Raw genomic sequence first — 54,091 nt, 5'->3', positions numbered from 1 at the left:
GCACGAAAGATCATGAACAGGGCTCTCATCGTCTCGTCCACCCTGCTCGTCTTCAAGGCCCGGCTTCGCATCGCGGCCGGCCCCCACAGGGCTCGCCTTCAAGATGGGATGGCCTGCGGCGCGCGGCAATGCGATAAGGCGCTCTTCGACCCTCCCTCGGTTCCATCTCGCGAAGATTTCCGCCCATGTCCCGTTTCGACCTCCTGACGATCGGCAATGCCATTGTCGACATCATCTCGCGCACCGACGACGCCTTTCTGCGCGAGGCGGAGATCGAAAAGGGCGCGATGACCCTGGTGGATTCCAGCCGCGCCCTCGCCATCTACGACCGTATGGGGCCGGCCATCGAAATGTCGGGCGGCAGCGCGGCCAACACGGCCGCCGGCCTCGTGTCGCTTGGCGGGCGCGGCGCCTATTTCGGCAAGGTCTCGAACGACCAGCTCGGCGCGATCTTCGCCCATGACATCCAGTCCCTCGGCGTCCACTACCAGACCGCTCCGCTCGCCGGCGATCCGCCGACCGCGCGCTGCATGATCCTCGTGACGCCCGATGGCGAGCGCTCCATGAACACCTATCTCGGCGCCTGCGTCGAACTCGGCCCCGAGGACATCGAGGAAGCCGTCGTCGCCGACAGTCTCGTCACCTATTTCGAAGGCTATCTCTGGGACCCGCCGCGCGCCAAGGATGCCATCCTCCAGGCCGCGAAGATCGCCCATGCCAACGGGCGCGAGATGGCCATGACCCTGTCGGACTCCTTCTGCGTCCATCGCTACCGCGCCGAGTTCCTCGACCTCATGCGCTCCGGCGCGGTCGACATCGTCTTCGCCAACGAGGCCGAGGCGCTCGCCCTCTACGAGACCGAAATCCTCGAAGAAGCGCTCCATCGCATCGGCCAGGATACCAAGCGTCTCGCCATCGTCACACGCGGGCCGGACGGCTGCGTCGTGGTCGAGAACGGTGAGGCCACGGCCTATCCCGCCACCGCCGTCGATACGCTGGTCGACACCACCGGCGCGGGCGATCTCTTCGCCAGCGGCTTCCTGCGCGGCTACACCGCCGGCCTCTCGCACGAGACCAGCGCGGCGCTGGGCGCGCTCGCCGCCGGCCACATCATCAGCCAGATCGGCCCTCGCCCGCAGGTGCCGCTGATCGACCTGCCCGGCGCGCGGGCGCTGTTGGGGGCTTGAGGGGAGAGGCAGGGGACGCTGTCCCCTGCACCCCTGCCAAGGGACAGTCGTCCCTTGGAACCCTCTTCCTTTTGAGATCGTGTCCCTGATCCAGGAGGGCCGGCGGCCCTCCTGGATCAGGGAAGGTTGTCAAAGGAAAGCGGGGGCTCCGGGGCGTCAGGCCTCGGGCGGGGCACGGGGCGGCAGCCCCGCCACCCCCTCACGCCGCCTGCAAGCGCTCCGGCAGGCTGCGATAGGACAGGGCTTCGGCCAGATGCGGGCGGCCGATGGTCTCGGCTCCCGCAAGGTCGGCGATGGTGCGGGCGACCTTGAGAACGCGGTGATAGGCGCGGGCCGAGAGGCGCATGCGCTCGGCGGCCTCGCGCAGGAGCTTGAGGCCGCTGGCATCGGGCGCGGCAGCCTGTTCCAGCCGGTCGGCCGGGCAACGGGCGTTCGTGGTGCCGGCGGGCAGGCCGAGGGCTTCGTAGCGCAGGCTCTGGAGCGCGCGGGCGGCCTCGACGCGGGCGCGCACGGTGGCGGAATCTTCGGACGCGCCGGTCTGGATCAGGTCGAGCGCGGTGACGGCGGGCACATCGACGCGCAGGTCGATCCGGTCGAGCAATGGGCCGGAGAGGCGGGCCTGATAGTCGGTGACGCAGCGCGGCCCGCGCGCGCATTGATGCCCCGGCTCGCCGGCCATGCCGCAGCGGCATGGGTTCATGGCGGCGACGAGCTGAAAGGCGGCGGGGTAGGTGACGCGGTGATTGGCGCGCGCGATGACGCTTTCGCCGGTTTCGATGGGCTGGCGCAGCGAATCGAGCACGGCCGGGGAGAACTCGGGGAGTTCGTCCAGAAACAGGACGCCGTGATGGGCCATGGACACTTCGCCCGGCCGCGCGCGATGGCCCCCGCCGACCATCGCGGCCATGGAGGCGGAATGGTGCGGCGCGCGAAACGGGCGGCGGGCGGACAGACGGCCGTCCGACAGTTCGCCCGCGACGGAGGCGATCATCGAGACGTCGAGAAGCTCGCGGGGGCCGAGCGGCGGCAGAAGCGAGGGCAGGCGCTGCGCCAACATCGACTTGCCCGATCCCGGGGGCCCAACGAAAAGTAGATTGTGATTTCCCGCCGCCGCGATCTCCAGCGCGCGTTTCGGGACCGTCTGGCCCTTGATGTCGCTGATGTCGGGCAGCGGATGGGCGGCGGGGTCTTCCAGCGTCGGCTCGGGGCGCGACAGGCGCTGCGTGCCGCGAAAATGATTGGCGATCTGGATGAGCGAGCGAGGCGCGAGAATCTCCATTTCCGGGTCGGCCCAGGCCGCTTCCGCGCCGCCGGCTTCGGGGCAGATCAGGCCTTGGCCCAGCGCATTGGCGGCCATGGCGGCCGGCAGAACGCCGCTCACCGGCGTCACCAGCCCGTCGAGCGAAAGCTCGCCCAAGACGATGAAGCGCTGCAAAACATCGGCCGGAATGGCCCCGAGCGCGGCCATGAGGCCGAGCGCAATGGGGAGATCGTAGTGCGAGCCCTCCTTCGGCAGGTCGGCGGGTGCGAGATTGACGGTGACGCGCTTGGGCGGCATCGACAGGCCGGAGGCATGAAGCGCGGCCTGGACCCGCTCGCGGCTTTCGGTGACGGCCTTGTCGGCCAAGCCGACGATGCTCATGCCGACCTTGCCGGGCGCGACGAGAACCTGGACATCGACCGGCACGGCCTCGACGCCCTGAAAGGCCACGGTCCTCACACGCGATACCATGCCCGCCCCGCCTCTCGAATCGCGTTTTCGCTCTGAGCGCGAGGGTAGTTCGCAAGGGGCGTGTGGGCAAGGATGGACAACGCGCTCCCCTCTTTCTCACGCCCGCAAAACCCGTATTCTTTCGCCGTCTAACGAGCGCGCGAGGGCATGGCATGGATGCGCATACGCTGGGATTGTTCGCCTTGGCCTTTCTCGTCTTCGCCGCGAGCCCTGGGCCGGACAATGTGACGATCGTCGCCCGGACGCTGCATCAGGGCGCACTCTCCGGCCTCGCCTATGGCGCGGGCACGGTGAGCGGCATTCTCGTTTTCCTGTTTCTGGCGGCGATGGGCCTGTCGGTGCTGGCGGGCGAAATGGCGGGCGCGATGACCGTGCTGCGCTATGCCGGCGCGGCTTGGCTCGTCTGGATGGGCATTCGGCTCTGGCGCTCGCCAGCCGTCGTTCCCGATGCTTCGGTTCTCGCACCCCGTCGCGGTGTTCTGCGGGATTATCTCACCGGCCTGACGCTCAATCTCGGCAACCCGAAAATGCCGCTCTTCTATATCGCGCTCCTGCCCAACGTGGTCGGTCCGAACCTGACAGGGGCCGAGGCGGGGCAGCTCGCGCTGGTCATTCTCCTGGTGGAGGTTCTGGTGATCGGCGGCCATGTCCTGCTGGCCAGCCGGGCGCGGCGCCTCCTTCGTTCGCCACGCGTGGTGCGCCGCGTCAACCGAACGGCCGGTGGGCTCATGGTCGGCGCGGGTCTCGCCACGGTCGCCGTCCGCTGAACGAAAGAACGGCGCCTCGCGGCGCCGCTCTCTCGTTGTCATCAATAATCTTCGTCCCAACCGCGGCGCTCTTCCCAGTGGCGCGGCGGTGGCGGAGGCGGCGGGCCGTCCTCGAAGCGCTCGCGGTCGCGCCGGCCTTCGAAGCGGTCGCGGTCCCGCTCGAACCGGTCGCGCCGGTCCCAGCCCGGAGGCGGCGGGGGAGGGGGCGGCGGAGGCGCGTCGTAATAGCCGCCATAGCGGCGGGGCGGCGGCGGAGGCGGGCCACGATCGAAGATGCGCGGGCCATAGATGCCGTCCCAGCGGCGCCGGTCGCGGTAGAAGTCGCGGTCGCGGTAATGGTCGTCCCAATAGCGGCCGAAGGAATAGGTGACGACGGGCGCGCCGATATAGGGCACGACGCGCGGGCCGGTGTAGCGCTGCCCACCCCGAACGTAAGCCAGATAGCGCGAGGAGATCCAGCCGCGCTGGCCGTAGAAGTCCACATCGCACCAGGCGCGGTTGGCCAGGCACCCGTAGACGCGCACATCCTCGCCGCCGCGCACGACATTGACGGGCGGATAGGCCGTTGAGGGGCCGGCGCGCAAATTGACATTGGCCGTGGCGATGGCCGTGGCGGCGCTGGCCAGCCCCGGCAGAAGCGCCGCGCCGGCCAGAACCAGGGAGAAGAGACGAGCTTTCGTCATGAAACCATCCGGAAAGGAGGCGCTGTTCGATGAGGCATTTCACCATCCACAAGCCGAACCGCGTCCGAACGGCGCGTTCAGCCTCTGTTCAGGCTCGGCCCCAATGCGGGGAGGGCGCGGGCGGTTGCATGGCCCGCGCGCCGGCTTTCAGCGCTTGGCCTCGACCGCATCCCAGAAGAGCGCCGCGATGTCGGCCCCGCCGAAGCGCTTCACCTCGCGGATGCCGGTCGGCGAGGTGACGTTGATCTCGGTGAGATAATCGCCGATCACGTCGATGCCCACGAAGACCTGACCGCGCTCCTTCAGCTTGGGGCCGATGCGTTCGCAGATTTCGCGCTCGCGCGGCGTGAGTTCGGTCGGCTCGGCCCGCCCGCCGACATGCATGTTGGAGCGCGCGTCCGTCTCGGAGGGCACGCGGTTGATCGCGCCCACCGGCTCGCCGTCGATCAGGATGACGCGCTTGTCGCCCTTGCGCACATCCTTGAGATAGCGCTGCGCGATGAAGGGCTCGCGGAAGAGAAGCGCGAAGGTCTCGAGGAAGGAGGAAAGGTTGCGGTCGTCCTTGGTCAGATGGAAGACGCCCGCGCCGCCATTGCCGTAAAGCGGCTTGAGGACGATCTCGCCGAACTCGGCGCGGAAGGCCGCGATCTCGGTCGGGTCCTTGGTGATGATCGTCTCCGGCATCAGGTCGGCGAATTCGGTGACGAAGATCTTCTCGGGCATGTTGCGCACCCAAGCGGGGTCGTTGACCACCAGGGTCTTGGGATGGATGCGCTCCAGAATATGCGTCGAGGTGATGTAGTTCATGTCGAAGGGCGGGTCCTGGCGCAGGAGCACCACGTCCATGGTCGACAGATCGACCTTGTGGGGCTCGCCCAGCGTGAAATGCTTGCCCTGTTCCTCCACGAGGTTCAGCGTCTCGACCCGCGCCGTCGCGACGCCGTCGCGCAAGGAGAGGCGGTCCGGCGTGTAGTGGAAGAGCTGGTGCCCGCGCCGCTCGGCCTCGAGGCAGAGGGCGAAGGTGGAATCGCCCTTGATGGTGATGCCCGACACATGGTCCATCTGGACCGCGACCTTGAGCGACATGCGGTGTATTCCCCGAACGGTTCCGTCCTTGCCGAGGTAGAGGGGAACGGCGGTTCTGTCCACGGGGCTGGTGATCGGGTCGCACCGGCGCAACAGGGCCGGTGGAATGTCGGTGGTCTCACGCACTGGTGATGGCGCAGGTCTACCTCACCCGTTGCGATGGAGGTGGAACGCGTGAGACGCGAGCCCTTCCCTCGATTGCAAAGTCCTTTTCATGTTTGCCAGATGTCTTGCCGCGCTGATGCTCGTCGCGCTTCTCTCCGGTTGCGCCAAGCCCGTGGTGGAAACCACCGGCCCCCTCGCGATCCGGGATGTGTCCGTCAGCGCCGCCGATACGATCCGCGCGGAAACCGATATCCTGTCGCTGGTGCGCCAGACCGTGCCGGCGCAGATTCTTGGCGTGTCGGACGGCAAGGCGACCAAGGTCGAGGTCCGGCTGGTCCTTCTGGCCTACAAGAACCCGGTCATGTCGCTTCTCGTAGGCGATTCCAACAAGCTGGGCGCGAACGTCATTCTGCGCGATATGGCCGATCAGGAGCTCGCCCGTTTCGACGTGATCGCTATCGACCAATATATGCTGAACGGCGTCGCGGGCGCGGTCATTTCGGTGGCGCAGGACAAGGCGCGCGTGGACCGGGCGCTGGCGCGGGGCCTCGCCGAGACGATCGAGCAGCGTATCTACGGCCGCAAGACCAAGCCCGCGATGGTGCCGGACCTTGCTGCGCCCATGCCCAAGGGGCCGCCGCAGGAGAGTACGCATTCTCCGGCCGCACATCCCGCGCAGAAGCCTGCAAGCGTCGGCGCGGGCGTCTGACGGCGTCTCGGGGCGTGCGGGCTCGTTCAGTTCCGCCCGCGCCAGGCGTCCTCGACATGTACCGGCCAGCGGCGGGGCAGGACGGCGACGATGTCGAAGCGGATGGAGAGATGCGCCGCGCGCTTCTGGCGCGAGAGCCAGAGGTCGGCGGCGCGCTCGATGCGCGTCTGTGCGGCTGGCGTCACCGCGTCCATGGCCGCCTGGAGCGTCGGGCGCGCCTTCACCTCCACGATGGCGACCAGCGCGCCGCGCTTCGCAATCAGGTCGATCTCGCCCGATGGCGTGCGATAGCGGGTGGCGAGGATGCGGTAGCCCTTGAGGCGCAAGGCCCAGGCCGCCAACCATTCCGCCCGGTGCCCCTTACGGAAGAAGGCGCGCTTGCGGTCAATTCCCGTCTCGCCGCCCGCGCGTTTCACGCGCCGCCTTTCAGGTCCAGCGCGCGCTGGTATAGCTCGCGGCGGGGCAGGCCGGTGAGCTTCACCGCCTCCTGCGCGGCCTTCGCCGGCTTCATCTCGGCGAGCAGCCCACGCAGGATCGTGTCCACATCGCCGCTCGCCGCCGCTTCTTCTTCGGCCGGCGGGCCGACGCAGACGACGATCTCGCCGCGCACCCGCTCCATCGCCGCGAAGCGCTCGGCCAGCTCCGGCAGCGTGCCGCGATAGATCGTCTCATAGGCCTTGGTCAACTCGCGGCAGACGGCGGCGGGGCGGGGGCCCAGACCTTCCGCCATGGCGGCCAGACTTTCCGCGATGCGGTGCGGCGCTTCGAAGAAGATCAGGGTGCCGGGCACGCGCGTCAGCGTTTCGAGCTTGGCCAGCCGCGCGCCGTCCTTCACCGGCAGGAAGCCGGCAAAGAAAAAGGCGTCGGACGGCAGGCCCGAGGCGCAAAGTGCCGCCAGCGGCGCGGAGGCGCCCGGAATGGGTACGACAGGCAGACCGCGCGCGATGGCCTCTTCGCCCAAACGGAAGCCGGGGTCCGAGACAAGCGGCGTGCCGGCGTCGGACACCAGCGCGACGGAGCGGCCAGCCTCCAGCTCGTCCAGAAGCGCGGGGCCGGATTCGGCGGCATTGTGCTCGTGATAGGCGAAGAGCCGCCGGCGGATGCCGTAGCGCGCCAGAAGCTTCTGCGTGACGCGCGTGTCCTCGCAGGCCAGCACATCCGAGCCGGCGATGATGTCGAGCGCGCGCAAGGTCACGTCGGAGAGGTTTCCGATCGGCGTCGCCACGAGATAAAGGGCCGGCTCGAGCTTGGGCGCGCGCAGGGTGGCCCCGCGCACGAGATAGGTCGCGCCGGAATCCTGAAACGGGACCTCATCGCCTTCGGATGTCTCGTCTTCGGTCGTATCGTCGAACGGGTTCATGCAACACCTCGCGGCGCGAGAAGGATGACGCAGGCGCCCGCACAGCACAGGAGCGCGCCGAGAAGGTCGAAGCGGTCGGGCCGCACGCCTTCGGCAGCCCAGAGCCAGCCGAGCGAGGCAAGAATATAGACACCGCCATAGGCCGCATAGGCGCGGCCGGCAAAGGCCGCGTCCACCCGCGTCAGGAGAAGGGCGAAAAGGACGAGGCAGGCGAGGCCCGGCGCGAGCCAAAGGGCCGAGCGGCCCGAGCGCAGCACGGCCCAGAAGGCGAAGCAGCCGGCGATCTCGGCCAGCGCCGCGCCGGCATAGACGAGCAGCGCCGGGGCGGCTCCGGTCAGCGGATCATCCTCCGAAGGCCAGCGACACCAGGCGGCACCGCGCCGCACGTCTTGACGGCAAGCGGCGCTCTCACGCGAGATCGGCCACCACGGCGTCGAGCACGAGCATGCCGGTGGGCGTCGCGCGCAGCCGGTCGGGGCCGAGGCGCTCGATCATGCCATGGCCGGTCAGCTCGGCTTCGACGGCTGGGTCGATGTCGCGCCCGGCGAGCTTGCGCCAGCGCTTGAGGTCGATCCCTTCCACGAGGCGCAGGCCCATGAGCATCAGCTCGTCGGCCTGCTGATAGGTTTCAAGCGCTTCGTCCTCGACCTCCCCCGAATCCCAGTCCTCGACCATCTTGAGCCAGGTCTCGGGATGTTTCTCGTTGGACACGGCATGGCGCGCGCCGTCCTCGCCCGGCAGGCGGGCATGGGCGCCGGGGCCGATGCCGGCATAGAGGCCGTAGCGCCAATAGGTGAGATTGTGGCGCGACTCCGCGCCGGGGGCAGCATGGTTGGAAATCTCGTAGGCCGGTAGGCCGTGGAAGAGCGTGAGCTGCTGTGTCGCCTCATAAAGCTCGGCCGACAATTCGCCGTCCGGCACCACGAGCTTGCCCGCCTTGTGAAGGGCGTGGAAGATCGTGCCTTCCTCGATGGTCAGCTGATAGAGGGAGAGGTGGTCGGCCGCCAGCGAAATGGCCTCCGACAGTTCGCGCTCCCATTCCGACACGCTCTGGCCCGGCCGGGCATAGATCAGGTCGAAGGACAGGCGCGGAAAGATCTCGCGCGCCAGACGGATCGCGCCCATGGCCTGATCGACGTCATGCATCCGCCCGAGGCGCTTCAGGTCCGCATCGTTCAGCGCCTGCACGCCGAGCGACACGCGGTTGACGCCCGCCGCGCGGTAGCCCCGGAAGCGGTCCGCCTCGACCGAAGTCGGGTTGGCCTCCAGCGTGATCTCCGCCCCGTCCGCCACGGTCCATTGCGCGGCCACGGCCTCCAGAATGGCCGAGACGGTCGCAGGCTCCATCAGCGAGGGTGTGCCGCCGCCCAGGAAAATCGAGGTGACGGTTTCGCCTTGGGTGCGCCGGCCCTGGGACGCGATCTCGCGGCGGAAGGCCTCCACGAAGCGCGCCTGATCCACCGGCTGGTGGCGCACATGGCTGTTGAAGTCGCAATAGGGGCACTTGGACGCGCAGAAAGGCCAATGGATATAGACGCCGAAGCCCGGCTCGCCGGCGGGCGGCGTATAGGGCCGGATCTGCGACAGGGGGCGGGGCATCATCATGTTCATGCGACGCCCAGCGCCTCCCGCGCGAACAGCTGGAAGGCGCGGGCGCGGTGCGACAGGGCGTGGGCCTGCCCCGGCACCCAGCCATGCTTTTCCTGCGAGGGCATCTCGCCGAATGTGCGCGTCTCGCCCTCCGGCAGGAAGCAGGGATCGTAGCCGAAGCCGAGCGCGCCGCGCGGCGGCCAGACGATCGTGCCTTCGACCTCGCCGCGATAGAACTTCGTCTCGCCCTCGGGCGAGGCGAGGCAGAGAACCGCGACGAAGCGGCCGGTGCGCTGCGCGGGCACGTTGGCGCCTGCGGCCTGGAGCTTCTCTTCGATCTGGCGCATGGCCATGGTGAAGTCCTTGTCGGGACCGGCCCAACGCGCCGAATAGATGCCGGGATCGCCGCCCAGCGCATCCACCACCAGACCCGAATCGTCGCTGAGCGCCAGAAGGCCGGTGGCGCGCGCCGCCGCCAGCGCCTTGATCGCCGCGTTCTCCTCGAAGGTCGAGCCGGTTTCCTCGGGCTCGGGCAGCGCCTTGTCGGCGGCCGAGACCACGGTGAAGGCGAGCGGGGCCAGAAGCTCGCGGAACTCGGCGATCTTGCCGCCATTGTGGCTGGCGATCAGGAGAGGACCACCGGCGGGATCGAGGGGGAAGGCGTTCGGCATCGCTGTCGGGTCCATTCGGGGAAGGCGGACGCGCCGGAGCGCGCCGCCAGTCCCAAGGTTTATGCGCCCCGAGGCTGACCCGAGGCTTCAGGCATTGTTAAGAACTGAGGCCAAAACCTCGTGGGGTCGGCTGGTCGGATTTTTCCGTCGCTCTCTTCGTCGCGAATGCTCGCCGATGCTGACCTAGCATCGACTGCGCTTCGCTCCTCGCGATCGAACGAAAATCTCTCGACCATCCTCCGCCCAGAGGTTTCGTCCTCAGTTCTAAGCTTCGAGGCAGGACTTCTGGTGCGCCACCAGCTCACCGATGCCCTTTTCGGCGAGCTTCATCAGCGCTTCGAGTTCATCGCGCGAGAAGGGCTCGCCCTCGGCCGTGCCCTGGATCTCGACGATGCCGCCGCGCCCGGTGAGCACGAAATTGGCGTCGGTGCCGGCGGCCGAATCTTCGGGGTAGTCGAGGTCCAGAACCGGCGTGCCCTTGTAGATGCCGCAGGAAATGGCGGCGACATGGTCCTTCAGAACCTTGTCGCGCTTGACCATGCCGCGCGTTTCCATCCAGGCGAGGCAGTCCGACAGGGCCACGAAGGCGCCGGTGATCGAGGCCGTGCGCGTGCCGCCATCGGCCTGAATCACGTCGCAATCTACCGTGATCATGCGCTCGCCCAGCGCTTCAAGGTCCACCACGGCGCGCAGCGACCGCGCGACGAGGCGCTGGATTTCCTGCGTGCGCCCGCTCTGCTTGCCGCTGGCGGCTTCGCGCTTCATGCGCTCGCCCGTGGCGCGCGGCAGCATGCCGTATTCGGCCGTGACCCAGCCCTTGCCGGAATTCTTCAACCAGCCGGGCACGCGCTCCTCGAGGCTCGCGGTGCACAGAACATGGGTGTCGCCGAACTTGACGAGGCACGAGCCCTCGGCGTGGCGCGACACGCCCCGCTCCAGCGAGACAGGGCGCAGTTCGTCGTTCTGGCGTTTGGAAGGCCGCATCAAGACAAGTCCATATTAACGATTTCGAACCCGCCTCTTAAAGAGTGTGGCGACACTTGAACAGGGTGCTTGGCGGCCCACTCTCTCCGCCTTGGCTGAAACCCTCGCGATCCCTATAAGACAGGCCATGAAGCGCGTCCTGCCTCCCTTCCACGATCTCACACCCAGCCAGACCCCGCTCGCGGGCGGGCTGGACGAGCGCTCGCGCGAGATTTTCCGGCTGATCGTCGATTCCTATCTGGAAACGGGCGAGCCCGTGGGCTCGCGCAATCTCTCGCGCCTCCTGTCGAGCGCGCTCTCGCCCGCCTCCATCCGCAATGTCATGTCCGACCTCGAAGCGCTGGGGCTGATCTATGCTCCGCATGTCTCGGCCGGGCGCCTGCCGACGGAAGTTGGCCTGCGCTTTTTCGTGGACGCGTTTCTGGAAGTCGGCGACGTGCCCGAGCGCGAGCGCGCCGAGATCGAGAAGAAGGTGCGCGACCATGGCGAGCGCCGCCCGGTGGACGCGCTCCTGACGGAAGCCTCGCAGCTTCTCTCCGGCCTGTCGCGCGGGGCGGGCATCGTGGTCGCCGCCAAGGCCGACCCGCGCCTCAAGCATATCGAGTTCGTGCGGCTCGACGCGGCGCGTGCGCTGGTGGTGCTGGTCGGCGAGAACGGCGAGGTGGAAAACCGCATTCTCGACCTGCCGCCCGGCATCACCGCCGCGCAGCTCGTGGAAGCGGCGAATTTCCTGAACGCCCATGTGGTTGGGCGCACGCTTGCCGAAGCGCGCCGGCGCATCGAGGCGCTGAAGGAGGAAACGTCCCGCCAGCTCGGCGAGCTGTCTCGCCAGCTGGTGGACGCGGGGCTCGCGGTCTGGGCCGGCGAGGGCGCGGGCCAGCCTTCGCGCCTCATCGTGCGCGGGCGGGCCAATCTTCTGGACAGCCTGTCGGCGGCCGACGATCTCGATCGGCTGCGCCATCTCTTCGACGATCTGGAATCCAAGACCTCGATCATGGAGCTGATCGATCTGGCGGAAGCGGGCAACGGCGTGCGCATCTTCATTGGCTCGGAAAACAAGCTGTTTTCGCTGTCCGGCTCCTCGCTCGTGATCGCGCCCTATTCGGACTCCGATCAGCGCGTGATCGGCGCGGTCGGCGTGATCGGCCCCACGCGCCTCAATTATCGGCGCATCGTGCCCATGGTGGACTATACGGCGCGGCTCGTGTCGCGCCTTCTGGCGGGCGGAGCGCCGGTGCGCCGGCCTTGATTTCCGGCCCGCCTCATTCGATATGCCGCAGCGACGACCCTTTACGGGAGAGCAGTCCGGCGGCCGCCTCATGGCGCCGGATTGTTTGTCCCCTCGATAGGAACAGGAGTGCCCGATGACAGGCGAGAGCGAGAAGCACGTGAACGACCACGAGAGCGAAAGCGGCGCGCATTCCGCCGGCGGCGGCGCCTATTTCAAGGGCTCGGGCGTCGCGGGCGCGGCTCCCGGCGCGGCGGGCGCGCAGGCCGAGACCGCCGAGGAGCCGACAGGCTCCTGGGGCGGCGAAGAGGCTGCGGCGGCCGACCGGGCGCGTATCGCCGAACTCGAAGCCGAGAATGCCGACGTCAAGGATCGGCTGATCCGTCTGGCCGCCGACATGGAAAACCTGCGCCGTCGCACCGAGCGCGAGGTCAAGGACGCGCGCCAGTTCGCCGTCGCCAATTTCGCGCGTGATATTCTGGCCGTGTCGGACAATCTCGCTCGCGCGCTTCAGGCGATTCCCGAAGGCGCGCGCGACACGGACCCCGGCCTCCAGACGCTGGCCGAGGGCGTCGAGATGACCGCCCGGTCCATGCAGTCCACGATGGAGCGTCACGGCGTGAAGAAGCTGGAGCCCGAGGGCCAGCGCTTCGACCCGAATTTCCATCAGGCCATGTTCGAAGTACCGAACGCCGAACTGCCGAACAATACGGTGGTTCAGGTCGTGCAGGACGGCTATGCGATCGGCGAGCGCGTCCTGCGCCCGGCCATGGTCGGCGTGTCCAAGGGCGGGCCGAAAGTGGCTGTGGGCGCGGATGCCAACGCCGCGCCGGCCAAGCCCGGCGTGCCGGATGATTCGACGAAGGACGCCTGAGCGTCCTCGCGGTTTGATCGTGAGCCCCGCATCTCTTCGCAGATGCGGGGCTTTTTTCGTGGCACGTCAGCCGCCGGCCAGAAGCTTGAGCGCGATCGCGCCCATGGTCAGCCCGATCAGAGCTTCCAGCGTGCGCCAGGCGGCGGGCTTCTCGAAGACCGGGCGCAGCCAGCGCGCGCCAAATCCCAGCGCGAAGAAGAAGCCGAACGAGGCCGTGACCGCGCCCGCGCCGAACGAGGATTCCGCGCCGGGAAAGCGCGTCGAGAGGCTGCCGATCAGCACCACCGTGTCGAGATAGACATGCGGATTGGCCCAGGTGAGGAGAAGGCAGGTCGCGAGCGCCTCGCGCCGGCTCCCCGCGCCGACTTCCGCCAGACGCAGCGCGTCGCTCGCCCGGAAGGCGCGCATCAGGCTCTTGGCGCCATACCAGATCAGGAAGCCCGCCCCGAGGATGCGCAGGATCGGGTCCAACGCCGGCAAGAGCGCGGCGACCCGCGCGAAGCTCGAAACCCCCAGCGCAATCAGGATCGCATCCGACAGGGCGCAGGCGAGGCACACTGCCAGGACATGCGCGCCGAGAATGCCCTGGCGCAGGACGAAGGCGTTCTGCGCGCCGATCGCCAGGATCAGCGTCAGCCCCGTGGTGAGGCCGGTGGCATAGGCGTCTGCGCTCATCATCTCAAAGCCCCGTGTTCGATTACGGGAGCGACGTAGCATGGATGGATGGGTTAGCTGTGTTAAACCATCTTAGGCTGATGAAGCGGAGCTAAACCTCGAATGCTCGACTATCCCGCCCTTCGCGCGCTCGCCGCCGTGGTCCGCACCGGGAGCTTCGAGCGCGCGGCGGGCGATCTTCACGTGACGCCCTCTGCCGTGTCGCAGCGCGTGCGCCAACTGGAGGAGCGGGTCGGCGCGGTTCTGGTGGAGCGCGGCCAGCCCTGCCGCGCCACCGAAACCGGCGCGCGCCTATGCCGGCACATGGAGCAGATCGGCCTGTTGGAGGCCGATCTCTTTCGCCATCTGCCGAACGGGGCGGGCGAGGAGGCGGGTGCGCCGCGCGTCACGCTGCCCGTCGCCACCAGCGCGGACAGTCTCGGCACCTGGTTCCTGAAGGCCGCCGCGCGCTTCTCGAACGAAACCGGGCATCTTCTCGACATGGCGGTGGACGATCAGGACCACACGGCCGAATGGCTGCGGCGGGGCCGAGTTCTGGCCGCCGTCACCGCGCTGGCGCGGCCCGTGCAGGGCTGCCGGTCGCTGCCGCTCGGCGCGCTGCGCTATCTCGCGACCGCCAGCCCCGAGTTCGCCGCGCGCCATTTCACCGAGGGCGTCACGCCGCGCGCGCTGGCCTCTGCCCCCGCGCTGACCTTCAACCAGAAGGACCGGCTCCAGGCCGACTGGCTGAAGCGCGCCTTCGGCCGTGACATCGCGCACCCCACCCACTGGCTGCCCTCGACGCAGGGTTTCGTGGAGGCGGCGCTGCTCGGCATGGGCTGGGGCCTGAACCCGGTGCAACTTGTGGAGGGGCATCTGAAGGCCGGCCGCCTCGTGGAACTGCTGCCCGGCGCGACGCTGGATGTGCCGCTCCATTGGCAGGTCAGCCGGCTCGGGGCCGAGCCGCTCCAGCCGCTTACCCGCGCGGTGCTTGAGGTCGCGCGGAGCGAGCTCGTGCCTTCCGAATGAAGGAGTTCACAGACCCCAGACCGGCCCGCCTTCCGACAGGCGGATGGGCTGAGGCTCGCCCGCGACGGTGACAGTGGGCGCGCCCGGTGTGTTCCAGCGAAAGAGATTGAGATGCCAGCCGCCGGGGATTTGGCGCGAGCGGTCGATCAGCCCGTCGGCGCCGGCCTCGCGCGCCCGGTCGGCCGTATGCCAGGATGGCGGCTCGCCGCCCGCCGCCAGAACGGAGCGCCAGGAGAGGTTGGAGGCCTCGCGGTCGATCCCGGCGAGGCGGCAGGCTTCCTCGTCGTGCTGGTCCAGCACATGGGCACCGCTGACCTGAAGCGGGATGACGACGCGCACGTGACCGTCCTCCCTCATATAGCCGGAAACGGCGCTGATCGCCCATTCGAGCCTCGGGCTCATGTAGAGAATGCTCTCGCCCGGCCGATGATAACGCCCGGCGCTGCGGGGGCCGGGCGGGGCCAGAACCTCGCCCGCACGCTCCGCCGCGACGGAGCGATAGAACAGGCCGGAGACGATGCGCAGCGGCACGGCGGAGGGGCGGGGATCGGTCATGTCTCGGTCCCCGGCTCTCCGTCAGAACCGGGGGCGGGGCTCGCCGGCGGCGCGGCAGGCGCTCGCCACCGTATTGGCCATCAGCATGGCGATCGTCATCGGCCCGACGCCGCCGGGCACGGGCGTGATGGCCGAGGCGATGGCGGCGGCCTCGTCATAGGCGACATCGCCCACGAGCCGCGTCTTGCCCTCGCCCTTGTCGGGCGCGGGCACGCGGTTGATGCCGACATCGATCACCACCGCACCCGGCTTCACGCAGTCGCCCTTGAGCAGGCCCGGACGCCCGATCGCGGCCACCAGAATGTCCGCCTCGCGGCAAAGCGCCGGCAGATCCTTCGTGCGCGAATGGGCGACCGTGACCGTGGCATTGGCCAGAAGCAGAAGCTGCGCCATGGGCTTGCCGACGAGATTGGAGCGCCCGACCACCACGGCGCGCTTGCCCGAGAGATCGTCGCCCAGAACCTGCCGCAGGAGCACCATGCAGCCCGCCGGGGTGCAGGGCACGAAAGCGTCATCGGCGAGGCCGCTGGCGAGCCGCCCGGCATTCACCAGCGTCAGCCCGTCCACGTCCTTGTCCGGGTCGATGCGCCCGACCACGACATCCGCGTCCAGCCCCTTGGGCAGGGGCAGCTGCTGGAGAATGCCATGGATGGCCGGGTCGGCATTCAGCTCGTCGATCAGCGCGAGCAACGCCTCCTGCGAGGTGTCGGCCGGCAGGCGATGGGTGACGGAATGAAAGCCGCAGGCCTCCGCCGTGCGCCCCTTGTTGGCGACATAGACCTGGCTCGCCGGATCTTCGCCCACCAGCACGACGGCGAGGCCCGGTTTGACGCCGGTTTTCTTGTGCAGCGCCGCGCCCGCTGCCGTCACGTCCCGAAGAACCGATTCCGCGTTCGCCTTTCCGTCGATCCGTACAGCCTGCATCGGGCCGGTCCTTTCGCTATGGGGGCCGTCGCCTCGGCCTTGTGCGCCGCGTTATAGCTCTGTTCCGCGCGGGCGAAAGGAAAAAGCGCGAACAAGTCGCCCGCTTTTTGTCGGGGAATGCGCAACGATCTTTCCATGACGCGCTGCGGGACTATTCTCCCCTCTCGCCAAGCGGGGTTCGAAGGAGGGCGCGATGCGTCTCGAAGGGCAGGTTGCGGTGATCACCGGGGCGGGGTCGGGCATCGGGCGCGAGATCGCGCGGCGCTTCGCGCGCGAAGGCGCGCGCGTCGCCATCGCCGATCTGAAGGGCGAGGCGGCGGAGGACGCGGCCGGCGAGATCGAGGCGGTGGGCGGCTCGGCCCTCGCGCTGACGATGGACGTGACCGACGAAGCGGGTGTCCAGGCCGGCATCGAGCGCGTCGTCCAGCATTGGGGCCGGCTCGACACGGCCATCGCCAATGCCGGCATCCAGATCGTTCACCCGATCGAGGATTTCCCCTACGAGGAGTTCAAGCGCGTGGTGGACATCCATCTCGGCGGCTCCTTCCTCGTCACCAAGGCGAGCATCCCGCATATGTACCGGCAGAAGTCCGGCTCCATGATTTATATGGGCTCGGTCCATTCGCACGAGCCTTCGCCGCTCAAAAGCGCCTATGTCGCCGCCAAGCACGGCATTCTCGGCCTGTCGCGCGTCATGGCGCGCGAGGGCGGGCCGCATGGCGTGCGCGCCAACACGATCTGCCCCGGCTTCGTGAAGACGCCGCTGGTGGAAAAGCAGATCCCCGAACAAGCCCGCTCGCTCGGCATTCCCGAGGAGGAGGTGGTGAGCCGAATCATGCTCGGCCGCACGGTGGATGGCGAGTTCACCACGGTCGAGGACGTGGCCGAGGTCGCCATTTTCCTTGCCGGCTTCGGCTCGCGAGCGCTCACCGGCCAGTCCATCACCGTCAGCCACGGCTGGTACATGGCCTGACGGCCGCGTTCCTCGAAACAGGGCAAACCCATGGAAATCATCACCGTCCAGCCGATCGTGGCGCTGATCGCCGGCATCCTCATCCTCGTGATGCCGCGCCTTCTGAACTACATCGTCGCCTTCTACCTCATCATCATCGGGCTTACCGGCCTGATGGGCACCGGGGGGCTGTAGGAGAGCTTCCCCTACGGCGAGCGATGCGGCTCGAGACTCCGGAGCCATGCCAGGTTTGCGGGGGAACAAGCGCTCGGTGACGCGGTTCGGATCGAAAGGTGAAACGGAGACGGCGAGGATCATGGCAGGCAGCACGGCGCACAAGCGGATCGTCATTCTGGGCGGCGGGTCGGGCGGTCTCGAACTCGCCTCGCAGCTTGCCGGCAAGGGCGAACTGGAGGTGGTTCTGGTGGACCGGGAACTCGCTCACCTCTGGAAGCCGCGCCTGCATGAATTCGCTGCCGGCACCGTCTCTTCCTCGCTAGCCGAAATGTCCTTCTACATGCTCGGGCATCTTCGGGGCTTCCGCTTCGAGCAGGGCGAGGTGAGCGCGCTGGATCACGAGCGCCGCGAGATCGTGCTGGCCGCCATTCCCGGAAAGGAAGGGACGACCGCCGCGCGCGAACGGCGCATTCCCTACGATGTCTGCGTGGTGGCGCTCGGCGGCGTCGTGCCCGATTTCGGTACGACAGGCGTCAAGGAGTTCGCAGTGCGGCTCGACACCAAGGCCGATGCCGACCATTTCCGCGATCGGTTCATCGCCGCGATGATCGAGGCGCGCGAGACGGGCGAGCCGGCGGAGGTGGTGATCGTCGGCTCCGGCGCGACGGGCACGGAACTTGCCGCCCATCTGCGCCGCTCCGAGCGCGGCTTCTTCGACCAGAGCACGGCCGAGCGGCGGCGCAAGCTTCTGGGCATCACCATCCTGGAAGCCGCGCCTGAGATCATGCCGGGGGCCGAGCCCGAACTGCGCCAGCAATTGGCCGAGCGGCTGCGCCGGCTCGACATCAAGACCGTAACCGACGTCAATGTCTCGCGCATCGAGGTGGATGCGGTGTCGTCGAAGTCGGGCGAGCGCTGGCCCTGTGACCTTGCCGTCTGGGCGGCCGGTCTCGTCGGCAATCCGATCCTGAAGCGCCTCGGCCGCTTCGAGATCGACAATCGCGGGCGCATCGTGGTGGACCAGACGCTGCGCTCGAGCCAGGACGAGCATGTCTATGCCATGGGCGATGCAGCCAGTCTGACGCCGCCCGGCGCCGACAAACCGCTGCCGCCGACCGCGCAGGCCGCGAGCCAACAGGCCAATTATCTCGTCGAGGTGCTGCCGCTGATCACGCGCGGCGAGCCGGTGGAACCCTTCCGCTATGCCGACAAGGGTCGGATCGTCTCGCTCGGCCGCGCCGGGACGGTCGGCATTATCGGCTTCGGGAAGAAGGACGATTTCCTCATCCACGGCCATTTCGCGACGGCCGCCTACAACGCGCTCCAGCGCCAGCACCAATGGCGCGTTCTCGGCCGCCTGCGCGGCACGGTCTCGATCGCCGCCGACATGATCTCGCCGACCAAGGGCCCTGCGCTGAAGCTGCACGGCGATTGAACGCCCGCCGAACGGGCGGTCAGCTGGGCAGCTTCGGAAGCAAAGACCGGCATCGGGGCCGATCCTCCGCCGCAGGGTTATGTCGCCTCCCTAGAACTCGATGCCGCGCTGGGCCTTGATGCCGGAGCGGAACGGGTGCTTGATCATCTCCATCTCGGTCACGAGATCGGCGAAGTCGATCAGCTCCTCCTTGGCGTTGCGCCCGGTGATGACGACATGCTTCATCTCGGGCTTGTGCTCGCGCAGGAAGTCCACGACCTCTTCCACGGCCAGATAGTCGTAGCGCAACACGATGTTCAGCTCGTCGAGGATTACCATGTCGTGCTCCTCGTCCGAGATCATCGCCTTGGCGCGCTCCCAGGCCTGACGCGCGGCGGCGATGTCGCGCTGGCGGTCCTGCGTTTCCCAGGTGAAGCCGTCGCCCATGGCGGTGATCGTCACTTCGCCGGGAAAGCGCTCCAGCGCGGCGCGCTCGCCGGTTTCCCACTTGCCTTTCACGAACTGGACGATGCCGACCTTCATGCCGTTGCCGAGCGCGCGGAAGACGAGGCCGAAGGCGGCTGTTGATTTGCCCTTGCCCTTGCCGGTGTGGACGATGACGAGGCCCTTTTCCTGCGTCTTGGTCGCCAGAATCTTGTCGCGCGCGGCCTTCTTCTTGCGCATCTTCTCGGCGTGGCGCGCGTCGAGTTCCTCTTCGCTCATGGCGGCCACGAGGGGCGACTTCTCGCTCATGGATGAACAGTCTCCGTTTCTAGGGCCAAAGGTTCGAGGGCAAGTCTCGCCGAGTTGGAGCGCGGATGCCAGAGGCCGCGCCGGATGGCTTCGGCGAGGCGCGCGCGCATCTCGCTAAAGCCCGCCGGGTTGTTGTCCCGCATGAAGGCCGAAACGCGCTCATCTGCCACGAAGGCGGCGTGGACGAGATCGAAATGCCGGTCGGCGACCGCATGGGTCGTGGCGGCGAAGGCGAAGAGATAATCCACCGTCGCCACGATCTCGAAGGCGCCCTTGTAGCCATGGCGCATGACGCCGGCGATCCATTTGGGGTTCACCACGCGGGCGCGCACGACGCGGGCGATCTCCTCGTCCAGCGTGCGGATTACCGGGCGCTCGGGGCGCGAATGGTCGTTGTGATAGGCGACCGGCGCGTGGCCCGATAGGGTTTCCACCGCCGCGCTCATGCCGCCCTCGAACTGATAGTAATCGTCGGAGTCGAGCAGGTCATGCTCGCGATTGTCCTGGTTCTGGACGACGGCCTCGACGCCGCCGAGCCTTCGCTCGAAGCTTTCCCGCGCCGGCGACCCTTCGCCCTCCGCCCCATAGGCGTAGCCGCCCCAATGGAGATAGGAGGTGGCGAGATCGGCGCGCGTCTGCCAGCCGCCCTCATCGATCAGCGCCTGAAGCCCCGCGCCGTATGCGCCGGGCTTGGAGCCGAAGACGCGGTGCCCGGCCTCGCGCTTGGCCTCGTCGGGGGCAAGGCCCCGCGCGCGGGCTTCCGCTTCCTCACGGCGCATCCGCGCGGCGATGGGGTTCTCGCCCGGCTCCTCGTCCAGCGCGCCCACCGTCCGCGCGGCGCGGTCGAGAAGCGCGATCTGCTCGGGGAAGGCGTCGCGGAAGAAGCCGGACACGCGCAGGGTCACGTCCACGCGCGGGCGGCCGAGGACGGCCAGCGGCACGATCTCGAACCCGGTGACGCGGCCGGAGGCGCGATCCCAGGTCGGTTTCGCGCCCATCAAGGCGAGGGCTTGCGCGATATCGTCGCCGCCCGTGCGCATATTGGCCGTGCCCCAGGCGGTGAGGCCGACCGAACTCAGCCACTCGCCCTGGTCCTGGAAATGGCGCTCCACCAGCCGCTCGGCCGAAAGCCGCCCGAGCCGCCAGGCCGCTTCCGTCGGCACGGCGCGCGTATCGACCGAGAAGAAATTGCGCCCCGTCGGCAGCGTGTCCGGCCGCCCGCGCGTCGGCGCGCCGGAAGGGCCGGGCGGCACGAAACAGCCCTCCAGGCCGCGCAGGAGCCCGGCCATCTCCGCCGCGCCGCAGGCCGACACAGCGGGTTTCAGCCGCGCCTCCACCTCGGCCAGCACGGGCAGCGTCCGCGCCCATTCGGAAGAGGGCTCTGCCTCGCCGGAGACGAGACGGGCGGCCAGAAGCTCGATCCGCTCCACCGTGTCGCCGACGGTGCGCCAAGGGTCGGTGGACAGGCTGTGGAGAAGCTGGGGGCGAGGGCCGGTCCAGCCTGTGGACAAGTCGCAGTCCAGCGGGTCGAAGCCGAGCGCGAGATCGCCCGCCAGCGCCCGGTGCAGCGAGGCGTCGGCTGGCTCCTGCCCACGCGGCAGGCGGGCGAGGGCGGTGACGAGATCGGTCAGGAGCCGGCCTTCGGGCGCGAGGCCGAAGACATGCAACCCGTCGCGGATCTGCATTTCCTTGAGATCGCAGAGCCAGGCGTCGAGCTTCTGCAACGCCTCGTCACTCGCCTCGCCGGGGCGAAGGCCCGCATCCGCCCCGAGCCCGCTGGCCTCCAGCAGCGCCAGAATGTCCTTGCGCAGAAGCGCGGCGCGGCGCGGATCGCCGCTCGACGCCTCGTAATATTCGTCCACCAGCCGCTCCAGATCGCGCGCGGGTCCGTGGCTTTCGGCGCGCGTCAGCGGCGGGGTGAGATGGTCCACGATCACGGCCGAGGAGCGGCGCTTGGCCTGCGTGCCCTCGCCGGGGTCGTTGACGATGAACGGATAGAGATGCGGCAGCGGGCCGAAGACGGCTTCCGGCCAACACTCCTGCGACAATGCCAGCGCCTTGCCCGGCAGCCATTCGAGATTGCCGTGCTTGCCCATGTGGATCACGGCATGGGCGCCGAAGCTCTCGCGCAGAAAGGCGTAGAAGGCGAGATAGCCATGCGGCGGCACGAGATCGGGCGCGTGATAGGTTTCCTTCGGGTCGATCTGATAGCCGCGCGCCGGCTGCACGCCGACCATGACATCGCCTAAGCGGGCGAGCGGCAGGCAGAAGCCATGGGCCGGATCGAAAAAGGGATCGTCTTCCGGCGCGCCCCAGCGCTCGGTCATCGCGTCTTGCAAGGACGCCGGCAGGCGCGCGAGGGCGGCGCGGTAGCGGGCAAGGCTCAGCGTCTCGCGAATGAGCCGGCCCGCGCGCTCGCCCGAATTGGTCGGCCCCTTTTGCAGATGCTCCACCAGCGCGTTACCGTCAGGCGGAATGTCGCTCAGAGGATAGCCGGCGTCCCTCATGGCTTCGAGCACGCGCATCGTCCCGGCGGGCGTGTCGAGCCCGACGCCATTGCCGATGCGTCCGTCGCGGTTGGGATAATTGGCGAGCACGATGGCGACGCGCCGCTCCGGGGGGGCGGCCGTGCGCAGCGTGGCCCAGCGGCGCGCGAGTTCTGCGACGAAGCAGAGGCGATCCGGCTCGGGCCGATGCGACACGAGGTCGATTTCCGTCAGCGCGTCCCATTCGGCCGCGCTCTTGAAGGCGACGGCGCGCGAGAGAACGCGCCCGTCCACTTCCGGCAGGGCGACGCTCATGGCGAGATCGCGCGCGGACAGCCCCTGTGTCGATTGCGCCCAGGCCTCGCGCCCGCTGCTGGCGAGCACGGCCTGAAGCACCACGGCCCCGCTCTCGTCCAGCACCGTGCCCTTGTGCGCACCCCCAGGCGTCGAGACGGCAAAGCCCGTGAGATTGATGACCACGGCGGGCGGCTGGCGCGCGAAGACGGCGCGCAGCGTCTCAATGCTGACGGGGTCCTTCAGGCTCGACACGAAGAGGGGCAGGGGCGAGAGCCCTTCGGCTTCCAAAGCATCGCACAGCGCCTCCACGGCCTCGGTCTGCCCGCTCTGCACCAGCGCCCGATAGAAGACGACCGGCACGAGCGGGCGCGTGTCGCCCTCGAGGGGCGCGCGCCCGCGCTCCAGCAGCCCCGCCTTCAGGATCGGCCGCGCCTCCGTCCGCACAGGCTCGCCACGGATGAGCGCGCGGCAGCCTTCCAGAAACGCGTCCGTATTGGCCGCCCCGCCTTCACAGAGAAGGCGCCAAAGCGCCTCGCGGTCCTCGGGGTCTAGCGTCGAAAAACGGTCGAGGCCGGGATCGGGCTTGTCGTCGCCGGGCAGGATGGCAAAGCGGAAACCATATCGCTGCGCGCCCGATATCAGCGCCTCGCAGCCATGCGGCCAATAGCGCTCGCCGCCGAGCAGGCGCACGACGACGAGCTTGGCAGCCCCGCCCATGCGAGTGAGCCAGGTATCGACCGACATCGGATGCGACAGGCGCAGGAGATTGGCGAGGCGCAACTCACCCGCGTCGAAGCCACGCCGCCGCGCCGCGCCGGCGAGCGCCGCCAGTTCCGTGTCGGCGGCGGACAGGAACAGGATGTCGCCGGGGCTTTGCCCGAGGTCCACCGCCTCCGCCCCGTCCGCGATCGTCCCGCGCTGGGCGGCCAGAAGATGCAAGGCTTCTTACTCCGCCGCCGCCTGCACATGACCGGCCGCCAGACGCGCGACGGATTCGCGGATCGCGGCCTCGCTCTCCTCGATCGCATCGTGCAGGCCGATCACGACGAGCCGGGTCGCCCGCGCCTCACCGGCGGCGAAGGGGCGATCGTAATAGCCGTCGATCCGCTGCCCGACGGCTTGGATCAGCAGCCGCGCGCCCTTGCCCTCGACGGCCGCAAAGCCCTTGACGCGCAGGATGTCGTGTTCCGCGATGACGGCCTTCAGCCCGGCCATGAAGGCGTCGGGCGAGGCGAGCGGGCCGGTTTCGACCACGAAGCTCTCGAAATCGTCGTGGTCGTGCTCATGCCCGGCCTCGTGCTCCATCTCGTGATGCGAGCGGCGTTCGTGGATATGATCTTCCGTGCCGGAGGCGAGGCCGAGCAGCACGTCGGCCGGCAGCTTGCCCTGTTCGGCCGTGACGATCGCGAGCTTGCGGGATGCCGCCTTCTGAATCTCTGATTTCACGCCCTCCAGCGCCTCGGCTTCCACGAGATCGGCCTTGGAGAGAACCAGAAGATCGGCGGCGCGGATCTGATCCTCGAACAGCTCTTCCAGCGGATTGTCATGGTCGAGGCTCTCGTCCGCCTCGCGCTGGGCCTGAACCTTGTCCTCGTCGTCGGCGAAGCGGCCGGCGGCCACCGCCGCCGCATCGATCACGGTGACGACGCCGTCCACGGTCACGCGCGCCTTGACCTCGGGCCAGTTGAAAGCAGCGACGAGGGGCTGCGGCAGGGCGAGGCCGGAGGTCTCGATCACGATATGATCGAGCCGGTCGGCGCGCTCCAGAAGCTTCTCCATCGTGGGAATGAAGTCGTCGGCCACCGTGCAGCAGATGCAGCCATTGGTGAGTTCCACCACGTCTTCCTCGCGGCAGGTCTCGACGCCGCAGCCCCGCAGGATGTCGCCATCAACGCCGAGATCGCCGAACTCGTTGATGACGAGGGCGATGCGCCGGCCATCGGCATTCTGGAGGAGATTGCGGATCAGCGTGGTCTTTCCGGCGCCGAGAAAGCCGGTGATGACGGTGGCGGGAATCTTGCGCATGGGGTCAGCCTTTGAGCTGGAGAGGGAGGCCGGCGGCGACGAAGGTGACCTTCGAAGCCAGCGCGGCGATCTGTTGATGAAGCCGGCCCGCCTCGTCGCGGAAACGGCGGGCGAGGGCATTTTCGGGGACGATGGAGAGGCCCACCTCGTTGGACACGAGCGCGACGAAGCCGGGCTGCGGCTGGCGCAGCACGTCGCAGAGCCGACGCGCCTCGGCCTCGATATCGGCCTCCGCCATCATGAGATTGGTGAGCCAGAGCGTCAGGCAGTCCACCAGAAGCGCACGGCCTTCGCCGGCCTCGCGGGCAATTGCCTCCGCGAGATCGAGCGGCGCATCCACCGTGACCCAAGGGCTGGGGCGGCGCGCCTGATGCTCGGCGATGCGCGCTTCCATCTCGGCGTCGAAGGCTTGGCCCGTCGCGATGTAGACGGGGGCGAAGCCGGTCGCCAGCACGAGCCCTTCGGCCAGCCGGCTCTTGCCCGAGCGCGCGCCGCCGAGGATGAAATGAACGGTCATACCGTAAGGGTGCTCCTACGCGCGAACCGATCGAAGGCGAAACCTGCGGCAAGGCCGATCAGCACGAAAAACAGCGCCGAGACGCTGAGCGAGGCGACGGCGAACTCGGCCGCCAGCGTGGGCGGAATGGGGCTGGCGAGATCGGCCGGGTGCGGCGCGGGCACGAGATGGGGCGCGACGAGGAGCGCGAGCCCGCCGAGCCGCGCGGCGGGCGAGCGGCGCAGCACCAGAAGCGCCAGCCCGGCGGCAGACGTCGCGACCGTGCCGAGCCACCAGAACTGGCGCGCGGCCAAATCCGCCGCCGGCATGGCGGGAAGTTCGGGCGGCAGGCCTAGCGCGGGGGCGAGCGTCAGGACGCCGAAGCCCGCCAAGCCCCAGAGTGCGCCGTTGCGCAGGGTGATCGGCCGGTTCAGTGCGAGGCTGGCGGCCGCGAGGACCAGTGCGAAGCCGCAGCCGAGCACGAGATTGGCCAGAAGCGAGCCGCCGGTGCGGCTGGCGACGAGCGTCGTCGCCTCGTGCTCGCCGCCGGGCTGGGCATGGTCGCCAGCCGAATGGGCGAACGCGGGCGAGACGAGGCCGAGCGCGCTCGCGTGGGCCGCATGGGCGGGCGCTCCCCCCTCTTCGTAGACCTCGGCCGCGACGATGAGGGGCACGAGCTTGATCTGCTGCACGGGCGTGATCGACGCGCCGGCAACGAGGCCGGCGAACAGCGCGGCCGCGAGTGTGCGGGTCAACATGGGCAATATCCTGCCTTCGGAGCGCCTTTCCGGCGCTTCCGTCAAAGAAACGAGACGAATCGCATCAAGGCCGGACGCGTGGATCGGCCGGCACGGGAGGGCGAAGCGTCAGTGGCAGGGCAAGCCCATGGCATGGCGCGCGTCATGCGCGGTGTCGTGCAGGGCGTCGGCGCTGGCAAAGCCCGCGCCCCAGACAAGAAAGGCGCCGAGCGCGAGAGCGAACGCGGCAATGGCGAAGCGCGCCTGTGCGGGCGCCGCAATGGGATGAACGGCCGAAAGGGCGGTTCGAGTCATGGCATCAACCTCCGTGACGGCGGCCGAAATGGCCGCCTTCGCAAGGGATGGCAGGTCTCCTGGCTCGCGGGTCATCGGTTGTCTCCTGCCTTCCCGGATCGAAATCCAGTGGCGTTTCCGGCGGATCATCGCCGGTGGAGGAACCTCTCCGCTCTACAGTCGCGGGGTCGGCTGCGATCCGGGCCCTTGGTTTAAGTCGGCCCTTCGCATTCCCTCTTAGCCCGTGCGCGCAGGGTGCGGCGCGGGACCATCCATCACCCAGATTAAACGGCTGCCGTCCCAAGTCAAACGATTCAAGGAAGGCGGTTCGTCAGGCCGATGCCGAGCGGGTGCGGGGTGGGGAGAAGTCCATCTCCATGCGTGTGCCACCCTCGCTCACATAGCGGATCGTCCCGCCGAGCTGCTGGGCGAGGCTCTGGAGAATGCGCTGCCCGAGCGAGCGCGAGGTGGCCGGATCGACGGGCCCCTGAAAGCCGACGCCGTTGTCGGCCACGCTCAGGCGGTAGAACCCGTTGCCGAGGGCCGAGAGACCGACGCGGATCGTGCCACCGTTGCGCCCTTGGAAGGCGTGTTTCAAGGCGTTGGTGATCGCCTCCACCAGGATGAGCGAGAGCGTGGTGAGATGCTGGAGCTCGAAGCTGCGCCCCTCCATTTCCGGCCCCATCTCGATCTCGACCCGAATGTTTTCGACGCCCGAGGTTTCCAGAATGTCGGCGCTGAGATCGGCGAGATAGGTGCGGATCGGCTGTTTCAGCGTTTCGGGATCGTAGAGGCGGCGGTGGATCCGGGAGACCGTGTCGAGCCGGGCGCGTGCGTCGTCGAAGGCGGCCGCCGCGCTGGCGGGGTCCTGGATCACCTTGCGCTTCTGCAGGCCGAGCAGGCTGGAGACGAACTGCATGTTGTTGGCGACGCGGTGCTGCAGCTCCTGGAACATGGCGCGCTGCTGCTCGTAGAGCCGCCCGACCGTTGCTCGTTCATCCTGCAGCCTGTCCATGGCCCGGTGAACCGCGTCGATCAGCGCGATATCGACGCCCACGACGAAGACGTAGAACAGAAGGGCGATCGCGGTTCCCGGATGCACCTCGAACGAGTTGAAGGGCGGAATGAACCAGTACCATGCGGACAGGCCCGACAGGACGGCGCAGGTGACGCCCGGCCAGAACCCGCCGAAAAAGGCCGTGAGGATCACAGCCGGAAAGAAGGTGAGGTAGGGAAAGCCCACCGGTAGAATATGGTTGGTGGCGAAGCGAAGCGAGAGGGCAGCCGCAAAGGTCAATAGCGCCAGACCCCACGACAGGGCCGGCGTCGCGCGCACACGCGCCGACACCTCGAACAGGTTCATTCCCAAGCCGCCTTCCACCCTGCCTGACCAACCGCGACGTCATCCCCGCCCGTCACGGGTCTACGCAGATGACAGGATTTGGCCTCGAAGCGGCAATAGGCAAGGTGCTGGAGAAGCTTAGGCGGATTATTTAGCTGTGTCCGGACATTCCTGCGCGCTGGATTGCGGTCTTTTGGGACGATATTTCGCTCTTCGCGGGCATTAGAGCCATCGGCCGATTCGTCAAACGGGCGTTTCTAGCCGGGGTGAAGCGCCTTTTCGACGGCGCGACGGATCAGGGCGAGGCTGACCGGCTTGGAAACGAAGCGGGCCTGGCGTGGCAGTTCGCCGTCGCCGGGGCTGACGCGGCCCGAGCAGACGACGATCGAGACATGGGGCCAACGCGCCGCCACCTCCCGCGCCAGGTCGATCCCGTCGATCGGGCCGGGCATTTCGATGTCCGTGTAGAGAAGGGTGATCGTTTCGGTTTGAGCGAGATGATGGAGCGCCTGCTCGGTATTGGCCGCTTCCAGAACGGTGAAGCCAGCATCCTCCAGAAGATCCACCGCCTCCATTCGCAGGAGAGGCTCGTCTTCCGCCACAAGGGCCACAGCGTGTTTTGCGAGCGTGCTCATGCCCCTTAAAGGCGCGACATCGGGAAAAGTTTCCGGACTACGAAACCTCCGGTGGCTGTTGCCACAGCCCGGAGGAAAACGCTCGTGCCTTGCGTGCTACGCCTCTACCCGTCCGAGCTGTGCAAGGCGCCGAGCGGGGCTTCCATGCGGCAGACGAGGCCGCCCGGCTCGAAACGCTGTTCCACGCTGCCGCTGACCGCGCCCGGCAAGCCGCGCTCCACCAGGCGCGAGCCGAAGCCCCGGCGCGTGGGCTCGGTCACGCTGGGGCCGCCGCGCTCCCGCCAGACAAGGTGAAACAGGTCCGCGCCATCCTGATGGTCGATCTCCCAGTGAAGATCCACGGTGCCCTCTGGCACCGACAGCGCGCCGTATTTGGCCGCGTTGGTCGCCAGCTCATGTAGGATCAGCGCCAGCGACAGGGCGGCGTTGGCGTCGAGCCGAACGGACGGGCCGGACAGGCGGATGCGGTTCTGCCCGTCGTCATGAAGGGCGAGCGTGTCATGGGCCACAGCCCCGATTTCGGTGGCCGCCTGACCGGGACCCAGAAGCAGATCGTGGGCGCGGCTGAGCGCGGCGAGGCGGCTGCCGAGCGTTTCGCGCGCGGTCGCCATGTCGGGCGCGTTGCGCAGCGTCTGCGAGGCGATGGCCTGCACCATGGCGAGCGTGTTCTTGAGGCGGTGGCTGAGTTCGCGGTTGAGCAGGCGCTCGCGCTCCTCCGCCCGGCTGCGGCCGATGGCGGCATGGGTGCGGTCGGCCACCGAGCGCACGAAGCGCAGGTCCGCTTCCGAGAAGGAGCGCAGCTTGTTGGCATGGACGAAGAGAACCAACGATAGCTGGCCATGCTCGATGATCGGCACGTTGAGAAGAACGCGAATGCCGATCGCCTCCAGCGACGCATGATGCCCGGTCGTGCGCGGATCGCGCCTCGTATCCTCGATCAGCACGATCTCGCCGCGCTTCAGATCGTCGATGAAGGACCCGTAGTCGCGGAAATGATGCAGGCCGGCAATGCTGGCGATGCCTGGCATCCGCCAGTCCGGCTGCATCGTCACGGTTTCCTGAACCGCGTCCACCACGCCGACGCCGGCCCGCGTCGCGTTGAGCTGCACGGCCATGGTCTCGGCCGCTGCAAAGGCGATCTCGCCGACATCGTGCATGTCCCGCAGGCGCTCGCCCAGCGCGGCCAGAGCCAGCTTGCGCTCTTCGCTCTCCCGAAACGCGGTGATGTCGATCGCGACGCCCGGAAAGCGCAAAGGACGGCCTGCCTTGTCCAAGTAAGCGCGGCCGCGCGCATGGACCCAGATAACCTCGTCGGTCGCCGGTCTATACAAGCGATAGTCCTGCTCGTAGTCGCCCCCCGACGCCACGCTCTCCCCGATGGCGAGCGCCACCCGCTCGCGGTCGTCGGGGTGAATGCCGGAGGCGAAGAGTTCGAGCGGGACGCCCTCTTCGGCTTCCTGCTCGCTGACCCCGAACATGGAGGCGAAATAAGGGCCGGCATAGACCTTGTCCGTCGTCAGGTCCCAGTCCCACCAGCCGAGCGAACCCGAAGCCTCGAAGGCGAGCGACAGGCGCTCTTCCGACATGATGCGCGCCGCTTCGCTCCGGCGCAGCCGCGCGGCGAGGTCTTCGCCCTCCGGATGGGGCGAACTGGCCTCGCGCGCGATCCGGCGCGCGGCGCGCAGATGGTTCGCCGCCTCGGCCCGCATTTCCGCAATGGCGCGCTGATGCTCCCGGCTGACGCCTCCATCGGGCAGGGGCGGCGCGATCGGCACGGAGGCAAGGCGACCCCGAAGGCGCTCGACCTCGGCCATAAGCTCGTCGCGGGACGCGGAATGAGGGTTGAAGGTCACGGAAGAATGCCATTCGGAGAAGAGCATGGGACAGGTCGCATCGATGAAAACGTTGGCGGCTTCGCCTGCCGTCGTCAATCGGCGGCTGTCGCGTTTTGCGAGGAATGCCAAGGCTTTGACCGGTGCGGCGGCGAAAATGTCACGATCGGGCGTTCACGTTGTGTTTTGGTCGGCTAACGATGGGGCGGCCTTGGAAAAGTGAGCGGCAACGTCAAGATGTCGCTCGGTTCGGGCATGGTTCATTTTTGTTTGGCCGGCTGGCGCGCTGCGGTTTTGACGCGCCGGCACGGGCTGGACATCGAAGGCGAACTGAGGCCAGACACGGGGCAGGCCGAAGAGGCCGGCATTGTCTGGCCGGCCCGCTGCGCACGCCGTTTCACGTCGGGAGAGACCCATGCACCACCCCGCCATCGCTCCGCTTCACACCGCCGTCGTCATCGGAGGCGCCACCGGCATCGGCCTCGCCGCCGCCAAGCGCTTCTTGGAGATGGGGCTCAAGGTCGCCATCGTGGACCGTCGCATGGAGGAACTCGTGCGCGCTCACGAGGCGCTGGTCGCGCTGGCGGGCGAGGAGGAGGGGCGCATCGTCGCGGCCGCCTGCGACGTCAGCGACCGGGAGGGCCTCGCCAAGACGGCCCAGCATATCGAGGCGACGCTCGGCCCCGTTCATGTGCTCATGAACAATGCCGGCATCCAGCCGGGCTCCTCCATCTTCGGCGAGCAGAGCGAGTGGGACGCGGTTCTTTCGATTAATCTCGGCGGCGTCATCAACGGCACGCGCATTTTCGGCCCCGCCATGATCGCGCATGGCCAGCCGGCGCTGATCATCAACACGGGTTCCAAGCAGGGCATCACCACGCCGCCGGGCGATCCCGCCTACAACGTGTCGAAGGCGGGCGTGAAGGTCTTTACCGAGGCGCTCCAGCACGAATTGCGCAACCGGGCGGATTGCCGCGTCGAAGCGGCGCTGCTGATCCCCGGCTTCGTCTGGACCGACCTGACCCAGCGCGACCGCACCGAGAAGCCCGCAGGCGCCTGGACGCCGGAGGAAACCGTCGCCTTCATGCTGGACCGGCTGGAAGCGGGCGATTTCTATATTCTCTGCCCCGACAACGAGACGACCCGCGAGATGGACGAGAAGCGCATCCGCTGGGCCGCCGAGGATGTGGTGAGCAACCGCCCGCCGCTGTCGCGCTGGGAGCCGAACTGGGCCCCCCGCTTCAAGAGTTACCTCGACGGCGAGTGAGGGGCGGGGCGCGCGCGCGCGCGCCCCGTGTCCTTTGTCAGATGCCCGCTCGCAGGCGCGGCGCGGTGGAGCCATGCGTCATGGCGCGCAGCGTGCCGTCGCGGCGCACGAGATGATGCCAGAGCGCCATGGCGATATGGCCCGCGATCAGCACGAAGAGGCTCCAGCCCAGGAACTCGTGCGCTTCGCTGACGAAGGAGCCCAGAACGGCATTGCGCGGCGCATCGCCGCGCACCAGAATGGGAAAGCCGTAGATCACCAGCTCACGACCCTTGAAGAAGGCGCGCAGCATCCCGAGCGTGGGTTCGAGGATCAGCAGGGCGTAAAGCGCGACATGGCCGAGCGTCGCGGCGCCGCGCATCAGCGGATGACCTTCATGGGGCGGGCGGCGCGAGAGATTGGCCAAACCCCAGACGCCGCGCAGGATGGCGAGCCACCAGATGGTGAAGCCGACCGAGACATGCGTGCCCCACAGGACGTTGTCCAGCGCGCCATGCTCGGCGGTGGCGCGCACGATGGCCGTCAGGAGCTGCCAGAGGATCATCAGCGCCATGCCCCAATGCAGGGCGCGGCTGACGAGACCGTATCCATGGGGATTGTCCGCCCAGCGGCTTGGCATCGACATGGCTCTTCTACCTTCTTCTGACACCCCGGCCCGACTCGGCAGACCGCGCGTGCTTCGCTGGCACGGGATCGGGCATCCTGCGAGCTAGTCCAGACAGGCGGGCCGAGTCGAATGAAACTCCTGTCGTATTGCGTCCATGTTCCGGTAATCTGAGCGGCAGGTCAGGTTTTGCGGGCGCGGTCTTGCGCGATGGCCCAGAGCGCGTCGATGTCGAGACAGGCTTTCAACTGAGCGGCGATGGCATCCAGCGCGGCTTCCACGCCTTCCAGATAGGACTGGTTCGAGCCCGTCAGACCGAAGCCCTGGAGAAGGCGACGACGCCAGGCATCCGAGCCGAAGACGCCGTGGAGATAGGTGCCTTCGACCCGCCCATCGGCGCTGCGCGCGCCCTCCATGCGCCCGTCGAGCGTGGCGAAGGGCCGGGCGCGGTCCGCCCCGTCCGTCGCGCCCATATGGATTTCGTAGCCGGTGACGGCCAAGCCCTCATGCGATAGGCCGGCGGCGGCGCGCACGGTCTTCGGCCCTTTCATCACCGTCTCGACCTCAAGCAGTCCCAGCCCCACGGCCTCGGAGCATGTCCCGTCCACACCGTCCGGATCGCGAATGCGTGTGCCCAGCATCTGGTAGCCACCGCACAGACCCAGGATTCGCCCACCCCGCGCGTGATGGGCGCGAAGGTCCTCGTCCCATCCGTTGCGGCGAAACGCCTGGAGATCGGCGATCGTGGACTTGGTGCCGGGCAGGACGACGAGCGCGGCCTCGGCCGGCAGGCGCTCGCCGGGCCTGACGAAGCGCACCTCGACATCAGGCTCGGCGGCGAGCGGGTCGAGATCGTCGAAATTGGCGATACGGTCGAGAACGGGCACGGCGACGAGAAGCTGCGCCGCGCCGCGTGATGGCGCTTGGCGCGCTTCCAACGCCACCGAATCCTCGGCCGGCAGATGGCGTGCCTCGGCAAGCCAGGGCACCACGCCGAAGCTCGGCCAGCCGGTGAAATCCGTGATGGCATCGAGCCCGCTGTCGAACAGGCTGACATCGCCCCGGAACTTGTTGATCAGAAAACCCCGGATCGGCGCGCGGTCGTCGGGCGGCAGGATCGTGTGCGTGCCCACCAGCGAGGCGATGACGCCGCCCCGGTCGATATCGCCGACCAGCACCACCGGCACGTCGGCCGCCCGCGCAAAGCCCATATTGGCGATGTCGCCGGCGCGCAGGTTGATCTCGGCCGGCGAGCCCGCGCCCTCCACCAGGATCAGATCGGCCTCTGCTCCCAGCTTATGAAAGCTCTCCATCACGGAGCCCAGAAGCGTTGGTTTCAGTCGCTGATAGTCGGCCCCTCGCGCTGCGCCTGCGACGCGCCCCTGCACCACGATCTGCGATCCGGTTTCGCTTTGGGGTTTGAGGAGAACCGGGTTCATGTGGACGCTCGGCTCCGCGCCGCAGGCCAGCGCCTGAAGCCATTGCGCGCGGCCGATCTCGCCCCATTCGCCGGTTTCGGGAATGCGCGCGACGGCGGCATTGTTGCTCATGTTCTGCGGCTTGAAGGGGCGCACGGTTAGCCCCCTTTGCCGGAACAGGCGGCAGAGGCCGGCCACCAGCGCGCTCTTGCCCACATCCGAGCCCGTGCCCTGCAGCATCAGGGCGGGAACGCGCGGCCGGCTCATGACCAGAGAAGGCGCAGGGCGAGCGCGATGCACACGGTGACGAGAAGCGGACGGATGAGACGCGAGCCGAAGCGCATGGCCGAAGCCGCGCCGAGCCGCGCGCCCAGAAACTGCGCGACGCCCATGGCGAGGCCGAGCTTCCAGTGGATCGTCCCGACGCTGGCGAAGACCAGAAAGCCGCCGAGATTGGAGGCGAAGTTCAGGAACTTGGTGTGCGCCGTCGCCTTGAGGACGCCGTAGCCGGCAAGACCCACGAAGGCCAGCATGAAGAACGAGCCCGTGCCGGGGCCGAACAATCCGTCATAGGCGCCGATCAGCGGCACCACGACCAGCGCGAAGCGCTTGGGCGAGATTCGGCGCTCGCGGTCCACATCCGACAGGCCGGGCTTCAACGCGAAATAGATCGCGATGGCGATCAGGAGAAAGGGCAGGAGCGTGCGCAGGAAGTCGAGCGGCAGCGAGGCGGCCAGAAGCGCGCCGCAGGCCGAGCCGCCGGCCGACAGGAGGCCCGCCCCCCACATATCGGTGATGCGCATATGCCCTTTGCGCGCATAGGCGATGGTCGCCGAGCCCGAGCCGAAAAGCGATTGCAGCTTGTTGGTGCCGAGCGCGGTGAGCGGATCGACCCCGCCCAGAAGCAGCGCCGGCACCGTGATCATGCCGCCGCCGCCCGCGATGGCGTCGATGAACCCGGCCAGAAACGCCGCGCCGACCAGAAGCAGAAAGACGAGATCGAGGGGCATTTTGAGACCATGGGCGGGTTGGGCCGACGCGAGCCCGAGGGGGAGGGCGCTGGCACCTGCTGGAGCGCAGGAGCAACGGGGGCCGGGGCGTCAGAACGCTTTATGGCCGCTTCGCTCTTAGGCCCGTTGCGGGAAGGGTGGCAAGGTGCGGGCCGTCATCCAGCCATGCGTTTTGCAAAGGCGGGTCGCACGGCCAGCATCAGGGGCAGAAGGGCGAGGCAATAGACGCCCAGTGCGCCGAGCAGCAGGGGATAGGACACGCCCCGGTCGATCAGGACGCCCGCCAAGCCCGGCCCGAGGGCGGCGGCGAGCACCATGAGGGGCACGATGGCCGAGCGGATCGCGCCCAGATGCCTGACACCATAGACTTCCGGCCAGAGGGTGCCGAACAGCGTCAGCGAGAATCCGTCGCTCAAGGCGTAGAGCGCCATGAAGAGAAACGCGGCGGCGGGCCCTTCCACGGTGCCGAGCACGAGGCAGCCGAGGCCGAGCGGCAGGAGATAGAAGGGCAGGAGCGTGTGGGCCGAAAAGCGGTCCACCAGCCAGCCGGCCAGAAGCAGCGAGCCGACCGTCACCAGCGCATAGAGCGGAAAGGCGCTGGCGAAGAGTCCGGGCGACCAGCCGCGCAACTCGCCGAGATAGACCTGATGGAACAGGATCGTGTTGGAAATGAAGGCCGGCGGCAGCATGGCCATGAGAAGCAAGGGAAAGAGAGGGTCGCGCAGCACCTGCTCCCGCGTCCAGCCTTGCATTTCCGGCACGGTGCCGGCCGGCGTCTCGGGCTGCCGCTCGCGCGAAAACAGCAGCGCGGCGAGCGGCAGGAGGAGGCAGAGGAGCACGGCCACGCAGAGCCAGACGCCGCGCCAGCCAAGCCATGCCGCGCCGGCCGTGAAGGCCAAGGGCAACAGCGCCTGGCCCATGTTCAGCCCGAGCGAGGCGAAGGAGACGGCCCGCCCCCGCCCGCCCTCGCGGCTCGGCCCGAACCAGCGGCCGAGCAGCGTATAGGCGGCGTGGACGGCAAAACCCTGCCCGAACAGACGAAGCGCGAAAAGCGCCGCGACGAGCCCGAGCCCATGGCGCGACAGGGCGAGGGCGAGCGCGCCGAGCCCGAGGGCCAGAAGCGCCAGCATGCCTGAGCGCCGGGCCGGCCAGCGATCCACCACCGGACCGATCCAGGCGAGCGCGAAGGCCGAGGCGATCGTCACGCCCATATAAAGCAGCCCGAAATCGCCATTCGACAACGCGAACTCGCGCCGGATGTCGCCCCCGGACAGAGCCACGAAGAAGCTTTGCCCGAAGGACGAGGCGAACAGCAGAAGAAAGCCGCCCGCCAGCCAGCGCGCGTTGCGGGTCAGAAAGGACAAGGCGGGCACGGGCGGCCTTCCGTTGATTCGGTCGTGGCGTTCGCTTTAGCAGCCCGCGCGCGACGATGGAGCGCGGGCTGCGCGCTGTTGAGCAGGAAGGGGCGTTTTTCCGGACCGAGCGATCGTGCCGAGACTGAGCGTCGAGGCCTGTTGGTCAGAGGCGCGTCGAGTGGCAAGGGCGCGCAAGAGCAGGGCTTACGGGTTGGGCATTCGTCGCCCGCCCGCCGGCCTGGGGGAAAGGCGAGGGTGCGCCTTGGCCGGACACCCGGTTTGACGCGCGCCCTCATCCCGGCTTTAAGGCGGGGGCCTGACGGTGCCTTTGGGTGGATCGATTCCGCCCGGGCTCTTGCAAAAACGATTCCGGGACGGCCGACCCAAACCGGGGGCTCGAAGCGGAAACTGTCGGACGCGGCGCTTCGCTGATGGGCGAGGTCCGTTCTCCGGCGCAACCTGACGACGGAGGACATGCGTCCATGAAGGCTCTCATGCTGTGCGGCCACGGCTCGCGCGACCGCGGCGCGGTGGAGGAATTTCGCGGCCTTTCCGAAAAGATGGCCCGCCGCCTGCCGGACTGGACGGTGGAATACGGCTATCTGGAATTTGCCACGCCCATCATCCGCACCGGGCTCGACGCGCTGCGCGAAAAGGGCGCGCGGGAGATCCTGGCCCTGCCGGGCATGTTGTTCGCCGCCGGCCACGCCAAGAACGACATTCCGTCGGTTCTCAACACCTATGCCGCCTCCAACGACGTTTCCATCACCTATGGGCGCGAACTCGGCATCGACCCCAAGATGATCCGCGCCGCCGGCGAGCGGATTCGCGAGGCGCTGCGGCTGGACGGCTGGCGCGACGGCGAGCCGCTGCACGACACGATGCTGGTGGTGGTCGGGCGCGGCGCGTCGGACCCCGACGCCAATTCCAATGTCGCCAAGGTCATGCGCATGCTCTGGGAAGGGCTCGGCTTCGGCTGGGGCGAAACGGCCTATTCCGGCGTCACCTTTCCGCTGGTCGAGCCGGCGCTGCGCCATGTCTCGCGCCTCGGCTACAAGCGCATCGTCGTGTTTCCCTATTTCCTGTTCACCGGTATTCTGGTGGACCGCATCTATTCCTCGACCGACACGGTGGCCGCCGAGCAGCCGGACGTGAAGTTCCTGAAAGCCTCCTATCTCGGCGCGCATGACCTCGTGGTCGAAACCTTCGTGGATCGCCTGACCGAGATCCTCGAAGGCACGAACAACATGAACTGCCAGATGTGCAAGTACCGCGAGCAGGTGCTCGGCTTCGAGGCGGAAGTCGGCCTGCCGCAGGAAAGCCACCACCACCATGTCGAGGGCATCGGCACGGGGCCGGCGGAACCGGCGCACGATCATGGGCACGACCACAGCCACGGGCACGGGCATGACCACGGGCATCATCACCATGGCGATCACCACCATGGGCACGACCACCACGGCCATGACCATGGGCACAGCCACGACCACGGGCATGACCATGCTCACACGCATGAGCACGCGCATTCGGCGGGTCATTCTCATGATCATGCGAATGGTCACACGCACGGCCACGCGCACGATCACGGCCATTCCCACGGTCATGACCATTCTCACGGCCACGGCCACACGCATACCCACCACCCCTATCCCCATGCCGATCACCCGCTCGGGCCGCGCTCGCTGAAGCGGGGGTAAGTTCGTGGGGCTGAACTATCTGAAGGATCCCGCCGCGATCTACGAGGCGAGCTTCGCCACGATCCGGCGCGAGGGCGCGCCTTTGCTGGAGCGCCTGCCGGAGGAGGCGCGGGAGCTGGCCATCCGCGTCGCTCATAGCTGCGGCATGGTGGATGCGATCGCGGACTTGCGATTGTCCGCCGATCTCGTTGCGGCTGGCCGCGCGGCGCTGCTAGCCGGCGCGCCGGTTCTGGTGGATGCGCAGATGGTGGCGCATGGCGTGATCGCCCGGCATCTGCCGACCGGCAATAGTGTGGTTTGCCGGCTGAGCGAGCCCGAGATTGCCCCTCTCGCCGCGCGCCTTGGCACGACGCGCTCGGCCGCGCAGGTCGATCTCTGGATCGAGCGCGGCGAGTTGGCGGGCGCTGTTGTCGCCATCGGCAATGCGCCGACCGCCCTGTTCCATCTTCTGGAGCGGCTGGACGAGGGGGCTGCGCCGCCGGCCGCGATCCTCGCCTTTCCGGTCGGCTTCGTCGGCGCGGCCGAATCCAAGGACGAACTCTTCGCCCGCCCGCGCGGCGTCCCCTTCGCGACGCTTCTCGGCCGGCGCGGCGGCAGCGCCATGGCGGCGGCGGCGGTCAACGCGCTGGCCGCCGGGCTGCGGGGCGGGCTCGCATGACGGCGCCCTGGCTCGATCTGATCGGCGTCGGCGATGGCGGCCTGGAGACGCTCTCGCCGGAGGCTGCGGCGCGCCTCGACCGCGCGGAGATCGTCTTCGGCGGGCATCGGCATCTCGCCATGCTGCCCGCCGCGCACCCAGCCGAGCGTCAGCCTTGGCGCTCGCCCTTCGCGGAGAGCGCCGCCGACATTCTCGCCGCGCGTGGGCGACGGGCCGTGGTGCTGGCGACGGGCGATCCGTCCTGGTTCGGTCCGGCGAAATGGCTGCGCGGCGTGCTCGATGCGGCGGAGTTCCGCGTCTGGCCCGCACCCTCCGCCTTCTCGCTCGCAGCCGCCAGGCTCGGATGGGCGCTGGAGGATTGCCACTGCCTCACCGTGCATGGCCGCGCGCTGGCGAATGCGGCGGCGGATTTCGCTGAGGGGCGAAAACTCCTCATCCTCTCCGAAGACGGCGCTTCGCCCGCTGCGCTCGCCGCGCTGTTGGCGGACGCCGGCTATGGCACCAGCCTAGTGCATGTTCTCGAACATCTCGGCGGTCCGCAAGAGCGCATCCGCGTGGCGCTGGCGAAAGGCTTCGATCTCACGGATATTGCTGCGCTCAACACCGTCGCCGTCGAATGTGTGGCTCTTGAGGGTGCCAAGGTCTGGCCGCCCGGCCCCGGCTTGCCGGACGAAGCCTTTCGCCATGACGGCAAGATGACCAAGCGCGTCCTTCGCGCGCTGGCCCTTTCCGCACTGTCGCCCCGCGCGGGCGAACTCCTGTGGGATGTCGGCTCAGGTTCCGGCGCGATCGCGGTGGAATGGTGCCGCGCGGCGTCGGCTGCTCGGGCACTCGCCATCGAGCCGAACCCGGAGCGTCTGGCTTTCATCCGCGAAAACCGCGTCCGGCTCGCCGCGCCCGGCATCACCATCGTCCCCGCGCGCGCGCCGGAGGCCTTCGACGGGCTTGCTGCGCCGGATGCCGTGTTCATCGGCGGCGGGCTGACGGAAAGCGTCTTCGCGCCGGCTTACCAGGCTTTGAAACCCGGCGGTCGGCTCGTCGCCCATGCCGTGACCCTGGAATCGGAAGCCATCCTCTTGGGCCTGCACGCAGAGCACGGCGGCGATCTGATGAGGGTCTCGGTGGACCATGCCGCGTCGGTCGGCCCGTTTCGCGGCTGGCGGCCCTCCATGCCCGTTCTCCATTGGCATCTGACGAAGGAGGCGAGCACATGAGCGGCACGCTCTACGGCATCGGCCTCGGCCCCGGCGACCCCGAGCTTCTGACGCTGAAGGCCCATCGTATCCTGCAAGCCGTTCCCGTCATCGCCTATCCCGCGCCCGACGGCTCGCCCTCGCTCGCGCGCAGCATCGCCGCGCCGCATCTGCCGGGTGGCCAGATCGAGCTGCCGATCGGCCTCTGCATGGCGGTCGAGCGCGCGCCGGGGCAGGGCGGCTATGACGCCTCCGCGCCCAAGATCGCTGCGCATTTGCAAGCAGGCCGGGACGTTGCGGTGCTCTGCGAAGGCGATCCGTTCTTCTACGGCTCGTTTCTCCATCTCTTCGCGCGGCTGGGCGCCGACTTCGCGACCGAGATCGTGCCGGGCGTCTCCTCCGTCATGGCCGCCGCCGCCTGCGCCAAGCGCCCCCTCGTGGTGCGCAACGACCGCTTCGCTGTACTGCCCGCAACGCTGCCCAACGCGGCGCTGCGCGCCGGCATCGTGGCGGCGGAGAGCGTCGCGATCCTCAAGCTCGGTCGTCATTTCGCGCGGGTCAAAAGCCTGATCGCAGAGATGGGGCTGACGGACGGAGCCCTTTATGCCGAGCGCGTGACGCAGGCCGGCGAACAGGTGCTGTCGCTGGCCGAGACCGGCGACACGGCCCCTTATTTCGCGCTGATCCTTCTCTACAAGGGCCAGGAGCCCGCCATTCTTGGGCATCATCTATGAGTGAGCCGGCTTACCTCTGCCTCACGCCCGCCTCGCTCGCGCTGGCTGAGCGTTTGCGCGATGCGCTGGGCGGCGAGACCCATGGCTTTGCGCCGCGTGTTTCCAACGCCGACCGGAGCTTCGAGGATGTCCGCGCGCATCTGGGCACCCTCTTTGCCGAGGGGCGGCCGATCCTGGCGCTGATGGCGACCGGCGCGCTGATCCGCCTTCTTGCGCCCTATCTCGCCGACAAGCACGCCGAACCACCGGTTCTCGCCATTGCGGAGGACGGCTCGGCCGTGGTGCCGCTCCTCGGCGGCCACCATGGCGCGAACGACTGGGCGCGGCGCGTCGCCGCCATCACGGGCGGTTTTGCCGCCGTTACCACGGCTGGCGACCTGCGCTTCGGCGTTGCGCTGGATGCGCCGCCCGAGGGCTATGTGCTCGAAAACCCCGGCGACGCCAAAGCCGTCATGGCCGATCTCGTCGCGGGCGAGTTCGCCTGGATCGAGGGCGACGCGCCCTGGCTCACAGGCTCCTCCATCCCCGTGTCGGACGATGCGCGTATCGCGCTGACCATCTCGGACGCCGCGCGCGCGCCGGCCGAGGCCGAGCTTCTCTACCGTCCGAAGGTGCTCGTTCTCGGCATCGGGGCCGAACGCGGGGTCCCTGTCGAAGAAGCCGTGGCGCTGGCAGAGGCCGCGCTGGCGGAAGTCGGCGTCTCGCCGCTTTCGCTCGCTGCCGTTGCCTCGCTGGACCTCAAGGCCGACGAGCCGGCGGTTCATGCCGTGGCGGAGCGTTTCGGCGTTCCCGCCCGCTTCTTCGATGCCGCAACGTTGGAGGCACAAGCGCCCCGCCTCGCCAATCCGTCCGACATCGTGTTTCGCGAAACGGGGTGCCACGGCGTCGCCGAGGGCGCGGCGCTGGCCGGGGCGGGCGAAGGGGGGGCGCTGATTCTTCCCAAGCGCAAGTCCGCCCGCGTCACGGCCGCGCTCGCCCGCGCACCGCAACTGTTGGATGCCCAGAGCATCGGCCGGGCGCGGGGCACACTCTTCGTGGTCGGCATCGGTCCGGGCGCGGAAGGCTGGCGCTCGCCGGAGGTCTCCCGCATGGTGCAGGCCGCGACCGATCTCGTCGGCTATTCGCTTTATCTCGACCTTCTCGGCCCGCTCGCGCGAGGCAAGGCGCGGCATGATTTCGACCTCGGCGCGGAAGAAGCGCGGGTGCGCCATGCCATGGAACGCGCCGCCGAAGGCCGCCAAGTGGCGCTGGTCTGCTCGGGCGACGCCGGCATCTATGCCATGGCGACGCTGGTGTTCGAACTGATGGACCGGGGCGGCGTGTCGGACGCCGCGCGGCGCATCAAGGTTCAGGTCTCGCCCGGCATCTCGGCGCTTCAAGCCGCCGCCGCGCGGGCCGGCGCGCCGCTCGGGCACGACTTCTGCACCATCTCGCTGTCCGACCTGCTCACCCCTTGGGACGATATCCAGCGCCGCGTAAAGGCGGCCGCCGAAGGCGATTTCGTGATTGCCTTCTACAATCCCGTCTCCAAGCGTCGGCGCACGCAGCTCGCCCATGCGCGCGATGTGCTTCTCCAGCACCGTCCGGCCGACACGCCCGTCATTCTCGCCACCAATCTCGGCCGCCCCGGCGAAAGCGTGCGCATCGTGGACCTCGCAAAGCTCGACGTGGACGAGGTGGACATGTTGACCGTCGTTGTCGTCGGCTCCTCCAACACACGCGCCTTCACCTCGGGCGAGGGCCGCCGCTTCGCCTATACGCCGCGCGGCTATGCCGCCAAGCCCGGCACCAGCATTTCGGAGGCGCCATGACCGTTCATTTCATCGGGGCCGGCCCCGGCGCCGCCGATCTCATCACGCTTCGCGGCCTGCGCCTCATCGAGCGCTGCCCCGTCTGCCTTTATGCCGGCTCGCTCGTGCCGGAAGAGATCGTGAAGGCCGCACCGGAGGGCGCTCGCGTCCTCGACACCGCGCCGATGCATCTCGACGAGATTATCGCGGAAATGCAGGCCGCTCACGCTCGGGGCGAGGATGTGGCGCGCGTTCATTCGGGCGACCCGTCGATCTACGGTGCGACGGCCGAGCAGATGCGCCGGCTCGACGCGCTCGGCATTCCCTATGACGTGACGCCCGGCGTGCCGGCCTTCGCGGCGGCTGCTGCCGCGCTCAAGACCGAACTCACCGTGCCGGAAGTCTGCCAGACCATCGTGGTTACCCGCACCGCGATGAAGTCCTCAGCCATGCCGGAAGGCGAAGACCTGGCGACGCTCGGCCAAAGCGGCGCGACGCTGGCGATCCATCTTTCCATCCGCAACCTCGCTCATATCGAGCGCGAGTTGGGGCCGCTCCCCGCTTACGGGCCGGACTGCCCGGTGATCGTCGCCTACCGCGTCGGCTGGCCGGACGAGCAGTTCATTCGCGCAACGTTATCCACCGTTGCGCGCGCGGTGCGCGAGGCCAAGCTGACGCGCACGGCGCTCGTCTTCGTCGGGCGGGCCCTGGGGGCGAAGGATTTCGTGGATTCCAAGCTCTACGACGCCAGCCACCCGCATATCCTGCGCCCAGTCAGGAAGATGAAATCAGCCAGCTAAGCGCGGCGTCGAGGTCTCGCAGGATCGGCCCGTCCGGCTCGGGCGGGCGCTGAATCAGGATGACGGGGAGTTGCAGCTTTCGGGCCGCCGCGATCTTGGCATAGCCCCTCGCGCCGCCCGAATTCCGACAGACGAGATGGGTGACGCCGTGCGCGCGAAACAGCGCGGCTTCCTCCGCGACGTCCTGCGATGGTTTGCCGGTGATCAGCGTCGCCGCGAAGGGCAGGGGCTCGGCGGGCGCATCCACTTGCCGCAACACCGGGCGAAGGTCGGGGCGGTGGCGAAAGGGCGCGATATGCTGGCTGCCCAGCGCCAGAAAGGGCCGCGCGCCCGAGGGCAACGCATCGCGCGCCGTGCGCAAACAAGCCACCTCCTGCCAGCGATCTCCATCGGTCTGCCCCCAAGGGGGACGCTGGAATATCGCTCGGGGAATGCCGGCTAAGCACGCGGCCTCGCCCGCGTTGCGTGACATGCCGACGGCGTAAGGATGGGTCGCGTCGAGAAGGCGCGTGACGCCATGCTCGCGGATGAAGCGGACCAAGCCATCCACGCCGCCGAAGCCGCCGATGCGCGTTTCCACGCCTTCCGGCAACGCGGGCGCTTTGGTGCGCCCTGCCAGCGACAGAAGAAGTTGGATGTCCGGTCTGGTCGTTCGCAGCCGCCGGGCCAAAACGGAGGCTTCGGACGTGCCACCGAGAAGAAGGATGAAAGGCGCTCCTGCCATCTCAGCCGCCGATCCGGGCGATCACCGCGCCTGCCCTGTCCACCGCCAGCACTTCCACGGCGACCGAGGCATCGCCTAGCGTCTCGCGGATTGTCGCGAGCGCACTGCGCGCCACGGCTTCGGCCAGATCGATGCCGGCTTCCTGGCAGAGATCGAGCACTTCCTTGGCCGTGTTGGCGGCGAGGATACGCGGCGTCAGCTCTGGGGTGCCGGCTAGGTCCGCCAGAAAGGCGAAGTCCACCTGGCTGCGGCCGGAGTGGAGGTCGAGCGAGCCCTGGGCGAGCTTGGTGAGCTTGGCGAAGCCCCCCGCCAGCGTCAGGTTCGGCACCGGGTGGCGGCGCAGATATTTGAGAACGCCGCCGGCAAAGTCGCCCATGTCGAGGCAGGCGATGTCAGGCAGTTCGGGGTGGAGCCGGCGCGCGGCGTCCTCGCTGGCCGAGCCCGTGGCGGCGATGACGCGGGAGAGGTTGGCGGCGCGCGCGACGTCGATGCCGCGATGGATCGAGTGAATCCAGGCCGAGCAGGAGAAGGGATGGACGACGCCCGTCGTGCCGAGGATCGACAGCCCGCCTAAAATCCCCAAGCGTCCGTTCCAGGTCTTTTCGGCCAGCGCCGCGCCGTTGGTGACGGAAATCGTGATCTCGACGTCATCAGCGCGCCCATGCGCCGCGCAAAGGGCCTCCACCACCTCACCCATCATCCGGCGCGGCACGGGATTGATCGCCGGCTCGCCGGGCGGGATCGGCAGGCCGGGCCGCGTCACCGTCCCGACGCCCTCGCCGGCCCGAAACACGAGACCGGAGCCGGGGGCGGTGAGGCGAACGGTGGAGACGATTTCGGCGAGATGCGTCACATCCGGGTCGTCGCCCGCATCCTTGATGATGCTCGCCATGGCCGAGCCTTCACCCAGCCGCGTGCGCGCCAAGGCGAAGCCGGGGCGCTCCCCCTTCGGCAAGGTAATCTCGACGGGATCGGGGAAATGGCCCATCAGAAGGGCTTCCAGCGCAGCCTTGGTGGCGGCCGTGGCACAGGCTCCCGTCGTCCAGCCGCGCCGGAGCGCTGCGCCGTCCCGCCGGGGCGCGCTCGTCTCCCGCCGCTTGCCGAGATTGAAGCTCATGCGAGGGCTTATAGGCCGGCCACGCGGCCGCGCAAGGCGAGGGCCAGCACGGCTCGCCTTATCCCGCCGCGCCGCTCTAGCCGTCGCCGCCGAAGGTTCGGCCCAGCCGAGCATCCGACCTTGCCTTTCTTCTCGTTAGCCGGCGAAAAAGGCCGGCATCTCCCATCCATGAGATTCTCAAGCCGAATCTATCGCCCGCTCGCGGCGGCGCAGTTGATGGGGCGGCGGCAAGGTTGGTAGACCGGGCGCGAAGCGGCGCGTGCGATGGGGCGGATTTTGAGCAAAGGCGAAGGCGGCGAAAGGCGGGGTGACGCGCCGGGGGGCGGGAGGGGGCAGGCCCGGTCTGCCGGCTTCGTTCTCGCCGCGCCGCAATCGGGCAGCGGCAAGACGCTGACGACGCTGGCGCTGTTGCGGCTTCTCACGCGCCAGGGCATGGCGCTGCGCTCGGCCAAGGCTGGGCCGGATTATATCGACCCTGCCTTCCACGCGGCGGCGACCGGCCACCCTTCCGTCAATCTCGACCCGTTCGCCATGCGCCCGGACCTCCTGCGTGCACTGGCCTTTGCCGATGCGCGCCCGCTCGTGGTCGAGGCCATGATGGGGCTCTACGACGGCGCGGCGGATGGGTCGGGCTCGGCGGCCGATCTCGCCGAGATGCTGGGCCTGCCGGTCGTGTTTTTGGTGGATTGCGCCAAACAATCCCATTCCATAGCGGCGCTTGTGCGCGGCTTTCGCGACCACCGACCGTCCCTCCGCTTTGCCGGCTTGATGCTGAACCGCGTCGGCTCTCTCCGCCACGAGACGCTGCTGCGAGACGCGCTGAAGCCGCTCGGCCTGCCGATCCTCGCCGTGCTCCCTGCCGACCCCGCGCTGACCCTGCCCGAGCGCCATCTCGGCCTTGTGCAGGCCGGCGAGCGGGCGGACCTTGCGGGCTTCCTCGACCGCGCCGCCGCCTGGATGGCGAGCGGGCTCCAGCCCGGCGCGTTGGATGGGCTGCTTGGCGTAACCCTGCGAGCGCCAGCGCCCCCCAAGCCTTTGGCGCCACTTGGAGCGCATATCGCGGTGGCGCGCGATACCGCCTTCGCCTTCAGCTACCCGCATCTTCTGGAAGGCTGGCGGCAGGCCGGTGCGGCGCTCTCCTTCTTCTCGCCGCTGGCGGACGAAGGGCCGGCGGCGGAGGCCGATGCCGTGTTTCTGCCAGGCGGCTATCCCGAGCTGCATGCGGGCCGGCTGGCGGCGGCAAGCCGGTTTCCCGAGGGAATGCAGGCCGCAGCCCGGCGCGGCGCGCTGATCTATGGCGAGTGCGGGGGCTACATGGCGCTGGGCGAGGGGCTGGTGGATGCGGACGGCATCCGGCACGGAATGCTCGGCCTCCTGCCGGTTGAGACCTCCTTCGCGCAGCGAAAGCGCCATCTCGGCTATCGTCGTCTCGCCCCTCTGCCCGGCGCGCCTTGGCCCCATGCGCTGACGGGGCACGAGTTTCATTATGCGACGATTGTCCGGGAAGGCGCGGCCGAGCGATTGTTCGAAGCGCGCGATGCTGTTGGCACCGATCTCGGCGCGATGGGGCTGCGGCGCGGGCGCGTCATGGGCTCGTTCGCCCATGTCATCGACGGAGTGGTGCCGTGAAGGAGGCGCTGCATCATGGCGGCGCGTTGGATGCGGCCGTCGCGCGCTATGGCGGCGCTCGGGCGGATTGGCTGGACCTGTCCACCGGCATCAACCCCGTGCCCCCGCCCTTGCCGGAGATCGACCCGATGCTCTGGGCGCGCCTGCCCGAACGCGCGTTGGAGGAGCGGGCGCGCAGCGCGCTCCGGCGCTTCACGGGGGCGGGCGAGGGGGCGGGGATTGCGCTGGCCCCTGGCACGCAGGCGCTGATCGCGCTTCTGCCCCATCTCCTGCCGCCCGGTCCGGCGGCGGTGCTGTTTCCGAGCTACGAGGAGCACGGCCTGGCGCTGGCGCAGGCGGGCCATGCCGTCACACGCTTTGCGGACCTCAGCGACATCCCAGCCGGGGCCCGGCTCGTCACGCTCGTCTCGCCCAACAACCCGGACGGGCGGCGCTTTCCCCCGGCGGCGGCTCTGGCGCTGGCGGATCGGCTGGCGGCTCAAGGTGGGCTTCTCGTCCTCGACGAGGCTTTCGCCGATGCCGAGCCGGGGGCAAGCCTTGCAGCCGAGGCCGGGCAGCCGGGGCTTCTCATCCTGCGCTCCTTCGGCAAATTCTTCGGATTAGCCGGCTTGCGCTTTGGCGCGGCGCTGGGCGAGCCGGCGCTGACCGCCCGTATCGAGGCGCGCTTCGGACCCTGGGCCGTGTCCGGCCCTGCGCTCGCGATCGCAGCTGCCCTGATGAAGGACGAGGTGGGCACCGCCGCGCTGCGCGATGGGATTAGGCAGCGCGCTTCGCTGACACGGCAGGCGCTGGCAGCGGCGGAGTTAACCCCGGTCGGCGGCACGGCGCTGTTCTCGCTTCTATCGGTACCCGATGCCACGAAGCTCTTCGAGGGGCTTGCGCGCCGGCACATTCTGACCCGACCCTTTGCCTATCGGCCCGACTGGCTGCGCCTCGGCACGGTGCGGGACGAGCGGGAGGCCGAGCGGCTGACACGGGCTCTGCGCGCGGCGCTGGCCGACGTGGACGGCTGATCCGATGGTGCTTCTGCTCGCGACTCTGATCGACCGGCTGGTCGGCGACCCCGATTGGCTCTGGCGGCGCTGGCCGCATCCGGTTGTCTGGTTCGGCGCGCTGATCGGCGCGGCGGATCGCGGGCTCAATCGCGCGGCGTTCTCCTTCGCTGGGCGGCGCGCTCTTGGGCTCATGTCCATTCTGGCGCTGGCGGGCCTCGCGCTCGGCGCCGGGCTTCTGATCCAGCGCGCGCTTGTCCCGCTCGGCTGGGCCGGGTTGCTGATCGAAGCTCTGATCGCCTCGGTGTTTCTGGCGCAGAAAAGCCTCAGCGATCACGTCGAGGCCGTGCGCGCGGCGCTGGAGCGCGGCGGGCTGGACGCGGGGCGGCGGGCCGTGTCCATGATCGTCGGACGCGATCCGAACGAACTCGACGAGGCCGGCGTCTGCCGCGCGGCGATCGAGAGTCTGGCCGAGAACGCGTCGGACGGCGTCGTCGCGCCCTGGCTGGCGCTCGCCCTGTTCGGCCTGCCGGGGCTCTTGGTCTACAAAATGGTGAACACCGCCGATTCCATGATCGGCCATCGCTCCGAGCGCCATCTCGCCTTCGGCTGGGGCGCGGCGCGGCTGGACGATGTCTTGAACCTCGTGCCCGCCCGACTGACCGCGCTTCTCTTTTCCGGCATGGCGGGCATGGGCGGGAATCGTGCCGTGGGGCGGAGGGCCTGGAAAACCGCATGGCGGGATGCGGCCACCCATCGCTCGCCCAATGCCGGCTGGCCGGAAGCGGCCATGGCGGGCGCGCTCGCCCTGTCGCTCGGCGGCCCGCGCCGCTATGGCGCGCTGGTGGTGGATGCGCCCTGCCTCGGCGCGGAGGGGCGGCGCGAAGCGAACCCGCAGGACATCGCCGCCGCGCTGCGCTTGTTCGGGTGGTCCATGAACGCGCTTCTCGCTGTCGCCGCGCTCGGGTCTCTCGTCTCGCTCGTTTAAGCGTGCCTCGCGCGGTCTCGCCGTGGCCGCTTTGGCTCCATGGCGTTGCTGCGAAACTTGGCCTTCACCGCCGCAGAGGCTGCGTTTGGTTTTGAAGCTCAGCCAAACCACTCGATCGACTTCTGCCCAATGCGGCCACAGCTTTGCCCGACCTTTGGGTGAAACAGCCTGACCGAGCCTTTGGGAAGCCGACGCCATGCCTGATTCGAAGCCGCCCGCACCCTTCGCCTCGCCGGGTCTCGCTCATGGCGCGGCCATGCGGCGTGGCGGTCCCCCCGGCCCCGCTCTCCTGCGCCAGAGCTTTGCCGACGCCGTGCGCACGCTGCCACAGGTCGAGGCGATCAGCTTCGGCACCTCGGCCGAGGCGAAGGGGCCGGGGGGCGCTGCGATCCGCGATGCCGGCGATCTCGCCCGCTTCTTCAACCCGTTTCAGGGCGAGGCCGATCCGCGCGGCCGCCCGGTCGGCGGCACGGGAACCACCACGATCAATGCCGAGGTGCAGAACTATCGCGGCGATTTCGGCGCGGGGAACCATGTCTTCGAGCCGGACGGCCTGCGCCTTCAGGCCAAGGTCGAGGCCGGCCGCTTCGACAGCTATTTGCGCGGCGACCTCACGCGCGCCCAAAGCGGCTTCACCAGCAACGCGCCGGGCGGCGCGGTGCCGACGCGCCTGTCGGATATCGGCCTGAAGCCCGGCGATCTCGACCGCATCCAGGTGGGCGATGTCACGACCAACGGCCCGGTGGGTCTTGCCGCCGTGGCAGCCATGGACCGCGCGGCCGGCACCATCACCTTCGATGCGCTGTCGGGCGGCGCGCGGGCGAATTATGGCGGCAATTTTCATCTGACCTTCACGCGCTTCGCCTTCGCGCCGCTCGAGGCCCCGGCCGCGACCGAAGAAGGAAAGACGCAGGAGGTGCGTTTGGCGCGCCCGCTGCCGACGAGCGTCGTGCCCGGCTGTCTCGTGCGTGGGGTCAAACGCGGCCCCCAGCCGGTGAACGATCCGCGCAGCATGGCGCAGGCCGTGGTCGCCACGATCTCGGACGACCGACGAGCGGTTCGGTTCGACCGACCGCTCCACTTCGGCGCGGTGCTGGCGGCGGCGGAGGGGGACGGGCTTCTGTTCCAGCCCGGTCTCTGGTCCGGTCAGATCTGGTCGAAACGCTCCTACGGGCCGCAGCGCGACGGCTTGTCGGCGCAGGCCATCCGCATCGAGGTGAGCTTTCCCGCCATGCCGGACGATCGCGGGATGCCGGCTTACAAGCGGGCCGATGTCGAGGCCCGGCTGAAAGCGGGCGCGGGCATTCTCTGGGGCTATTGGCCGGCGCTCTGGCTCTTCACCTGGCGCCCCGGCCCGAACGGGCTCGGCCAGCGCATCCAGCCGAATGGGCGCAATGGCTGGGCGGAGGTGGACATTCTGGAAATCTTCACGCGGCTCGGCACCGGCCCCTCGGTCTGGACCGGCAATCTCCACGATCAGCCCTTCGAGCGCCAGACGGTGCCCTCGCCGCTCGGCGGCACGTGGCGCTCGCAGCCAGCCGACAAGAGGTTTTTGACGCCCGACGCCGCCTCGCTTCTGATGCCCAAGCCCATCACGGACGGGAAACGCCATTCCTTCGGCGTGTTGTGGACGCGCGACAGCGTGGTTCATTACATGGATGACCGGCCGATCTGCCTCAGCCAATGGCCGCTCAACGTGACCTACCCTCATCAACTCGGGATCAATCTCGCCTGCGGCTCGCTGGCAAGCGGCAATCCGGCCGCCCTGTTCTTCCCCCAGTCGCAGGGGGACGCCGAGGGCCAGTTCCTGACTGTCCATTCCGTGAAAAGCTGGGAGGCTTGAAGGGCAGCCCGACCGGACCCTTTCGCCTCCGTTTCGTGGCCAAGGTCGGCAGATGCCGACGAGATGTTCGGCCCTGCCGTTCGCAGACCGCTCGCCACCTTGCACCGCAGGCGCGGCGCGTCATATCGGCTGGCACATCATCTGGCCGGGGACCCACCGCTTGCGTGCCTTCGAAATTCTGACGCGCGTCGCCTTCGGCATCGCCAGCCTCACGCTCATGGCCCTTGCCGGGGCGCTGATCGCCTATGCCGGGATCGGCGTCTGGGACAGTTTCCTCGTTCCCGACCGCGATATCGGCACGACAGCCCTCCAGGCGGTGGGCTATACCGTGATCGCCACGGCCGTCTTCGATGTCGGCAAGTATCTTCTGGAGGAAGAGGCAATCCGAGGGCGGGAAATGCGCAATGCCGGCGAGGCGCGCCGCAGCCTGACGAAATTCATCTCCACGATCATCATCGCGGTTCTTCTGGAAGCGCTGGTCGCCGTCTTCGAGGCGGGCAAGCAGGACCCCCGCCTGATGATCTACCCGACCTTCCTGCTTCTGGCCGGCGCAACGCTTATCGTCGGTCTCGGCATCTATCAGCGCCTCAGCGCGGATGCGGAGGTCAAGGTCCGCGATCCCGTCGAAAACGACTGATGCCCGAGGTCAGAACCGTGGAGGGTTCTGTCCCCAGCACCCGAAGGCCTCGAGGCTCTCAGCCCTCCGACGGCTGGTCGGGCAGCTCCGGCGAGCGGCGGGCGGGTGTGCCTGCGCCACCTCCGCCTCCGCCCTCCGGTGTTTCGTCCGGCTCGCGCGGCTGGATGAAACCGTCCTCGCCGATCGGGTCGGGCAGGATCGGGTCGGGCGCATTGCGCTCCGGGCTATGGGGAATGTTCGACATGGGGGGCGTCCTCCGGCTGGGGGCAAGGCGATGCAGGCGATGTTACGGGCCGCCGGCGAGCGAACCCATCACGACCATGGCAAGGTCGTCGAGATCGACGGGGCCGTGGATCACCACCTTGTCGGGTCCGGGCTCGACGGTCAGCCTGTCGCCCGCGTCGGCGCTGGTCTCGGCCTGTCGCTGAAGTTCGGCCAGAAGGGCCTCGCGCACGGCCTCGTTGCCGTCCTCGCTCATCGCTGGATGCCCTCGCGCACGGCGCGCGGTGTCGCGCGCAGGTCCGGCCGCTGGTCGGGCAGGGGCGCGCGCCCTTCCGCGATGTCGCGACGCCCATCCTCCTGAAGGCGGGCGTCGCCGGTGATTTCGGCGACGATTTCCTTGGCGGTGCCGCCGATGCGCTTGCCGAGCGCGGCGATCGGATGGTCGCTCATCGTGCTTCTCCTTGGATTCGAAAGGAGAAACGAGAAAAGCGCAGATCGGTTCGCCTGAGATTTACGAGCGGGCCACCGAATGGGAGAAGATGTCCTCTTCGTCCCAGCCGAGAAGGTCGAGCTTGGCGCGGGTCGGCAGGAAGTCGAAGGCCGCCTTGGCGAGGTCCGTGCGGCCCTCGCGCTCCAGCCGCTGCAGAAGGACGCCCATCAGATCGTGGAGATAGAGAACGTCCGAGGCGGCATAGTCGAGCTGCGCGGGGGTCAGCGTTTCGGCGGCCCAGTCCGAGGACTGCTGCTGCTTCGACAGATCGACACCGATCAGCTCCTTGGCGAGATCCTTCAGCCCGTGCCGGTCCGTATAGGTGCGCACGAGGCGCGAGGCGATCTTGGTGCAGAAGACCGGCTGCGTCATGACGCCGAACGCATGGTAGAGCGCGGCGATGTCGAAGCGGGCGTAGTGAAAGATCTTCACCTTCGACGTGTCGGCCAGAAGCTTGCAGAGATTGGGCGCTTCGCGCTGGCCCTTGGCAATCTGCACCACGTCCGCCGTGCCGTCGCCGGGCGAAAGCTGCACGACGCAGAGCCGGTCGCGCCGTGTGTCGAGGCCGAGCGTTTCGGTGTCGATGGCGACGGAGCCGGTGTAGCGGGACAGGTCGGGCAGGTCGCCCTTGTGGACGCGAATGGTCATGACGCGGGAACTCCGAGGCGAAGGCCCCGCGCGGCGCGGGGCGAGGATTCATCGCCCCGTCGCCTACAGCATCCCCGAAAAAACCGAAACGCATTTTCGTCCCGTAGCCGGCACTGGAAGCGGTCCTGAGCGTTGTCGCCCCGGTTGGATCGCGTTAGGGGATCAACCATCCATGGATGGGGTGATGCGATGCGAGCCATGATCTTCGAACATTTCGGCGATACGCCCGCCATCCGGGCCGTGCCGGACCCGGCGCCTGCGCCCGATGGCGTGGTGATCGAGGTCAAGGCGACGGGCCTGTGCCGCAGCGACTGGCACGGCTGGAAGGGCCATGACAGCGACATCCACCTGCCGCATGTGCCGGGGCATGAGTTCGCCGGGGTGATCTCGGCCGTGGGCCGGGACGTCAGGCGCTTTCGCGTCGGCGAGCGCGTCACCGTGCCCTTCATCGCCGCCTGCGGCCATTGCGGCGAGTGCCGTGCGGGGCATCAGCAGGTCTGCGAAACGCAGTTCCAGCCGGGCTTCACCCATTGGGGCTCCTTTGCCGAATTCGTCGCCATCGAGCGTGCCGACGCCAATCTCGTGAGCCTGCCCGAGCAGCTCGACTTCGCCACCGCCGCGAGTCTGGGTTGCCGCTTCGCCACCTCCTTCCGCGCCGTGGTGGACCAAGGCCGGGTCAAGGGCGGGGAATGGGTGGCCGTGCATGGAAGCGGCGGCGTCGGCCTCTCGGCCATCATGATCTCGGCCGCGCTCGGCGCGCGGGTCGTGGCCATCGACATCGCGCCCTCCAAGCTGGCGCTCGCCCGCGCCATGGGCGCGGAGGCGGTGATCGATGCCAGCGAGGTGGCGGATGTGCCCGAAGCCGTGCGCGAGATCACGGGCGGCGGCGCGCATGTCTCGCTCGACGCGCTCGGCCATTCGCAGACCTGCTTCAACTCCATCCGCTGCCTGCGCCGGCGCGGGCGGCATGTTCAGGTCGGGCTGATGCTGGGCGAGCATACGACGCCGCAAATTCCGATGGCGCAGGTGATCGCGCACGAACTCGAGATCTACGGCAGCCATGGGATGCAATCCTGGCGCTACGAGGCGATGATGGGCATGATCACGTCGGGCAAGCTCGCCCCGCAGCGGCTGATCGGCGAGACGCTGAGCCTGGAGGCCGCCGTGCCGGCCCTGATGGCGATGGACCGTCAGGCACCGGACGGCATCGCCATCATCGACCCGCGCGCCTGAGACGCGGCCATGTCGCTGCTCTCCTGGTCCTATATCCGTCGCACCTATCTCACCCGGCCGACGCTTCTGCGCGTCGTGCCGACGGGCGCCGTGCTGCTGACCGGGATCGTGGCGACGACCTGGACCCATTCGCTCCTGAATCAGCAGCGCGACCTCGTGGTCCACACGCATGAGGTGATCGAGACCACCAAGGATGTGCTGATCGGTCTCGACGATGCCGAGACCGGCCAGCGTGGCTATCTTCTCAGCGGCGACCGACGTTACCTCGAACCCTATGACAGGGCGCTGGAGCGGTTGGGGGATCTGCGCGCACGCCTGCGCCAGCAGATTTCCGACAATGGCGAGCAGGTTTCGCGTGTGGATGGCTTGGGCGGGCTGATCGATCTCAAGCTCGCCGAGATGAAGGACTCCATCGCGCTGCACGACGAGGTCGGCTTCGAGGCGGCGCGCCGGCGTGAGATCGCCATGATGGAACGCGCGACGATGGACCAGATCCGCGCGGTGATCGGCGCGATCACCGAAGGGGAGAAAAGCCTCCTATCCATCCGCTCGGCCGAGGTGGACGAGGACGAGAGCCGGGTTCGGATCGTCGCTATTCTGATCGGCCTCGCCTCGCTTCTGACGCGAACCGGCGTCGAACTGTATTTGGCGCGTAAAGGATTGGATGTCCGTATCGTTGTTCGACATCCCCATGAAAAACCGTGACGAAATGTCGCTCTTCGGCAACGATCTTTACTGATCGATAGCCAGCTTTCGAGTTCCTTCCGCTTCGTCAGTTCCTCCTTGAGCATAATCGACTACCTTTCACCCAGCCGGTGTGGGGATGCGGGCTGTTGGGGGGGATCGTGAAACAGGTTGGGGAAACTGAGACGCGGCAGGTCGCGGCCTTGCCGGTGTATGTTACCCCGGAAGGGCGCGTGCGCGTCGGGTTGGTCACATCGCGCGAGACGCGCCGTTGGATCGTTCCCAAGGGCTGGCCCATGGAGGGCTTGCGCGACGACGAGGCGGCCGGCATCGAGGCCAAGGAGGAAGCCGGCCTGCGCGGCAAGATGCTGCGCGAGCCGATCGGCACCTATCATTACTGGCAGCGCACCCGCACCCATTTTCGTTATGTCGCGGTGACGACCTTCGTCATGCAGGTGCGGGAGCAGAAGAAGAAGTGGAAGGAAAAGGCGCAGCGTGAGTTCGAATGGGTCACGCTCGTCGAAGCCGTCGATCGCCTTCAGGAAGGCGAACTCGCCTCGCTGGTAGCCGGCTTGCCGCAGAACGCGGCGGCTTGGAAGTTCCTGCACGAGGGCAAGACCATGCTGGCACCGAAGGGCGCGACGCGTAAGGCCGAACTCGCGTGACGCGCGCTTGCCTCTTGAAAGCAGCTTCGAGAAGTTGCCACGCCTACTTGATAATCCTTTTTGTGAGTTCCTGTGTTGCCGAGAGCAATCGATTTCGCCAGCATAGCTCAAGTTA

General features: G+C 68.4%; 57 protein-coding genes and 1 riboswitch (1 of these 58 cut by a window edge). Of the genes, 25 read left to right on the top strand and 32 right to left on the bottom strand.

The window, feature by feature from the left end; genetic code table 11:
• Positions 1-14, bottom strand: the start of a protein-coding gene (locus tag AUL28_RS19880) for a sulfate transporter family protein (protein ID WP_058636806.1). Its footprint begins 766 nt before the window's first position; 14 of the gene's 780 nt are visible here — the first part of the coding sequence; it begins with the start codon at positions 12-14; its stop codon lies beyond the left edge, outside the window.
• A gap of 171 nt (positions 15-185) precedes the next feature.
• On the opposite strand from AUL28_RS19880, the gene AUL28_RS19875 reads away from it, so the two are divergent.
• A complete protein-coding gene (locus tag AUL28_RS19875) occupies positions 186-1,187 on the top strand; it encodes an adenosine kinase (protein ID WP_062236176.1) in 1,002 nt (333 codons plus the stop codon).
• Positions 1,188-1,386: 199 nt separating this feature from the next.
• On the opposite strand, the gene AUL28_RS19870 is transcribed toward AUL28_RS19875, so the two are convergent.
• On the bottom strand, positions 1,387-2,919 hold the full coding sequence (locus tag AUL28_RS19870; protein WP_062236173.1) for a YifB family Mg chelatase-like AAA ATPase: 1,533 nt from the start codon (positions 2,917-2,919) through the stop codon (positions 1,387-1,389).
• Between the two features lie 152 nt (positions 2,920-3,071).
• Here AUL28_RS19870 and AUL28_RS19865 point away from each other — a divergent pair, with 152 nt between their 5' ends.
• Positions 3,072-3,686 (top strand): LysE family translocator, encoded by a 615-nt coding sequence (locus AUL28_RS19865; protein WP_062236170.1) that lies wholly within the window; start codon positions 3,072-3,074, stop codon positions 3,684-3,686.
• 41 nt (positions 3,687-3,727) lie between these two features.
• Here AUL28_RS19865 and AUL28_RS19860 read toward each other — a convergent pair whose 3' ends face one another.
• Together AUL28_RS19860 and gshB are read right to left on the bottom strand one after the other, a co-directional pair.
• Positions 3,728-4,369: an SH3 domain-containing protein gene (locus AUL28_RS19860; RefSeq protein ID WP_062223659.1), complete on the bottom strand. Its 642-nt coding sequence runs from the start codon at positions 4,367-4,369 to the stop codon at positions 3,728-3,730.
• Between the two features lie 147 nt (positions 4,370-4,516).
• Positions 4,517-5,455, bottom strand: a complete 939-nt coding sequence (gshB, locus tag AUL28_RS19855; RefSeq protein WP_062236166.1) for a glutathione synthase — start codon at positions 5,453-5,455, stop codon at positions 4,517-4,519.
• 214 nt (positions 5,456-5,669) lie between these two features.
• On the opposite strand from gshB, the gene AUL28_RS19850 reads away from it, so the two are divergent.
• Positions 5,670-6,269 carry a hypothetical protein gene (locus AUL28_RS19850; protein ID WP_062236163.1) on the top strand — a complete coding sequence of 200 codons (600 nt, stop codon included), beginning with the start codon at positions 5,670-5,672 and terminating at the stop codon, positions 6,267-6,269.
• A 26-nt stretch (positions 6,270-6,295) separates the two neighbouring features.
• Here the strand turns inward: AUL28_RS19850 and AUL28_RS19845 are convergent, their stop codons facing one another.
• The 6 genes from AUL28_RS19845 to rph all read right to left on the bottom strand — a co-directional run bounded on the left by AUL28_RS19845 (position 6,296) and on the right by rph (position 10,874).
• A complete protein-coding gene (locus tag AUL28_RS19845) occupies positions 6,296-6,685 on the bottom strand; it encodes a YraN family protein (protein WP_062236160.1) in 390 nt (129 codons plus the stop codon).
• Complete coding sequence (gene rsmI, locus AUL28_RS19840; RefSeq protein WP_082640596.1) at positions 6,682-7,629, bottom strand: 16S rRNA (cytidine(1402)-2'-O)-methyltransferase; 948 nt, start codon at positions 7,627-7,629, stop codon at positions 6,682-6,684. Before rsmI ends, AUL28_RS19845 begins: the two co-directional genes overlap by 4 nt.
• Positions 7,626-7,946 carry a YnfA family protein gene (locus tag AUL28_RS19835; RefSeq protein WP_062236380.1) on the bottom strand — a complete coding sequence of 107 codons (321 nt, stop codon included), beginning with the start codon at positions 7,944-7,946 and terminating at the stop codon, positions 7,626-7,628. Before AUL28_RS19835 ends, rsmI begins: the two co-directional genes overlap by 4 nt.
• Before the next feature lie 91 nt (positions 7,947-8,037).
• Positions 8,038-9,240 carry a radical SAM family heme chaperone HemW gene (gene hemW / locus AUL28_RS19830; RefSeq protein ID WP_062236156.1) on the bottom strand — a complete coding sequence of 401 codons (1,203 nt, stop codon included), beginning with the start codon at positions 9,238-9,240 and terminating at the stop codon, positions 8,038-8,040.
• A complete protein-coding gene (gene rdgB / locus AUL28_RS19825) occupies positions 9,237-9,890 on the bottom strand; it encodes an RdgB/HAM1 family non-canonical purine NTP pyrophosphatase (RefSeq protein ID WP_062236154.1) in 654 nt (217 codons plus the stop codon). The genes hemW and rdgB overlap by 4 nt, the downstream gene beginning before the upstream one ends.
• A gap of 264 nt (positions 9,891-10,154) precedes the next feature.
• A complete protein-coding gene (gene rph / locus AUL28_RS19820) occupies positions 10,155-10,874 on the bottom strand; it encodes a ribonuclease PH (RefSeq protein WP_058601149.1) in 720 nt (239 codons plus the stop codon).
• Between the two features lie 127 nt (positions 10,875-11,001).
• Here rph and hrcA point away from each other — a divergent pair, with 127 nt between their 5' ends.
• Both hrcA and grpE read left to right on the top strand, forming a co-directional pair.
• Positions 11,002-12,123 (top strand): heat-inducible transcriptional repressor HrcA, encoded by a 1,122-nt coding sequence (gene hrcA, locus AUL28_RS19815; protein ID WP_082640595.1) that lies wholly within the window; start codon positions 11,002-11,004, stop codon positions 12,121-12,123.
• Positions 12,124-12,238: 115 nt separating this feature from the next.
• Entirely contained in the window at positions 12,239-12,976 is a 738-nt protein-coding gene (gene grpE, locus AUL28_RS19810; protein WP_062236151.1) for a nucleotide exchange factor GrpE, read from the top strand.
• 66 nt (positions 12,977-13,042) lie between these two features.
• Here grpE and AUL28_RS19805 read toward each other — a convergent pair whose 3' ends face one another.
• Entirely contained in the window at positions 13,043-13,651 is a 609-nt protein-coding gene (locus tag AUL28_RS19805) for a LysE/ArgO family amino acid transporter (RefSeq protein ID WP_062236377.1), read from the bottom strand.
• Positions 13,652-13,753: 102 nt separating this feature from the next.
• Between AUL28_RS19805 and AUL28_RS19800 the strand changes: the two genes are divergently transcribed.
• The gene (locus tag AUL28_RS19800; protein WP_062236148.1) at positions 13,754-14,659 is read left to right on the top strand and encodes a LysR family transcriptional regulator ArgP; all 906 of its coding nucleotides are present in this window, start codon (positions 13,754-13,756) and stop codon (positions 14,657-14,659) included.
• Between the two features lie 6 nt (positions 14,660-14,665).
• Here AUL28_RS19800 and AUL28_RS19795 read toward each other — a convergent pair whose 3' ends face one another.
• A complete protein-coding gene (locus tag AUL28_RS19795; protein WP_062236145.1) occupies positions 14,666-15,214 on the bottom strand; it encodes an RES family NAD+ phosphorylase in 549 nt (182 codons plus the stop codon).
• 21 nt (positions 15,215-15,235) lie between these two features.
• Positions 15,236-16,138 (bottom strand): bifunctional methylenetetrahydrofolate dehydrogenase/methenyltetrahydrofolate cyclohydrolase FolD, encoded by a 903-nt coding sequence (gene folD / locus AUL28_RS19790; protein ID WP_058601145.1) that lies wholly within the window; start codon positions 16,136-16,138, stop codon positions 15,236-15,238.
• Between the two features lie 193 nt (positions 16,139-16,331).
• Between folD and AUL28_RS19785 the strand changes: the two genes are divergently transcribed.
• The 3 genes from AUL28_RS19785 (at position 16,332) to AUL28_RS19780 (ending at position 18,702) form a co-directional block, all read left to right on the top strand.
• Complete coding sequence (locus AUL28_RS19785) at positions 16,332-17,111, top strand: 3-hydroxybutyrate dehydrogenase (RefSeq protein WP_062236143.1); 780 nt, start codon at positions 16,332-16,334, stop codon at positions 17,109-17,111.
• A gap of 30 nt (positions 17,112-17,141) precedes the next feature.
• Entirely contained in the window at positions 17,142-17,285 is a 144-nt protein-coding gene (locus tag AUL28_RS22315; RefSeq protein ID WP_082640594.1) for a DUF3096 domain-containing protein, read from the top strand.
• Between the two features lie 121 nt (positions 17,286-17,406).
• Complete coding sequence (locus AUL28_RS19780) at positions 17,407-18,702, top strand: NAD(P)/FAD-dependent oxidoreductase (RefSeq protein ID WP_062236142.1); 1,296 nt, start codon at positions 17,407-17,409, stop codon at positions 18,700-18,702.
• Between the two features lie 90 nt (positions 18,703-18,792).
• Here AUL28_RS19780 and cobO read toward each other — a convergent pair whose 3' ends face one another.
• The 9 genes from cobO to AUL28_RS19735 all read right to left on the bottom strand — a co-directional run bounded on the left by cobO (position 18,793) and on the right by AUL28_RS19735 (position 29,599).
• Positions 18,793-19,434, bottom strand: coding sequence for a cob(I)yrinic acid a,c-diamide adenosyltransferase (gene cobO, locus AUL28_RS19775; RefSeq protein ID WP_062223679.1), 642 nt, complete (start codon positions 19,432-19,434; stop codon positions 18,793-18,795).
• On the bottom strand, positions 19,431-23,156 hold the full coding sequence (cobN, locus tag AUL28_RS19770) for a cobaltochelatase subunit CobN (RefSeq protein ID WP_062236140.1): 3,726 nt from the start codon (positions 23,154-23,156) through the stop codon (positions 19,431-19,433). Before cobN ends, cobO begins: the two co-directional genes overlap by 4 nt.
• A 6-nt stretch (positions 23,157-23,162) precedes the next feature.
• Positions 23,163-24,242: a cobalamin biosynthesis protein CobW gene (cobW, locus tag AUL28_RS19765; protein WP_062236138.1), complete on the bottom strand. Its 1,080-nt coding sequence runs from the start codon at positions 24,240-24,242 to the stop codon at positions 23,163-23,165.
• 4 nt (positions 24,243-24,246) lie between these two features.
• A complete protein-coding gene (cobU, locus tag AUL28_RS19760) occupies positions 24,247-24,759 on the bottom strand; it encodes a bifunctional adenosylcobinamide kinase/adenosylcobinamide-phosphate guanylyltransferase (protein ID WP_062236136.1) in 513 nt (170 codons plus the stop codon).
• Positions 24,756-25,496 (bottom strand): CbtA family protein, encoded by a 741-nt coding sequence (locus AUL28_RS19755; RefSeq protein WP_062236134.1) that lies wholly within the window; start codon positions 25,494-25,496, stop codon positions 24,756-24,758. The genes cobU and AUL28_RS19755 overlap by 4 nt, the downstream gene beginning before the upstream one ends.
• A gap of 108 nt (positions 25,497-25,604) precedes the next feature.
• Positions 25,605-25,865, bottom strand: a complete 261-nt coding sequence (locus AUL28_RS23580) for a CbtB domain-containing protein (protein WP_306302843.1) — start codon at positions 25,863-25,865, stop codon at positions 25,605-25,607.
• Positions 25,823-26,057: riboswitch (cobalamin riboswitch) on the bottom strand. Its footprint overlaps the gene before it by 43 nt.
• A gap of 43 nt (positions 26,058-26,100) precedes the next feature.
• Positions 26,101-27,132 carry a sensor histidine kinase gene (locus AUL28_RS19745; protein ID WP_062236131.1) on the bottom strand — a complete coding sequence of 344 codons (1,032 nt, stop codon included), beginning with the start codon at positions 27,130-27,132 and terminating at the stop codon, positions 26,101-26,103.
• A gap of 236 nt (positions 27,133-27,368) precedes the next feature.
• Positions 27,369-27,746, bottom strand: coding sequence for a response regulator (locus AUL28_RS19740; RefSeq protein ID WP_058601135.1), 378 nt, complete (start codon positions 27,744-27,746; stop codon positions 27,369-27,371).
• Positions 27,747-27,850: 104 nt separating this feature from the next.
• On the bottom strand, positions 27,851-29,599 hold the full coding sequence (locus AUL28_RS19735) for an HWE histidine kinase domain-containing protein (protein WP_192843500.1): 1,749 nt from the start codon (positions 29,597-29,599) through the stop codon (positions 27,851-27,853).
• Here AUL28_RS19735 and AUL28_RS23095 point away from each other — a divergent pair.
• Positions 29,589-29,801, top strand: a complete 213-nt coding sequence (locus AUL28_RS23095; RefSeq protein WP_192843499.1) for a hypothetical protein — start codon at positions 29,589-29,591, stop codon at positions 29,799-29,801. The genes AUL28_RS19735 and AUL28_RS23095 overlap by 11 nt on opposite strands.
• Positions 29,802-29,993: 192 nt before the next feature.
• A complete protein-coding gene (locus tag AUL28_RS19730; RefSeq protein ID WP_062236123.1) occupies positions 29,994-30,845 on the top strand; it encodes an SDR family NAD(P)-dependent oxidoreductase in 852 nt (283 codons plus the stop codon).
• 37 nt (positions 30,846-30,882) lie between these two features.
• On the opposite strand, the gene AUL28_RS19725 is transcribed toward AUL28_RS19730, so the two are convergent.
• The 4 genes from AUL28_RS19725 to AUL28_RS19710 all read right to left on the bottom strand — a co-directional run bounded on the left by AUL28_RS19725 (position 30,883) and on the right by AUL28_RS19710 (position 35,250).
• A complete protein-coding gene (locus tag AUL28_RS19725; protein WP_058636889.1) occupies positions 30,883-31,470 on the bottom strand; it encodes a cytochrome b in 588 nt (195 codons plus the stop codon).
• Positions 31,471-31,631: 161 nt separating this feature from the next.
• The gene (locus AUL28_RS19720; protein WP_062236120.1) at positions 31,632-33,134 is read right to left on the bottom strand and encodes a cobyric acid synthase; all 1,503 of its coding nucleotides are present in this window, start codon (positions 33,132-33,134) and stop codon (positions 31,632-31,634) included.
• Complete coding sequence (locus AUL28_RS19715) at positions 33,131-33,877, bottom strand: TSUP family transporter (RefSeq protein ID WP_058601130.1); 747 nt, start codon at positions 33,875-33,877, stop codon at positions 33,131-33,133. The genes AUL28_RS19720 and AUL28_RS19715 overlap by 4 nt, the downstream gene beginning before the upstream one ends.
• Positions 33,878-34,032: 155 nt before the next feature.
• On the bottom strand, positions 34,033-35,250 hold the full coding sequence (locus tag AUL28_RS19710; protein WP_062236116.1) for an MFS transporter: 1,218 nt from the start codon (positions 35,248-35,250) through the stop codon (positions 34,033-34,035).
• 464 nt (positions 35,251-35,714) lie between these two features.
• Here AUL28_RS19710 and AUL28_RS19705 point away from each other — a divergent pair, with 464 nt between their 5' ends.
• The 6 genes from AUL28_RS19705 to cobM are packed head-to-tail and all read left to right on the top strand — an operon-like array spanning position 35,715 to position 42,104.
• Positions 35,715-36,929, top strand: coding sequence for a sirohydrochlorin chelatase (locus AUL28_RS19705; protein WP_062236114.1), 1,215 nt, complete (start codon positions 35,715-35,717; stop codon positions 36,927-36,929).
• A 4-nt stretch (positions 36,930-36,933) separates the two neighbouring features.
• The gene (locus tag AUL28_RS19700; protein WP_062236111.1) at positions 36,934-37,587 is read left to right on the top strand and encodes a precorrin-8X methylmutase; all 654 of its coding nucleotides are present in this window, start codon (positions 36,934-36,936) and stop codon (positions 37,585-37,587) included.
• Positions 37,584-38,801 (top strand): bifunctional cobalt-precorrin-7 (C(5))-methyltransferase/cobalt-precorrin-6B (C(15))-methyltransferase, encoded by a 1,218-nt coding sequence (locus AUL28_RS19695; RefSeq protein ID WP_062236108.1) that lies wholly within the window; start codon positions 37,584-37,586, stop codon positions 38,799-38,801. The genes AUL28_RS19700 and AUL28_RS19695 overlap by 4 nt, the downstream gene beginning before the upstream one ends.
• Positions 38,798-39,514: a precorrin-2 C(20)-methyltransferase gene (gene cobI, locus AUL28_RS19690; protein WP_062236104.1), complete on the top strand. Its 717-nt coding sequence runs from the start codon at positions 38,798-38,800 to the stop codon at positions 39,512-39,514. Before AUL28_RS19695 ends, cobI begins: the two co-directional genes overlap by 4 nt.
• Positions 39,511-41,325 carry a precorrin-3B C(17)-methyltransferase gene (gene cobJ, locus AUL28_RS19685; protein WP_062236102.1) on the top strand — a complete coding sequence of 605 codons (1,815 nt, stop codon included), beginning with the start codon at positions 39,511-39,513 and terminating at the stop codon, positions 41,323-41,325. The genes cobI and cobJ overlap by 4 nt, the downstream gene beginning before the upstream one ends.
• A complete protein-coding gene (gene cobM / locus AUL28_RS19680) occupies positions 41,322-42,104 on the top strand; it encodes a precorrin-4 C(11)-methyltransferase (protein WP_062236098.1) in 783 nt (260 codons plus the stop codon). Before cobJ ends, cobM begins: the two co-directional genes overlap by 4 nt.
• Here the strand turns inward: cobM and AUL28_RS19675 are convergent.
• Entirely contained in the window at positions 42,079-42,828 is a 750-nt protein-coding gene (locus AUL28_RS19675; RefSeq protein WP_062236095.1) for a cobalt-precorrin-6A reductase, read from the bottom strand. The two genes, cobM and AUL28_RS19675, sit on opposite strands and share 26 nt — an antisense overlap.
• A gap of 1 nt (position 42,829) precedes the next feature.
• Complete coding sequence (locus AUL28_RS19670; protein ID WP_062236092.1) at positions 42,830-43,945, bottom strand: cobalt-precorrin-5B (C(1))-methyltransferase; 1,116 nt, start codon at positions 43,943-43,945, stop codon at positions 42,830-42,832.
• Positions 43,946-44,221: 276 nt separating this feature from the next.
• Here AUL28_RS19670 and AUL28_RS19665 point away from each other — a divergent pair, with 276 nt between their 5' ends.
• The 5 genes from AUL28_RS19665 (at position 44,222) to AUL28_RS19645 (ending at position 50,034) form a co-directional block, all read left to right on the top strand.
• The gene (locus AUL28_RS19665) at positions 44,222-45,574 is read left to right on the top strand and encodes a cobyrinate a,c-diamide synthase (RefSeq protein WP_244493577.1); all 1,353 of its coding nucleotides are present in this window, start codon (positions 44,222-44,224) and stop codon (positions 45,572-45,574) included.
• Positions 45,571-46,587, top strand: a complete 1,017-nt coding sequence (gene cobD / locus AUL28_RS19660; RefSeq protein WP_062236079.1) for a threonine-phosphate decarboxylase CobD — start codon at positions 45,571-45,573, stop codon at positions 46,585-46,587. The genes AUL28_RS19665 and cobD overlap by 4 nt, the downstream gene beginning before the upstream one ends.
• 4 nt (positions 46,588-46,591) lie before the next feature.
• On the top strand, positions 46,592-47,554 hold the full coding sequence (gene cbiB / locus AUL28_RS19655) for an adenosylcobinamide-phosphate synthase CbiB (protein WP_062236076.1): 963 nt from the start codon (positions 46,592-46,594) through the stop codon (positions 47,552-47,554).
• A 196-nt stretch (positions 47,555-47,750) separates the two neighbouring features.
• Positions 47,751-49,397, top strand: a complete 1,647-nt coding sequence (locus AUL28_RS19650) for a hypothetical protein (protein ID WP_062236073.1) — start codon at positions 47,751-47,753, stop codon at positions 49,395-49,397.
• A gap of 160 nt (positions 49,398-49,557) precedes the next feature.
• Positions 49,558-50,034 carry a GNAT family acetyltransferase gene (locus AUL28_RS19645; RefSeq protein WP_153003832.1) on the top strand — a complete coding sequence of 159 codons (477 nt, stop codon included), beginning with the start codon at positions 49,558-49,560 and terminating at the stop codon, positions 50,032-50,034.
• A gap of 58 nt (positions 50,035-50,092) precedes the next feature.
• On the opposite strand, the gene AUL28_RS19640 is transcribed toward AUL28_RS19645, so the two are convergent.
• The 4 genes from AUL28_RS19640 to AUL28_RS19625 form a co-directional block, all read right to left on the bottom strand.
• The gene (locus AUL28_RS19640; RefSeq protein WP_062236070.1) at positions 50,093-50,278 is read right to left on the bottom strand and encodes a hypothetical protein; all 186 of its coding nucleotides are present in this window, start codon (positions 50,276-50,278) and stop codon (positions 50,093-50,095) included.
• 42 nt (positions 50,279-50,320) lie between these two features.
• The gene (locus tag AUL28_RS19635; protein ID WP_062236068.1) at positions 50,321-50,512 is read right to left on the bottom strand and encodes a hypothetical protein; all 192 of its coding nucleotides are present in this window, start codon (positions 50,510-50,512) and stop codon (positions 50,321-50,323) included.
• Positions 50,509-50,706 (bottom strand): CsbD family protein, encoded by a 198-nt coding sequence (locus AUL28_RS19630; protein ID WP_058636137.1) that lies wholly within the window; start codon positions 50,704-50,706, stop codon positions 50,509-50,511. Before AUL28_RS19630 ends, AUL28_RS19635 begins: the two co-directional genes overlap by 4 nt.
• Before the next feature lie 61 nt (positions 50,707-50,767).
• Complete coding sequence (locus AUL28_RS19625) at positions 50,768-51,394, bottom strand: ribonuclease D (protein WP_062236065.1); 627 nt, start codon at positions 51,392-51,394, stop codon at positions 50,768-50,770.
• 189 nt (positions 51,395-51,583) lie between these two features.
• Between AUL28_RS19625 and AUL28_RS19620 the strand changes: the two genes are divergently transcribed.
• The 3 genes from AUL28_RS19620 (at position 51,584) to AUL28_RS19610 (ending at position 53,976) form a co-directional block, all read left to right on the top strand.
• On the top strand, positions 51,584-52,627 hold the full coding sequence (locus AUL28_RS19620; RefSeq protein ID WP_062236062.1) for a zinc-dependent alcohol dehydrogenase family protein: 1,044 nt from the start codon (positions 51,584-51,586) through the stop codon (positions 52,625-52,627).
• 9 nt (positions 52,628-52,636) lie between these two features.
• The gene (locus AUL28_RS19615; RefSeq protein ID WP_062236060.1) at positions 52,637-53,332 is read left to right on the top strand and encodes a CHASE3 domain-containing protein; all 696 of its coding nucleotides are present in this window, start codon (positions 52,637-52,639) and stop codon (positions 53,330-53,332) included.
• Between the two features lie 188 nt (positions 53,333-53,520).
• Positions 53,521-53,976 carry an NUDIX hydrolase gene (locus AUL28_RS19610; RefSeq protein WP_244493581.1) on the top strand — a complete coding sequence of 152 codons (456 nt, stop codon included), beginning with the start codon at positions 53,521-53,523 and terminating at the stop codon, positions 53,974-53,976.
• The last annotated feature ends 115 nt before the right edge of the window (positions 53,977-54,091 follow it).

The organism is Aureimonas sp. N4 (genome assembly GCF_001463925.1).
Classification (GTDB): domain Bacteria; phylum Pseudomonadota; class Alphaproteobacteria; order Rhizobiales; family Rhizobiaceae; genus Aureimonas; species Aureimonas ureilytica_A.
This window is presented reverse-complemented; position numbering and strand designations above follow the sequence as displayed.

What these genes read in the sequence shown, in the direction of transcription:
- AUL28_RS19675 (WP_062236095.1), bottom strand. Translation starts at nt 42,828, where the DNA reads ATGGCAGGAGCGCCTTTCATCCTTCTTCTCGGTGGCACGTCCGAAGCC.
- cobO (WP_062223679.1), bottom strand. Translation starts at nt 19,434, where the DNA reads ATGAGCGAGAAGTCGCCCCTCGTGGCCGCCATGAGCGAAGAGGAACTC.
- rdgB (WP_062236154.1), bottom strand. Translation starts at nt 9,890, where the DNA reads ATGCCGAACGCCTTCCCCCTCGATCCCGCCGGTGGTCCTCTCCTGATC.
- hemW (WP_062236156.1), bottom strand. Translation starts at nt 9,240, where the DNA reads ATGAACATGATGATGCCCCGCCCCCTGTCGCAGATCCGGCCCTATACG.
- cobI (WP_062236104.1), top strand. Translation starts at nt 38,798, where the DNA reads ATGAGCGGCACGCTCTACGGCATCGGCCTCGGCCCCGGCGACCCCGAG.
- AUL28_RS19670 (WP_062236092.1), bottom strand. Translation starts at nt 43,945, where the DNA reads ATGAGCTTCAATCTCGGCAAGCGGCGGGAGACGAGCGCGCCCCGGCGG.
- AUL28_RS19755 (WP_062236134.1), bottom strand. Translation starts at nt 25,496, where the DNA reads ATGTTGACCCGCACACTCGCGGCCGCGCTGTTCGCCGGCCTCGTTGCC.
- folD (WP_058601145.1), bottom strand. Translation starts at nt 16,138, where the DNA reads ATGCAGGCTGTACGGATCGACGGAAAGGCGAACGCGGAATCGGTTCTT.
- AUL28_RS19635 (WP_062236068.1), bottom strand. Translation starts at nt 50,512, where the DNA reads ATGAGCGAGGACGGCAACGAGGCCGTGCGCGAGGCCCTTCTGGCCGAA.
- AUL28_RS19805 (WP_062236377.1), bottom strand. Translation starts at nt 13,651, where the DNA reads ATGAGCGCAGACGCCTATGCCACCGGCCTCACCACGGGGCTGACGCTG.
- AUL28_RS19865 (WP_062236170.1), top strand. Translation starts at nt 3,072, where the DNA reads ATGGATGCGCATACGCTGGGATTGTTCGCCTTGGCCTTTCTCGTCTTC.
- AUL28_RS19630 (WP_058636137.1), bottom strand. Translation starts at nt 50,706, where the DNA reads ATGAGCGACCATCCGATCGCCGCGCTCGGCAAGCGCATCGGCGGCACC.
- cobJ (WP_062236102.1), top strand. Translation starts at nt 39,511, where the DNA reads ATGAGTGAGCCGGCTTACCTCTGCCTCACGCCCGCCTCGCTCGCGCTG.
- AUL28_RS19715 (WP_058601130.1), bottom strand. Translation starts at nt 33,877, where the DNA reads ATGCCCCTCGATCTCGTCTTTCTGCTTCTGGTCGGCGCGGCGTTTCTG.
- cbiB (WP_062236076.1), top strand. Translation starts at nt 46,592, where the DNA reads ATGGTGCTTCTGCTCGCGACTCTGATCGACCGGCTGGTCGGCGACCCC.
- cobM (WP_062236098.1), top strand. Translation starts at nt 41,322, where the DNA reads ATGACCGTTCATTTCATCGGGGCCGGCCCCGGCGCCGCCGATCTCATC.
- grpE (WP_062236151.1), top strand. Translation starts at nt 12,239, where the DNA reads ATGACAGGCGAGAGCGAGAAGCACGTGAACGACCACGAGAGCGAAAGC.
- AUL28_RS19785 (WP_062236143.1), top strand. Translation starts at nt 16,332, where the DNA reads ATGCGTCTCGAAGGGCAGGTTGCGGTGATCACCGGGGCGGGGTCGGGC.
- AUL28_RS19795 (WP_062236145.1), bottom strand. Translation starts at nt 15,214, where the DNA reads ATGACCGATCCCCGCCCCTCCGCCGTGCCGCTGCGCATCGTCTCCGGC.
- AUL28_RS19695 (WP_062236108.1), top strand. Translation starts at nt 37,584, where the DNA reads ATGACGGCGCCCTGGCTCGATCTGATCGGCGTCGGCGATGGCGGCCTG.
- AUL28_RS19850 (WP_062236163.1), top strand. Translation starts at nt 5,670, where the DNA reads ATGTTTGCCAGATGTCTTGCCGCGCTGATGCTCGTCGCGCTTCTCTCC.
- rsmI (WP_082640596.1), bottom strand. Translation starts at nt 7,629, where the DNA reads ATGAACCCGTTCGACGATACGACCGAAGACGAGACATCCGAAGGCGAT.
- AUL28_RS19640 (WP_062236070.1), bottom strand. Translation starts at nt 50,278, where the DNA reads ATGTCGAACATTCCCCATAGCCCGGAGCGCAATGCGCCCGACCCGATC.
- AUL28_RS19860 (WP_062223659.1), bottom strand. Translation starts at nt 4,369, where the DNA reads ATGACGAAAGCTCGTCTCTTCTCCCTGGTTCTGGCCGGCGCGGCGCTT.
- AUL28_RS22315 (WP_082640594.1), top strand. Translation starts at nt 17,142, where the DNA reads ATGGAAATCATCACCGTCCAGCCGATCGTGGCGCTGATCGCCGGCATC.
- AUL28_RS19625 (WP_062236065.1), bottom strand. Translation starts at nt 51,394, where the DNA reads ATGACCATTCGCGTCCACAAGGGCGACCTGCCCGACCTGTCCCGCTAC.
- AUL28_RS19780 (WP_062236142.1), top strand. Translation starts at nt 17,407, where the DNA reads ATGGCAGGCAGCACGGCGCACAAGCGGATCGTCATTCTGGGCGGCGGG.
- gshB (WP_062236166.1), bottom strand. Translation starts at nt 5,455, where the DNA reads ATGTCGCTCAAGGTCGCGGTCCAGATGGACCATGTGTCGGGCATCACC.
- AUL28_RS19870 (WP_062236173.1), bottom strand. Translation starts at nt 2,919, where the DNA reads ATGGTATCGCGTGTGAGGACCGTGGCCTTTCAGGGCGTCGAGGCCGTG.
- hrcA (WP_082640595.1), top strand. Translation starts at nt 11,002, where the DNA reads ATGAAGCGCGTCCTGCCTCCCTTCCACGATCTCACACCCAGCCAGACC.
- AUL28_RS19800 (WP_062236148.1), top strand. Translation starts at nt 13,754, where the DNA reads ATGCTCGACTATCCCGCCCTTCGCGCGCTCGCCGCCGTGGTCCGCACC.
- AUL28_RS19725 (WP_058636889.1), bottom strand. Translation starts at nt 31,470, where the DNA reads ATGTCGATGCCAAGCCGCTGGGCGGACAATCCCCATGGATACGGTCTC.
- AUL28_RS19875 (WP_062236176.1), top strand. Translation starts at nt 186, where the DNA reads ATGTCCCGTTTCGACCTCCTGACGATCGGCAATGCCATTGTCGACATC.
- AUL28_RS19615 (WP_062236060.1), top strand. Translation starts at nt 52,637, where the DNA reads ATGTCGCTGCTCTCCTGGTCCTATATCCGTCGCACCTATCTCACCCGG.
- cobW (WP_062236138.1), bottom strand. Translation starts at nt 24,242, where the DNA reads ATGCGCAAGATTCCCGCCACCGTCATCACCGGCTTTCTCGGCGCCGGA.
- AUL28_RS19740 (WP_058601135.1), bottom strand. Translation starts at nt 27,746, where the DNA reads ATGAGCACGCTCGCAAAACACGCTGTGGCCCTTGTGGCGGAAGACGAG.
- rph (WP_058601149.1), bottom strand. Translation starts at nt 10,874, where the DNA reads ATGCGGCCTTCCAAACGCCAGAACGACGAACTGCGCCCTGTCTCGCTG.
- AUL28_RS19650 (WP_062236073.1), top strand. Translation starts at nt 47,751, where the DNA reads ATGCCTGATTCGAAGCCGCCCGCACCCTTCGCCTCGCCGGGTCTCGCT.
- AUL28_RS19730 (WP_062236123.1), top strand. Translation starts at nt 29,994, where the DNA reads ATGCACCACCCCGCCATCGCTCCGCTTCACACCGCCGTCGTCATCGGA.
- cobU (WP_062236136.1), bottom strand. Translation starts at nt 24,759, where the DNA reads ATGACCGTTCATTTCATCCTCGGCGGCGCGCGCTCGGGCAAGAGCCGG.
- AUL28_RS19705 (WP_062236114.1), top strand. Translation starts at nt 35,715, where the DNA reads ATGAAGGCTCTCATGCTGTGCGGCCACGGCTCGCGCGACCGCGGCGCG.
- AUL28_RS23580 (WP_306302843.1), bottom strand. Translation starts at nt 25,865, where the DNA reads ATGACCCGCGAGCCAGGAGACCTGCCATCCCTTGCGAAGGCGGCCATT.
- AUL28_RS19620 (WP_062236062.1), top strand. Translation starts at nt 51,584, where the DNA reads ATGCGAGCCATGATCTTCGAACATTTCGGCGATACGCCCGCCATCCGG.
- AUL28_RS19720 (WP_062236120.1), bottom strand. Translation starts at nt 33,134, where the DNA reads ATGAGCCGGCCGCGCGTTCCCGCCCTGATGCTGCAGGGCACGGGCTCG.
- AUL28_RS19745 (WP_062236131.1), bottom strand. Translation starts at nt 27,132, where the DNA reads ATGAACCTGTTCGAGGTGTCGGCGCGTGTGCGCGCGACGCCGGCCCTG.